The sequence below is a fragment of the Rhizobium sp. 42MFCr.1 genome (assembly GCF_000377185.1).
GTDB lineage: Bacteria > Pseudomonadota > Alphaproteobacteria > Rhizobiales > Rhizobiaceae > Rhizobium > Rhizobium altiplani.
The window spans coordinates 111,609-165,983 of the sequence record NZ_KB897827.1; the positions used below are offsets into that span (position 1 = coordinate 111,609).

The window sequence follows — 54,375 nt, forward strand, 5'->3', positions numbered from 1 at the left end:
CGCGAAAGCGTGTTCCTGATTCATCGGCGCGACGTAGTCGAGACGGTCGAAATAAGGGACGGCCTGCAGGTAGGTCTTCGTCTCGATCAGCTTCTCGGTGCCGCGGTGCAGCAGGCCGATGTGCGGATCGACGCGCTCGATGATTTCGCCATCGAGTTCGAGCACGAGACGCAGAACACCGTGCGCGGACGGGTGTTCCGGTCCGAAATTGATCGTAAAATTGCGAACGTTATGTTCAGTCATAGCGACGCGCTCCGCGCTGGCAATTGGCATGAGACGGCAAATAAAGAGGCTTCAAGAAATCCGAGCCTCATCTTTACTTCGCCGCCTTCTCGTCTCCCGGCAGCACATATTCGGTGCCTTCCCAAGGGGACATGAAGTCGAAATTGCGGAATTCCTGCTTCAGCTCGACGGGTTCGTAGACGACACGCTTGGCGGCATCGTCATAACGCACTTCGACGTAGCCAGTCGTCGGGAAGTCCTTGCGCAGCGGATGTCCTTCAAAGCCGTAATCGGTGAGAAGACGGCGCAGGTCGGCATGGCCGGAGAACGGAATGCCGTACATGTCCCAGGCTTCACGCTCGAACCACTCGGCACCCTTGTAAACCGCGGTTGCCGACGGCACGGACTCGCCGTCAGCCACAGCAACCTTGATGCGGATGCGCAGGTTCTGCTTCGGCGACAGTAGGTGATAAACGACATCGAAACGCTTTTCGCGCTGCGGCCAGTCGACACCGCAGATATCGATCATGCTAATAAAGCCGCAACGTGCGTCGTCGCGCAGGAACGTCAGCAGCGCCAGAATCGTTTCCGGCGTCGCAGTTACGTTCAGCTCGTCATAGCTGATGGATGCATCGAGAAAGAGATCACCACGCATCTCCCGGAGATACGAGGACAGTTCGCTCAAGGCTTCACTCATGACAGTCCTCCGCCCTTAGCGCTCAATCGTTCCGGTTCGACGGATCTTCTTCTGCAGAAGCAGCACCCCGTAGAGCAGCGCTTCCGCCGTGGGGGGACAGCCCGGCACGTAGATATCGACAGGAACGACACGGTCGCAGCCACGCACGACCGAATATGAATAATGATAGTAGCCGCCGCCGTTGGCGCAGGAGCCCATCGAAATGACGTAACGCGGCTCAGGCATCTGGTCGTACACCTTGCGGAGCGCAGGCGCCATCTTGTTGGTCAGCGTGCCGGCAACGATCATGACGTCGGACTGGCGCGGCGAGGCGCGCGGAGCAACGCCGAAGCGCTCCATGTCGTAACGCGGACCGGAGACCTGCATCAGGCCTTCAACGGCACAGCAGGCGAGACCGAACTGCATCCACATCAGCGAGCCGGTGCGGGCCCAGGTAATCAGATCGCGGGTCGACGTAACGAGGAAGCCCTTGTCTGCCAACTCATCGTTGATTTCGCCGAAGAAGGCGCTGTCGCTGCCGATCGGCTTGCCCGTTGCGGGATCAATGATGCCTTTCGGGTGCGGCGCGACGAGCGCCTTGTCGCTTGGGGCTACTCCCATTCCAGGGCTCCCTTTTTCCATTCATAGATAAAGCCGATGGTCAGCACGCCGAGGAAGACCATCATGGACCAGAAGCCGAACCAGCCGATCGCGCCGAACGAAACGGCCCACGGAAAGAGGAAGGCCACTTCGAGGTCGAAGATGATGAAGAGGATCGACACCAGATAGAAGCGGATATCGAACTTCATGCGAGCGTCATCGAATGCGTTGAAGCCGCACTCGAAGGCCGAAAGCTTTTCCGAATCAGGCGCCTTGAAGGCAACGGCAAACGGCGCAATCAGAAGCGCCAGGCCGATCACAAGGGCGATAGCAATGAAGATAGCGATCGGAATATAGGAACTGAGCAGTCCAGTCATCAGGTTCTTCCCTGCTTGCGGGCTGCGCCAGGCGGCGCACCTGGGCAATTGCCCGGCAAGCGAACGTGCGTTGCAACAGAGCCGTGGTTAGCGCAGCCGGGGCCACGGCGCAAGACTTTTAGAGCACCAATTCGACTGTCGAGGCGCGACATTATCAAGCAGATGCAATGATGTCGCGACAAATCCACACAAGTTGATTCAGACTGCATGCCAGCCCGTCGGATATTGCATGGCTAACGGCAAAAGACAAAGTCGCAGCAGAGCGATAACAGCGAAATCGGCGACCACCTAGACGTCAATATAGAGAAGGAGAATGGCGCGAGTGACGGGGCTCGAACCCGCGACCTCCGGCGTGACAGGCCGGCACTCTAACCGACTGAGCTACACCCGCGCATCATGGACAAAAAGACCGGATCAAGCACTATGCAGCGCCTTTCTTGAAATGGCGCGAGTGACGGGGCTCGAACCCGCGACCTCCGGCGTGACAGGCCGGCACTCTAACCGACTGAGCTACACCCGCATTCATTTCAAGCGATCCGGAAGCTTTCGCGTCCGTGTCAAAGCAGCTTCGCCGCTTCGATGAGCGGCTAACTAAGGGGTTCGCATTTGAGTGTCAAGCAGCTTTGGAGACAAAACGATGACAGTCCGCGAATTGTTTTTAGCGAGCCAAGTTCTCCGGGAAAATTCAGAGCATTATTAAAGACGTGCCTTTAGAGCCACGCGGAAATAACCACCTGTCCCTGACGCCCGCCCCGCCTGCCAGCGGTGTCCGGTTTACGCATTTGGCCGTGCCACCACGTTTCTCGCCCAAAGCTGGGGCCGCAAACACTAATTTACCTCGTTTTAATTGAGCTCGGTAGATAACATTCCTCTAAGTTGCTTTGCCGCTTACGCATGATGCGTCAGCGGCGCTTTATCACCCCTGCCTCATGCCCTCGGCAAACCCGATGAAGGCCGCCGAGATTCACAGCATATCTTGCCTACCTCGACGAAAGTGCATCGGGGTCACCGCCCCAGGTGCAATTCGTTGACGATAACGCAGCGTCACGTCGGAGAGCATCTGGTGCAGCCTAACACATCTACGAATCTCGCCTTTCGCGTTGCAACGATTCTGCAGCAACTAGGCATCGAGGGCCTGCCAAGGAATTATGAGCTTATATTCGAGGCGATGACCGGCAACGCGCCTGATCTCGCTCGCGAGATCAGGTCGCTCGGCGCGATAAAGACGCAGGAGGCCCTGGATCGACTTGGCCGCCGGTATCTGCCGCATCATTTCGAGGCCGGTCTGCTTGAAGCACGCTCGAGCCAAGTACAGCAAGAGCTGCAAAGCATCCTTTCCTTGCTCGACGAGGAGAAGTCGGCGCTCTCGCGCTACGGCAGTGTCATCAACCAGGCTGCGCGGATATTCGACAGTAACGATCTAAGCGACAAGGGTGCCCTCACCCATTCGCTCCAATCGGTGAGTTCTGCAACGCACGCACACGCGGCACACAGCGCCATGCTCGCCTCGAAGGTTGTCGAAAAATCGCAGAAGCTCGAAGAGGTGCAGCGGGAGGCGGCCGCCGCGAACGCCGCAAGATTCACCGATCCCGTGACCGGATTGGGCAATCGCCGGGTATTCAACAAGGAGCTCGCGAGAATCTATGAGAAGGCAGGCCTGCCGGACCTGTGTGGAATCGCGTTTGCGGACATCGACAACTACGAGACAATCGCGAGCATTCCGAATCTCATCGAGCCTGTTCTGAAGAAAACGGGTGAATTGATCCGCGCTGTGTTCGGCAAGGAGGATGTTGCCTGCCGATTCGACCGCGGCCGTTTCGGCTTCGTTTTCCGGACCGCCGACGAATCCGAGATCATGCGGCTTGTCGACCGGCTTCGCGATCGCTTGAAGGGAATTTCCGTTGCACACCCGGTAACTGGCAAACAGGCGGCGGTTCTGTCGCTGGCCGTGGGGATATGCATGTCCAAGCAGGCACGCACAGCCGATTCCCTGATGGCCTTTGCCGAACAGGCGCTTGGCATGGCGAAGGCATCGGGCGGAGACAGCGTTTCCGTGCACGGCGTGACCAATGTCGCGACTGTACCCAAGGATTGGCTGATCTATCGTTAGACTTTGCATCGCGGCCAACGGTGTCGCACGTTGTTCGTCCGATAAAGCCTAGCCAAGGTTGCTGAGGGATGGCTATAAGGTCGTTTCGCGGGCCTAAGCCCTAAGACACTGAAGCCATATCCGAGACATCATCATGAAGACACGCGAAGAACGGCAGGCGCAGCGGGCGGGGATGCCGCGCACGCAGTTGAGCGCGCACCATATGGAAAATGCACGGCTGCTGCCGGATCGCGGCGAGCTCTTGTACCGGATCCCGAATGGCGGCGTTGGCGTCGAGGTGGGAGCAGCGTTCGGAGAATACACGGCCGAGATTCTCGAGAAGAACCGGCCCGCGCAGCTTTACCTGATCGACCCCTGGAGCATGGACCGCTACAGTTCGGGGCTCGATCAAATCCACACCCAGTTCAAAGACCAGATCGAGAGCGGGCAACTGCACCTGATGCAGGGAACCTCGCTCGAAAAGCTTGCCGAATTCGAGGACGACTTCCTCGATTGGGCCTACATCGACACGGACCATTCCTTCGAGCTCACCTGGCAGGAACTTCTGCTCTGCGAGAAAAAGGTCAAGCGAACGGGAAGAATTGCCGGGCATGACTTCTGCACCGGCAACACTGTGAAGCCAATCGTCTATGGCGTCGTCGAAGCGGTCACCAAGTTCTGCAAGGACCACGGCTGGCAATTCGAATTCCTGACGGTCGAATCGCACGCGCACTTTTCTTACTGCCTGAAGCGGCTCTGACCGGCTTCAGGCCTTTCCGGCGTATTGCTCGTCGCTGACGTGCTCCATCCAGTCGGCGGCGCTGCCATCAAGTGCTTCCTGAATTGCAATGTGCGTCATCGCGGTATCGGGTGCGGCGCCATGCCAGTGTTTTTCGCCTGGCGCAAACCAGATCGTGTCGCCGGCGCGAATTTCACGAAGAGGGCCGCCTTCGCTCTGCGCGAGACCCTTTCCGGCCGTCACCACAAGGGTCTGCCCTAGAGGATGCGTGTGCCAGGCGGTTCGCGCGCCCGGTTCGAAAGTGACGCTGACCACCCTGACTCGCGCCGGGCTCGGCGCGTCCATCAACGGATCCTGGCGTACCGCTCCCGTGAAATATTCCGCCGGCGCCTTCATTGAGGGCCGCGATCCGCAGGGTTTGATCTCCATCAGATTTTCCTTTCGAAGATGATCTGGCCAATTGAGCCGACCGTAAGCCAAGCGTCCCCGGCATCCAAGCGATACCTGCTTGATCGCACGTGCTGTCATGTCAACTTCCTCCGCCGCATCACCAGTCGGAGACTTCGGCGCGTCCGACGATAGGCAACTCGCAAATCACTCGCTCAGCTACGCCATTGCGTCGCTTCTCGGAAGAAATGGCGACGACCGCAACACACCGCCCTATCTCCGCTGCAGGCGCTTGCTCCTTGCCTGGGCGACTGCTAGTGGCGAGGCATTTCATCACGCGGAGGATTTCCATGAAACAGCATTCTTTCGGCCACCTGCCCCATACCGTCACGAATATCGGCTTCGGCGCATGGCAGATCGGCGGCGCCTGGGGCGATGTGAGCGAAGCGGACGGTCGCGATGCGTTGAATGCGGCGCTCGATGCCGGTATGACCTTCATCGATACCGCCGACGTTTACGGCGACGGCCGGTCGGAAAAGATCATCGCCGACGTTCTTGCGACCCGTGGCGGAGAACGGCCGATGGTTGCGACAAAGGCAGGTCGCCGGCTCAACCCGCATGTCGCCGATGGCTACACCAAAGCCAACCTCGAAGGCTTCATCGATCGTAGCCTGAAGAACCTGAGGGTCGACAGCCTCGATCTCGTACAATTGCATTGCCCCCCGACCGAAGTGCTTTATCGCCAGGAGGTCTTCGAAGGCCTGAACGAATTGCAGAAAGCCGGCAAGATCATGGGCTACGGCGTCAGTGTCGAGAAGGTCGAGGAAGCGCTGAAGGCAATCGAATATCCTGGCGTCGTCAGCATCCAGATCATCTACAACATCTTCCGCCAGCGGCCCGATCACCTGTTCTTCCAGGAGGCTCGACGGAGGAACATCGCCGTCATCGCCCGCGTGCCGCTCGCAAGCGGGCTGCTGTCAGGGAAGATCACCCGCGAGACGAAATTTGCGAGCGACGACCACCGCAATTTCAACCGCCACGGCGAGGCTTTCGATGTCGGCGAGACCTTCGCTGGCGTTCCCTTCGAGGTCGGCCTGCAGGCCGTGGAGGAAGTGCGCAAGCTCGTGCCATCAGGCACGACCATGGCGGCCTTCGCGCTGCGCTGGATCCTGATGAGCGATGCGGTCACTGTCGTCATTCCGGGTGCACGCAACGCCGAACAGGCACGCGCCAACGCTGCTGCAGCAAGCCTCGCGCCGCTCTCACACGAAGTGATGGAGGCCACGCGCGAGATCTACGACCGACTGGTCGCCCCTTACGTCCACCAGCGCTGGTAAGGCAGGCATTGCAAGAAAAATGGCCGGGCATAGACCCGGCCATTCTGTTTCTGGCTCAATCAATCTCAGTTCGTACCGACGAGGTTGACCTCGAAGAACAGAGTTTCACCCGAGGAATCATCCACGCCATCATTGTCCGTGACAGCGTAAGCCTTGCCGGAGGCGTCGAAGGCGAAACCTTCCAGCTTGTCGAGGACGTAGCCGTTGGTGGCAGTCTTCAGCTCCGGAAGGAAGTCGTGGGCTTCCGTCTTCTTGACGAGCGGCAACTCGCCTCCAAGCTTGCCGGGCTTCAGATCCGATACCGCGACCTTGTAGAGCTTCTTCAGCTTGGCTGCGTCACCGACGAGGTTGTCGCGCTCGATGATATAGACGCCGTCGCCCTGAGCGGAAATCTCAGACAGACCAACCCAACCGGCTTCGGACTTGTCCAGCGGATAGCGGACGGCGCCCCACTCCGTGCTCTTCGGGTTGTACGAGACGAGCTTTACGAAACCCTTCTCGTCATCCTTCCATTCGCGCTGAACAGCCATCCACAGGGTGGCATCGTCGCCGGAACCGATGATCGTCACGCCTTCGAAGCCGTAGCGGATTTCGTTGGCGGTCAGTTCGCTCGGCAGAGCGATTTCTTCCTTGATCTCGCCCTTCGGGTTTACGTGGTACAGCGCGTGCGGCAAAAGCTTCTCGCTGTTGCCTTCCGAGGCCAGCCAGAACCAGCCCTTCTCGTCGACGGCGATACCCTCGATATCGAGCTTTTGGGCCGGCTGGCCATCGCGCTTGACGGTCAGCGATTCGGTGATGACGGCCGGTTTCTTGGTGGCGTCGATAGTGTAGATCGTCGGCTGCATGCCGAGAACGCTGTCGCTGACGGCAAACAGCTGGCCCGGCTTTTCCGGAACGGCGGCAAGACCCGAAAGTGCTGCAAAGCCGAGCGGATTGCCCTCCTTCTCCGCCGCAACGATCTGCGGATAGGCCATTTCGCCTTCCGCAAGTTGATAGATCATTACGTGGGATCGCGGTCCGCCATCCTTGCCGAGATCGACTTCGTTGGCGGTGGCAAACAGATTGCGCGACGGGACGGCCACGCCACCCTCGGGCGAGACGCCGGACGGAAGGATCTGGACGAGTTGCGGTTCCGCGCCGGTATCCTTGTAGACGCCGACGACCGAAGCTCGCTCCGAAAGCAGGAAGATGTATTTCTGGCCGCCGAAGGTCGCGACCTCCAAGCCTTCCGGCTCAACACCCTTGGCGGAAGAGCGCTTGTCCGGATAGTGGCCGATATTGGCGACAGCGCGTTCGAACGAGGCACCGGATTCGTAAAGTACCTTTCCGGTCTTGTCGAAAATCGTGAAGCCGCGCGAGCCGCCTTGATAGTCGCCTTCGTTCGCAACGACCAGACGGTCGTTGTCCAGCCACTTCACGGCGTCGGGCTCGCGCAACACGCCCTTGAGTTCGCCGGTGAACCTCAGCGCGCCGTCGCGCTTGGTATCGATACCCGCGAGATCGACGCTGCCCGCAGGGAAGTGCGCCTTTACCGTTGCGGTCGCCGCGTCGATAATGACGATCTCGTTGTTTTCCTGCAGGGTCAGGGCGATCTCGTTCTGGTCGTTGAAGGAGACGAATTCCGGCTCCGGATCTTCGGGTGCGATGCCCGCCAGTCCAGTCAGCATCACGTGCTTGATCGAACCGCAATCGACCGCGCCGTTCTTGACCTGGAACACGACAAGGTCGCCTGCCGGCATCTGCGGAATCTTGCCGTCGTTCACCTCTTCGTCACGCTCGTTTTCGATCGCGATCGCGCCGAGCGTCTTGTCCTTGTTGAGTGCGATCGAATCCGGCTGCCCCCCAAGGTCGCATGCGTTCTCGATCTTCTTGGTGGCAACGTCGACGATCGCGAGACGCCCAGAAGGCTTTGCCTTGCTCTTCGACGTATTGACGGCAACGAGCGCCTTTCCGGCGGTTGATGTCACGGATGTCGGCTCGCCGTCCATCATCAGCGCGCCCCCGGCCTTCGGAGCCTTGGCGTCTGAGATATCGACAAAACCAATCGCTCCGAGTGGGCTGTCGCTAAAGATCAGCGTCATGCCGTCGTCGGTAGCCGTGATGATTTCCGCCGAAGTGGCCGAGAGCTTGTCTTTCTCCTGTGGCAGGTTGGATGCCACCGGAAAGGTTGCGATACGATTGAAAACGGGCTCTGCGGCGGCCGGAAACGCGGCCGTCGCCAGGAGCGCCGCAACGAGCACTGTCTTGCGCGATACAGTTGTCATGAAATCCCCCATGAGTTCACACAAGGTTTTTCTGGGGGATGGGCATGACACCGGGATGACACCGATGTCATATTTTGAACGCGCTAGCGGGTCTCCCGCTCCTTCTTCATTTCGTTCCGCATGATGAAGAGCGATGCCCCAAGGATCAGCACCGCGCCCAACCACAGATAGCCGGTCGGCGCATAGCCGAAGACCAGCCAGCCGGCGAACACGTTGAGCGGCAGCTTGAGATCGTCGAATGGCTGAATGTAAGCGGCATCGGCTGCCGAATAGGCTAACGTCAGGAAAATACTGCGCCATCACGGTCAGGAGGCCCGCCGCAACGAAAAGCAGGAGCGTCAAGCCGGTCGGAATGTCGAAGCCAGCCGCTAGCGCCAATCCGCCGTTGATCGGCGTGAGGAGCGCGAGCAGCCAAACGGTGATGGTCTCCGGTCGCTCGACTCCGGTAAGGCTCTTGGTGATCAACGAAGAGGCGCCCCAGAGAAGGGCCGAGAGGATCGGCAGGAGCGCCGCCCAACTGAAGCTGTCCGACCAGGGCTGCAGGATGATCATCGCTCCCAGGAAACCGGTTGCGGTCGCGGCCCATCGCGCAGGGCCGATATACTCACCAAGGTAGATGCGTGCGCCCATGATGATGAAGAACGGAGACGTCATTACCAGCGCAATCGCCTGCCAGATGGGTACTTGCGCAAGCCCCGCGACCCAGGTCGTTACCCCCAAAGGCAGCCAAGGCGACTCGTACAACATGACGCCAGTGATAACGCGTTCTCATTGCCCCAAGACCGGCGCGCCAGAGAAAGGGCAGCGAGAACACCAGGGCAAAGGCATATTGCCAGAAGGCTGCCGAGGCCGAGAGGAAAGCGAGCTTCATCGTCAGCCATTGCGTGACGATATTGAGGATAGAGAAGGCGATGCCCGCGGCAATCATCCAGGCAGCACCGACCATTGCTCGCGAAGCGGAAAACGTAGGGGAAGTCTGATTCATGTCTTTCTTTCCGAAACCAACACAAATCAGGACGCATGAGCGCGATACCGCAGCGAGGGCAGAATCCACCCTCGCCCGCTCCGCTCATTCTCTTTCATCCGGACTGTAACCGTCGGCTCCGGAATTGCACCGGATCTGCCGACCCTCTCGGCACACGACCAAAAGGCGCTCGCGGGCGGGCCAAGGCCTTTACCGCCGGTAGGTACTTTCACCCCGCCCTGAGAACGGTCATTTCGTATGACATGCCGCGCGTGCCGACAAGGCCGCGAAAAGCAAAAAGGGTTCGGCCGTGGCCGAACCCTTCGAAACTTGTGCCGCCGGTCTCGTTGCCCGGCCGCCAAGTAAATTCATATCAGCCGTTGACGGCGTCCTTCAGGCCCTTGCCGGGCGTGAACTTCGGCACGTTGCGAGCCGGAATATCGACTTCTGCGCCGGTGGACGGGTTGCGGCCCTTCGTGGCTGCGCGATGGGAGACGGTGAAGCTACCAAAACCAGCGAGGCGAACGTCGCCCTTGCCCTTCAGTTCAGCCTGGACGACTTCGAAAACAGCATCAACCGCGGAAGCAGCGTCGGTCTTCGAGAGTCCTGCCTTTTCGGCAACTGCGGACACGAGTTCATTCTTGTTCATGTTTCCACCCCTTTCTAAATGGTTCGAAACGACTCAAATCTATAAGCCAGGCGCAGAATAGAGTTCATCAGGCCCGCCGCACCCCAAAGAGCCTGCAAATCAAGGAAATGCAAGCACCCGTGTGCCAATTTCACAAAAAAAGGCTGGCGAAAACGCCAGCCTTTTCAGGGTTTTTAAGCAATTGGGCACGAATGTGGCAAACAAAGCTCAGTGAGCTATGGTTGCACCCGTTTCGTCGAGCCCTTCGACCGTTGCGATGACGGGCGTTTCCACCGTGCCATCCCACTCGATTGCTTCCGGTCTGCGGACCAGCGCATGCTTGATCACCTCGCCCATGCGGGACACCGGGATGATCTCCATGTTGTTCTTCACGTTATCCGGAATCTCCGCCAGATCCTTGGCGTTTTCTTCCGGAATCAGCACCTTCTTGATGCCACCGCGAAGCGCTGCGAGCAGCTTTTCCTTGAGGCCGCCGATCGGCAGAACACGACCGCGAAGGGTGATTTCACCCGTCATCGCCACGTTCTTGTCGACCGGGATGCCGGTCATGATCGAGACGATCGCGGTTGCCATGGCAACACCGGCCGACGGACCATCCTTCGGCGTCGCACCTTCCGGTACGTGCACGTGGATGTCGCTCTTGTCGAAGCGCGGAGGCTCGATGCCGAAATCGACGGCGCGCGAGCGGACATAGGATGCCGCTGCGGAAATCGATTCCTTCATGACTTCCTTCAGGTTGCCGGTCACGGTCATGCGACCCTTGCCCGGCATCATGACGCCTTCGATCGTCAGCAGTTCGCCGCCGACTTCCGTCCAGGCCAGGCCCGTTACCACGCCGACCTGATCTTCGCGCTCTGCTTCGCCGTGGCGGAAGCGCGGAACGCCCAGGTAGTCGTCGATGTTTTCGGCCGTCACATGAACGGACTTCGTCTTGCCCTTGATGATCTCGGTGACCGCCTTGCGGGCGAGCTTCATCAATTCGCGTTCGAAGTTACGAACACCAGCTTCGCGGGTGTACTGCTGGCTGATCGCCATCAGGGCATCGTCGCTGACCGAGAATTCATTCGGCTGCAGCGCATGTTCCTTGATGGCCTTCGGCAGCAGGTGCCGCTTGGCGATTTCGCGCTTTTCGTCTTCGGTGTAACCGGCAATACGGATGACTTCCATGCGGTCCATCAAAGGTGCCGGAATGTTCAGCGTATTCGCCGTCGTGATGAACATCACGTCCGACAGGTCGTATTCGACTTCCAGGTAGTGATCCATGAAGGTCGAGTTCTGAGCCGGATCCAGCACCTCGAGCAGAGCCGACGACGGATCGCCACGGAAATCCTGGCCCATCTTGTCGATTTCATCGAGCAGGAAGAGCGGGTTGGACTTCTTCGCCTTCTTCATCGACTGGATGACCTTGCCGGGCATCGAACCGATGTAGGTGCGGCGGTGACCGCGAATTTCAGCTTCGTCACGAACGCCACCGAGAGCCATGCGGACATACTCACGGCCGGTCGCCTTGGCGATCGACTGGGCGAGCGAGGTCTTGCCCACGCCCGGAGGACCAACGAGGCACAGGATCGGACCCTTGATCTTGGTCGCGCGGGCCTGGACAGCCAGATACTCGACGATACGCTCCTTGACCTTATCGAGACCGAAGTGATCGGCTTCGAGGATCTTCTCGGCGTTGTTGAGATCCGACTTGATCTTCGACTTCTTGCCCCACGGAATTCCGAGCAGCCAGTCGAGATAGTTGCGGACAACAGTCGCCTCAGCCGACATCGGGCTCATCTGCCGCAGCTTCTTCAGCTCGGCGTCAGCCTTTTCCTTGGCTTCCTTCGAAAGCTTGGTCTTGGCGATGCGCTCTTCCAGTTCGGCCATCTCGTCGCGGCCTTCCTCGCCGTCGCCAAGCTCCTTCTGGATCGCCTTCATCTGTTCGTTCAGGTAGTACTCGCGCTGGGTCTTCTCCATCTGGCGCTTGACGCGCGAGCGGATGCGTTTTTCGACCTGAAGGACCGAGATCTCGCCTTCCATGAAGCCGAGCGCCTTTTCGAGGCGTGCCTTGACACTGGTGGTTTCCAGCATCTCCTGCTTCTCGGTGATCTTGATCGACAGGTGCGAGGCAACCGTATCGGCGAGCTTCGAATAGTCGTCGATCTGGCTGGCAGCGCCAACGACCTCGGGCGAGATCTTCTTGTTGAGCTTTACGTAGCTCTCGAACTCGGAAACGACCGAGCGGCTAAGCGCTTCAAGCTCGACCGGATCGTCATGCGGTTCTTCGAGAACGTGACCAAGGGCTTCGTAAAAGTCCTCACGATCCGTGTAAGCGTCGATCTCGGCGCGGGCGCGACCTTCGACCAGAACCTTGACGGTGCCATCAGGCAGCTTCAGCAGCTGCAATACGTTGGCGACAGTACCGACATTGTGAATGGCAGACGGTTCCGGATCGTCATCGCTCGCATTGATCTGCGTGACGAGCATGATCTGCTTGTCCGATCCCATGACCTCCTCAAGCGCACGGATCGATTTCTCTCGGCCGACAAACAAGGGCACGATCATATGCGGGAAGACGACGATGTCGCGCAGGGGCAAAACCGGATATGCTGTGCTCGCAACTGACGTTTTCTTCGTCATTTTATTTCCTTTCCATCGTCCCGTTTCCGGGCTCTTCTGGCGCGGCCACTAGAACCGGGCCGCACTCCACTTGAGACAACAAGTGGAGGTTCTGATTATGCTTTTCAAGCTGCGCCATGGCCGGTGTCCCCCTGGACATGACAGCTATGCTACAACGGAATACCTTCATTCTGGAGCGCCGTGCCAAGTCAGCGGCTACCACTTCCGAAGCGGCTAAAACACAAGACCGAAACACACCAACGGAATCATTCCATAATTGCCAAGGGCGGGGGAATCCGCAACGGCAACAGAAGTGGTTTCAGACCTCTTTAGCAAGATTTATCAGGGTCGTGCACTGATTTTGAAATAGAAAGGGGCCCGCCAACGGCAAGCCCCTCAAATTCACAGTTCGTATCGTAAAGATATCTCTAAGGTCACGCGGAAGCGTTGGCCTTCTCATCTTGACGATCGGCGTAGATGTAAAGCGGACGGGCGGAGCCGCGTGCCACTTCCTCGGAGATGACGACTTCGCGTACGCCTTCCAGCGCCGGCAGTTCGAACATCGTGTCGAGGAGGATCTTTTCCATAATCGAACGAAGGCCGCGGGCACCGGTCTTGCGAATGATCGCCTTGCGGGCGATCTCGCGGAGAGCGTCCTCGTGGAAGGTGAGTTCCACGTCTTCCATCTCGAACAGGCGCTGGTACTGCTTGATCAGTGCGTTCTTCGGCTCCGACAGGATCTGGATCAGTGCATCCTCATCGAGATCCTCGAGCGTCGCCAGGACAGGCAGACGGCCGATGAATTCCGGGATGAGGCCGAACTTGACCAGATCTTCCGGCTCCAGTTCGCGCAGGACTTCGCCGACACGACGGTCGTCCGGGGCCTTAACCGTTGCACCGAAGCCGATCGAGGTCTTCTCGCCGCGAGCCGAGATGATCTTGTCGAGACCGGCGAATGCGCCACCGCAGATGAACAGGATGTTCGTGGTGTCGACCTGCAGGAATTCCTGCTGCGGATGCTTGCGGCCGCCCTGCGGGGGCACCGAGGCAACCGTGCCTTCCATGATCTTCAGAAGCGCCTGCTGCACGCCCTCGCCCGATACGTCGCGGGTGATCGACGGGTTGTCGGACTTGCGGGAGATCTTGTCGACTTCGTCGATGTAGACGATGCCGCGCTGGGCGCGCTCGACATTGTAGTCGGCAGCCTGCAGCAGCTTCAGGATGATGTTTTCGACGTCTTCACCGACATAACCGGCTTCCGTCAGCGTCGTCGCATCGGCCATCGTGAACGGAACGTCGATGATGCGGGCGAGCGTCTGGGCAAGATAGGTCTTGCCGCAACCGGTCGGTCCGACCAGCATGATGTTCGACTTCGCCAACTCGACTTCGCCGTTCTTGGAGGCGTGTGCGAGGCGCTTGTAGTGGTTGTGAACGGCAACCGACAGGATCTTCTTCGCCTGGCGCTGGCCGATGACATATTCATCGAGGACCTTGATGATGTCCTGAGGCGTGGGAACGCCGTCACGGGACTTGACCATCGAGGATTTGTTTTCCTCGCGGATGATGTCCATGCACAATTCGACGCATTCATCGCAGATGAAAACGGTCGGTCCGGCGATAAGCTTCCGGACTTCGTGCTGGCTCTTTCCGCAGAACGAACAATAGAGGGTGTTTTTGGAGTCGCCGCCGTTGCTGCCGCTGACCTTGCTCATATCACTTTCCTTCCAGCACGCCGCATTTCAAGGTGAAATAACGGTCCACTCATTGGCCTGCTCCACGCTTGGAGCCCCAGCCGGCCAAGGCCGTTTAAGGGGTACGAACCGGTCCAAACTAAGCTGTCCTGGCGCCGGCGGCAACGAACTCCCCTTCGACTGCCGATGCTATGTCATAAAAATTCAACATAGCATTAATACTTGAGATTGCCGCACCCGCCACCGGGTTTCTTCCCTTGTTCGATCACAAATGAGATAGAACTGTGGCGGATACAACACCATTCCTACTTCTCACTAGGCGGCATCACCTTCCATCTCGACGCGAGATGTCAGGACCTTGTCGATGACACCCCAGGTCTGAGCCTCGTCCGCATCCATGAAGTGGTCGCGGTCAAGGGTCTTTTCAACTTCCTCGTAGGTGCGGCCTGTATGCTTGACGTAAACTTCGTTCAGGCGGCGCTTCATCTTGAGAATATCGCGGGCGTGACGCTCGATGTCAGATGCCTGACCCTGGAAGCCGCCTGATGGCTGATGCACCATGATGCGGGAATTCGGGGTGGCAAAGCGCATGTCCTTGTGGCCGGCAGCAAGCAGCAGCGAGCCCATGGACGCAGCCTGGCCGATGCAGAGCGTCGAGACGGCTGGCTTGATGAACTGCATCGTGTCGTAGATCGCCATGCCGGCAGTCACAACGCCGCCTGGAGAATTGATGTAGAGCGCAATTTCCTTCTTCGGGTTTTCGGCCTCGAGGAAGAGGAGCTGGGCGCAGACGAGCGTCGCCATGTGATCCTCGACAGGCCCGGTCAGGAAGATGATGCGTTCCTTGAGCAGGCGCGAATAGATGTCGTAGGAGCGTTCACCGCGATTGGTCTGTTCCACGACCATCGGCACGAGGGCCATAGCGGTATCGACTGGGTTTCTCATGTGCGTCCTTTGTCAACGTCTGCCGGCTATGGCCGGGAATCAAAGAAAATGCCTATCCCTACATAGAGCTTCCCTGCCCTCCTCTTCAAGACGCGCCGATGGATAACGTGAAGAGGGACCGGAGCAAGGCGAACAACTTTTCGCCCGATGTACGCTGATTCCGACGAAATAGATTCGAGGAACGGGCGACGATCGCGCTGTCGCACAGCTTTTGTCGGCATCAGGATAAACGAATTCTGAATCCGCCCGCAACTGCCCTTCATTCACAGAAAGGAAAGCCTAAAGACAACTCCGCACAAAAATGCAGTGGCGCGCAAGCACAATTAATGAAGTTGCCAGTTTTTTCCGAAAGGATACGCGCAATACAAGGGGTACTGCCGTGTTCAATGTTACGACTGGATTAGCCATTTGGTGCTCCGAAGCCATGACGCTCGCGCTGGTAGCGTTCATGGCCTGGCGCCACAATGTCCGAAACAAGGCCTATTTCTATTGGGGAACGGGCTTTCTCCTTAGCGGCGTGGGTTTCGCAATGGCGGCCCTGCGCGGGCAGATACCCGCCATCCTTTCCATCGAGATCGCCAACACGATCGCACTATCTGGGCAGAGCGCGTGGGTTGCCGGGTACCTCGCGCTTGATCGTCGCAAGCTCGAATGGTGGGCATTGCTGCCACCGCTCGTCTGGCTGGGCGGCGTCTTCCTGCCGTGGGTCAACGACGACTACACCAATCGCGTCATTCTCTACAATCTAGCCTCAGCCACCGGCGCGACGGCACTCGCGATGGCAGTCTGCATGGCAGGCAAGCGCAACGAGGGCTCGAGAGGCAAACTCGGCGCCATCTTCGTGGTCCAGGGCGTCCTGTGCTTCGGTACTGCGCTGGCAATGGCAATCCTCGGCCCCACTGATACGGAAGCTGTCAACTTCGCGGGCAGCGCCGCGATGGCAACGGGCTTCCTGCTCATCCTGGCGTGCGCTCTCACCTGCCTCGTCATCATGGAGCGCTCGGAGAAGCATCTTCGCATGCTCAGCCTCACCGATTCTCTGACTGGCGTCTTGAACCGACGCGGCCTCTTCGGACGCTTCGATGCCATCCGGGAACGTGCATTCAACAGTAACCGTCAGGTCGCCGTGTTGCTTTTCGACCTCGACCACTTCAAGCGCGTCAACGACCGGTTCGGCCATCAGGCCGGCGACGTCGTGCTGACAGTGTTTGCCCGATTGGCCAATCAATTCGTGCCGGATGGAGCTTTCGGCCGCATGGGGGGCGAGGAGTTTGCAGCCTTCACGACCGTCGCCGACCAGACAGAAGCTGAAGCGCTGGCAGAGACGATCCGGGCGGAGTTTTGCCGTGTGCCCGTGAGCACCGGCGACGCGATCGTCCCGGCAACATTCAGCACCGGCGTTGCCCTTGCCTCAGCCATCGAGGCAAACATGGACAAGCTCGTATCGGCAGCCGATCGGGCGCTCTATGCCGCAAAGGCAGCCGGCCGCAACTGCACCGTCATCTTCGGTGAAGCCGAAGCCGCGGCACCACTGCCTCCGCAGCCGGATCAAACAAGTGGCGAACTGGTTCCAACACTCGACGACCAAATCCACGCGCTCCGCCGCGTTGGATCGCTGTCGAGAGGCTGACCCTATCTTTTCGAGGCTTGGCAAATCCGCTAAGCCTCGAAGCATGATGATCCCACCATTTCTTTCCATCGATCCCGCCACACGCCACGTCTCGCTGGACGCAAGCAATCCTGCCTTTTACAGCGATCCGAACAGCGTCTACGCGGCTCTGCACGCGCATTGCCCCACATTCTATTGGGAGCAGCAGAAGCAGTGGTTCTTCACAGGCTATGACCATGTGAACGGCCTGCTGCGCGATCGCCGCTTCGGCCGCCAGATCCAGCACATCGCAAGCCGTGAAGAACTCGGCCTTCCCGAACCGGAACAGCACGTGGCGAATTTCGATCTCGCGGAACGATACTCGCTGCTTGAACTGGAGCCGCCTGAACACACGCGTCTGCGAACGCTCGTCAACCGCGCCTTCGTGTCTCGTCACGTTGAGAAGATGAAGTCGGAAATCGCCGAGCTTGCCAACAAGCTCATCGACGGCTTCGGGAAAAACAACGAAGTCGAGCTGCTTTCGGCGTTTGCCGACATCATTCCGGTGACGATGATTGCCCGCATGATCGGCATTCCGGAGGAAATGGGACCGCAACTCCTGGAGTGGTCGCATGCCTACATCCGCATGTATCTCTTCGGCCGAACCCGCGAGGACGAGGATGGCGCCGAACGGGCCGCGAAGGCGTTCTCGGACTATGTAAAGACGGTCATTGCCGAGCGTCGCGCCAACCCGCGGGACGACCTTCTGACGCACATGATCCACACCGAACACAAGGGCCAGTATCTCACAGAGGACGAGCTCGTTTCGACGACGATCGTATTGCTCAATGCCGGTCACGAGGCGACGGTGCACCAGATCGGCAACTCGGTGCGCATCATTCTGGACAGCGGACGCGATCCGGCCGACCTTTTTAAGGACGAAGCCACCACCGAGCGAACCGTCGAAGAGTCCCTGCGTATTTGCGCACCGGTCCACATCTTCCAGCGCTGGGCGCTGGAGCCCGTCGAGATCGACGGCATTTCGTTCAAGCGCGGCGACAAGGTGAGCCTCATTCTGGCGGCAGCCAATCTCGACCCGACAAGATTCAGTGATCCGCTGACGTTCAAGCCTGACCGCAATGAGGCCGCCAACGTGTCCTTTGGCGCGGGTATCCACTTCTGCATCGGGGCGCCGTTGGCTCGGCTCGAACTGAACGTCGTCCTGCCAATTCTCTTCGAGAGACTACCTGGGCTCAGGCTTGCCCGTACACCTGTTGTGAAGGACGTCTATCACTTCCACGGATTGGATCGGCTGGATCTCGCCTGGTAGGCACCAATGGAAAGGGTCCGCGTTCCGGAGAACGCGGACCTCTCTGTCATGCTTCCAACACCTTACGGTTTGGCGTTATTCCGCGGCCTGCAGAGCCGGCACACCGTCGACCGGTTCCGGAGGCAACCTGCCGGCCATGGCCGCAGCAAACCTCGTCTGATCAAGTTCATTTTCCCAGCGGGCGACGACGACCGTCGCGACCGCGTTGCCGACAAAGTTGGTCAGCGCGCGGCATTCCGACATGAAGCGGTCGATACCGAGGATTAGCGCCATACCTGCCACTGGAACCGAGGGCACTACCGAGAGCGTTGCGGCAAGCGTAATGAAGCCGGCACCGGTGATGCCGGCAGCGCCCTTGGAGCTCAGCATCGCGACCAGCAGAAGCAGGATCTGGTCTGCCAGCGTCAGCGGGGTATCCGTCGCCTGAGCGATGAAGAGGGCTGCGAGCGTCATATAGATGTTCGTGCCGTCGAGGTTGAAGGAATAGCCGGTCGGAATGACGAGACCGACGACAGAGCGCTTGCAGCCTGCCTGTTCCATCTTGGCCATGAGGCCCGGAAGCGCGGCTTCCGAAGAAGACGTACCGAGCACCAGCAGCAGCTCCTCCTTGATGTAACGGATCAGCGCAAGGATCGAAAACCCGTTGTAGCGGGCAACCGCACCGAGAACGACCAGAACGAAGAGCAGCGATGTCAGATAGAAGGTACCGATCAGCATTGCCAGGTTTGCAATGGAGCCGATGCCGTATTTGCCGATGGTGAACGCCATGGCGCCGAAAGCGCCGATCGGAGCTGCCTTCATCAGGACCGCCACCAGCTTGAAGACCGGCACCGTCAGTGACTGCAGGAAGTCAGCGACCGGCCGACCGCGATCGCCGACCATGGCAAGCGCGATACCGAACAGGACGGAGAAGAACAGCACCTGAAGAATGTCGCCGTCGGCAAAAGCACCAACGATCGTGTTCGGGATAATGTTCATCAGGAAGCCCGTGACGGTCGAGTCATGAGCCTTTTCCGCGTAGCTTGCGACGGCCTTGGTATCCAGCGTCGCCGGATCGATATGCATGCCGGCGCCCGGCTGTATCACGTTGGCCACCAGCAGGCCGACAGCCAATGCCAGCGTCGAAAAGACGAGGAAGTACAGCATCGCCTTGCCGGCAACGCGTCCAACCTTCTGCAGGTCCGACATGCCGGCGATGCCGGTTGCAACGGTCAAGAAGATGACGGGGGCGATGATCATTTTGACGAGCTTGATGAAAGCGTCGCCGAGCGGCTTCAGAGCCGTGCCGATATCGGGATAGAAATGACCGAGCAGGATGCCAGCACAGATGGCGGCAAGAACCTGCACGTAGAGAAGCCGATAGAAGGGAACCTTGCCGCGCGGCTGCGCGACTGGAAGTGCTGCACCCATGATGTCCTCCATGTGCCCCAAAACCAACGGTGGCCTCCCGGGGCGATTGCGTTACCAATTCAACAGCCACGCGGCTGTTTGCGGAGGTTTTGCAACATGCGTGCCAAGTTGCGACGCCGCTATTAAGATATTGATTTCGCAACAGTCTATTGTTCGTCCGCGCCGTAAAGCAAAAGAGATGAGCGCATTTTCGCACAAATTGATTTGACGTGAGTGCGGAATTACGCACAGAGTGAACAATGCTTCAATCCTCTTCGAGATCGGATTTCGGTTCCTTCCACCGTGCCAGCCGGCGGGTACGGCGAACGTGGATCCTCTTTGCTTCGGTTTCGGCAGCGCTGATCCTTGCCACGCTGTTCGGCGCGACCGTCTATGGGCGTCGCGCCGCCATCGATACGATTGTGAGCCAGAGCCGGACCGATGCGAGCCTGAAGGTGGCGCTGCTCAACGCCGTTCTGGAGAGGCCACGCGCCCTGCCCCTGCTTCTTGCCGAGGACCAGCAGGTTCTCGATGGCCTCTCGTCCAAAAGCAGCGATGCAATCGACATCTTGAACCGGAAGCTGGAGCGACTTGTCACGGGAACGCAGGCCGCGGTGCTCTACGTCATTGGTCCCAACGGTATCGCTGTCTCCTCGAGCAACTGGCGGGAGCCCATCAGCTTCGTCGGCAACGACTACGCCTTCCGCGATTACTTCCGAAAGGCGATGGATGAAGGAACCGCCGAGCATTTTGCCCTAGGCAGTGTCAGCAAGCGCCCTGGCCTCTACATTTCGCGCCGCGTCGGCAGTGCGGCGGCGCCCCTTGGCGTCGTGGTCGTCAAGCTCGAGTTCGACCAGCTTGAGAGCGATTGGCGCGATACGCATCGTCCTGTTTATGTCACCGACAATCGCGGCGTTGTTCTGATCACCAGTATCCCCTCCTGGCGTTTTATGATCAACGGTCCGGTGCCTGAGGCTGAGCTTGCCGCCATCCGCAACAGCCAACAGTTCGGCGATGCGCCGTTGGCGAAATTGCCTATCATGCGGCCCCGGCCAATCGATGCCGAGGCCTCGCTTGTTTCCGCCGTTCTTCCCGGCAGTGGCGAAGGCGAATATTTGCGCCTAGCAACGCCAGTTCCCACCACCCCATGGCATCTCGAGTATCTGGTACCGACCGATGCCCCGGTCGCCGCGTCCGTTCGAGAAATGCGCCTACTGTCGCTTGCCGTCCTTCTGCCCATTCTCGCCATCGCAGCGTTTCTCCTATGGAGGCGCCAGGCGGCCGCGACCAAGATCGCGGAAGAACAAGCCATGCGCGAGGAGCTGGAGCGAAGGGTCGTCGAGCGAACCGACGATCTCAGCAGGGCGCGCGACCGTCTGCAGGCCGAAATCTCCGATCACAGGGAAACCGAAGCAAGGCTGCAGGTCGTGCAGCAGGAACTGGTGCAGGCGAACCGGCTCGCGATCCTCGGCCAGGTGGCGGCGGGCGTGGCCCACGAGATCAACCAGCCGGTCGCGACCATACGCGCCTATGCAGACAACGCCCGCGTCTTTCTGGAACGCCGGCAGACGAATCAGGTGGACGAAAACCTGGAGGCGATTGCCGGCCTCACCGAACGGATCGGAGCGATTACCGACGAGTTGAAGGCATTTGCGCGCAAGGGCCGCGTGGCGCCGGAGCCCGTGGAATTGCTGAGTGTTATTGATGGAGCGGTTGTTCTGCTGAAAAGCCGCTTTGCCGGACAACTGGAAGCACTCGATATTCGGCCGCCTCCAGCGAGGCTATGCGTACTCGGCAACCGGATCCGGCTTGAACAGATCCTGATCAACCTGTTCCAGAATGCTTTGGAGGCCCTTGACGGGCGAGCCGACGCGAAGGTCGACGTCTCGGTGACAGAGACAGGCGACGAAGTTGCAATCAAGGTCGCCGACAACGGCCCGGGGATTTCGCCTGACATCCTGAAGTCGCTCTTCACGCCGTTCAATACGTCCAAGGAAAGAGGTTTGGGTCTCGGCCTCGTCATTTCCAAGGACATCGTGGCCGACTATGGCGGCCGCATCGACGTGACGAGCGATGCGAACGGAACCTGCTTTACGGTGCACCTGCGGAAGGCCATGGCATGACCGATGTAACGCCGATTTTTCTCATCGATGACGACAAGGACCTGCTGCGGGCAACGAAGCAGACGCTTGAGCTCGCCGGCTTTTCCGTTTCGGCTTTTTCCGACGCGGGGGAAGCACTGGCGGCATTGAGCCCGGAATTCGCAGGCGTCGTAGTTTCCGATATCCGGATGCCTGGGATCGATGGCCTGCAGCTCTTCGGTCGCGTGCGACAACGGGACGAGGATCTGCCGGTCATCCTGGTCACAGGACATGGCGATATTCCGATGGCGGTGAAAGCCATGCAGGACGGAGTCTATGATTTCGTCACCAAGCCGTTCGCGACAGACCGGCTCATCCAGAGCGTGCGGCGCGCCGCCGAAAAGCGTCGTCTCGTGATGGAAAACAGGTCTCTGCGCAAGGCGACCGAAGAGGCACGCGACGACCTTCCGCTGATCGGCCAGACGCCGGCGATGGAGCGGCTGCGCCACACCCTGCGACAGATTGCCGACACCGATGTCGACGTTCTCCTGATGGGAGAAACCGGCAGCGGTAAGGAGGTCGTGGCAAGCCTGCTCCACCGCTGGAGTCGACGCGCATCCGGCAATTTCGTCGCACTCAACTGCGGTGCGCTGCCGGAAAGCGTGGTCGAAAGCGAGCTGTTCGGTCATGAGCCCGGCGCCTTCACCGGCGCGCAGAAAAAGCGCATCGGTCGCATCGAGCATGCGAGCGGCGGAACGCTTTTTCTCGACGAGATCGAGAGCATGCCGCCGGCAACCCAGGTGCAGATGCTGCGTGTGCTCGAGATGCGCGAGGTTACGCCGCTTGGCACCAACGAGGTCCGACCGGTCGACCTGCGTGTTGTCGCCGCCTCCAAGATCGATCTCAGTGATCCCCGCCAGCGTGGCGACTTTCGTGAGGATCTTTATTATCGGCTCAATGTCGTGACGATCTCGATCCCGCCACTCAAGGAGCGAAGGGATGACGTTCCGCTGCTTTTCGGCTACTTCGCCGAGCGCGCCGCGAGCCGCTTCAAGCGAGACGTGCCCACGATCCCCTCGTCGATCCATCGCCACCTGCGGGAATACGACTGGCCGGGCAACGTGCGCGAACTGTCACATTTTGCCGAACGGTTCGTGCTCGGCGTCGGGCAGGTCTCGGATCGTGCTCCGGCAGCAGAACCGGAGACGGATGGAGCCTTGTCGCTTCCGGACCGGCTCGAACGCTACGAGGCCCACATCATTCGCGAAGCTCTGAACGCCAATGACGGCGACGTCCGCCGCACGATCGCGGACCTCGGCATTCCCAGGAAGACATTCTACGACAAGCTCCAGCGCCACGGCATCGTCCGCAGCGATTTCGCCTCTTCCGACAGAAGCTAGCGCCTGTGACCGCCGTGCCGATCGGTGACCAGACCTTCGCCTTCCGCCACGCAGTCAAAGGCGGACGACATAATCCTTGCGAGTCGTTTCAACCACTTCCCAGGTTCCCCTAAAGCCGGGCCTGAGGATCATCCGATCGCCTGCGCGAAGATGCACAGCGTCACCACCGTCCTCCGTGACAACAGAGTGGCCCGAAAGCACGTTGAAATATTCCCACTCGTCATAGGCGATCCGCCACTTGCCGGGCGTCGCCTCCCATATGCCGGAATAGAGGCCGCCATCGGCCTCCTCCAAGTTCCAGGTTTTGAACCGCGGGTCGCCGGCCAGTATGCGGTCGGCATCCGGGGCGCCGAACTCCGGTTCGACGCCGTTGATGTCAAAAGTCAGGTAGTTTGCCATTGCCTCAAATCTTCGCCAGCGATTGCTCGAGATCGGCGATGATATCCTTCACGTCCTCGATGCCAACCGAAAGGCGAACGACGTCGGGCCCGGCGCCGGCGGCGATCCTTTGCTCGTCCGTCAATTGCCGGTGCGTGGTCGATGCCGGATGGATCACGAGCGAGCGTGTGTCGCCAATGTTGGCGAGATGCGAGAACAGTTCCAACCCCTCGACCAGCGTCTTGCCGGCCTCGTAGCCGCCCTTGACACCAAAGGTGAAGACGGAGCCGGCGCCCTTCGGCGAATAGCGCTGCTGCAGCGTGTGGTTCGGGTCGTCCTCGAGGCCGGCATAATTCACCCAGGCGACCTTGCTGTGCGCCTTCAACCACCTTGCGACGGCAATCGCGTTATCGCTGTGGCGCTGCATGCGCAGCGGCAACGTCTCGATGCCGGTCAGGATCAGGAATGCATTGAAGGGAGAAATGGCCGGACCGAGATCGCGCAGGCCAAGCACGCGGCAGGCGATGGCAAATGCGAAATTGCCGAATGTCGAATGCAGGACCACGCCGTTATATTCCGGCCGCGGGCTAGACAGCATCGGATAGTTGCCGGACTTCGACCAATCGAAGGTCCCGCCATCGACGATCATGCCGCCCATGGAGTTGCCGTGACCGCCCAGGAACTTCGTCAGTGAATGCACGACGATATCGGCACCGTGTTCGATCGGCCGGATGAGATAGGGGCTCGCCATGGTGTTGTCGACAATCAGAGGCAGGCCATGCTTGTGCGCCACTGCCGCGATCGCAGCGATGTCGACGAAGGTACCGCCGGGGTTTGCGAGGCTCTCGATGAAGATTGCCCGCGTCTTGCCATCGATCTGGCTTTCGAAGCTCGCGGGATCCGCGGAATCTGCCCAGCGAACCTGCCAGCCGTAATTATCGAAGGCATGACCGAACTGGTTGATAGAGCCTCCGTACAGGCGCTTCGCGGCCACGAAATTCTCGCCGGGGCGCATCAGCGTGTGAAAGACAATCACTTGGGCCGCATGGCCGGACGCAACGGCAAGCGCCGCGGTGCCACCTTCGAGTGCCGCGACGCGCTCTTCGAGCACGGCCTGGGTCGGGTTCATGATCCGGGTGTAGATGTTGCCGAACTGCTGCAGACCGAAGAGGGCCGCCGCGTGATCCGAATCGTTAAAGACAAAAGCCGTCGTCTGGTAGATCGGTGTCGCGCGTGCGCCGGTCGTGGGGTCGGGCTGTGCCCCCGCATGAACTGCCAACGTATTGAAACCCGGACCGCTCTTGGCCATGAAATCCTCCCATTCAGCTTGATCGAATGGCGGCGAGCATAGCGAACAACCGCGAAAAGTTAATCGCGTTCTTTTTCAACCCAGGCACGTTACTTGGAAAATCCAACCACTCAGCCGATGAGGCGGGGATACTCAATTGCCGGGCAGCGATCCATGGCGACCTTGATGCCGGCAGCCTCGGCTCTTGCCGCTGCCGCATCGTCACGTACACCAAGCTGAGACCATATCACCTTCGGCCGCGGGCTCATTGCCAATGCCTCGTCGACAACACCCGACAGAAATTCCGAAGCCCGGAAGACCTCGACCATATCGACCAATACCGGGACATCGGCAAGCCGAGCGTAGACCGTCTGGCCATGGATCTGCTTACCTGCCTGACCGGGATTCACGGGGATAACGTTGTACCCCCGAGACAGCAGATAGCCCATCACGCAATTGCTCGGTCGCGCGGGGTTCGGTGACGCGCCCGTCAGGGCAATCGTCTTCACGGAACGCAGAATACCGAGGATGTAGTCATCCTCATACCTATCGTGATTCAAGGACTTCGCCTCCAATAACAATCGCGTTTACTTCGGGGTTGGTTGAAACCAGGCTGATCGTTTCAGCGTATATAGGAATTAGGACGCAGCAGGAGGATTTTCCCATGAAAAAATTGGTTGTCGCGATCGCCTTCGTCATGGCCGCCTCCCCGGCACTGGCCATTTCGAGATACAATGCGCTCAACATGAGCTGCCAGGCAGCGCGCGCGGCGATCCATAACGAGGGCGCCGTGATCCTTCGGTATCCGTCGAAACGAGTGAGCGGCATGACATTGTTCGACCGCTACATTCGCAACAGCAACTATTGCGACCCCAATCAATATGCTGAATGGACGACCATTCCTACGAAGGACAATCCGAGGTGTCGCGTGCTGAACTGCCAGAATATAGACAACTTAGACGGGATGTTTATCATTCCCAATTATTCGCTGTAAAAGCTTGTTTCTGCTGTCCCAAATCGCGACGCTTTAGCCTCGCGGGCTCAAGCGCGCGCGTCACAAAATTTCGGCTAAGCGATGGATTCCGTGATGGCTTTTGTCACAGTTTTGTGAGAATCTGCGGTGGCAAATCCGTAGCCTCCGTCACCGTTCTATGTATATCCTGTATATGTTCACATATGTTCTTGCATATGTTAGCAACGCCTCATGGTTGAACAGGCGACCATCGAGCAAATACCTCTGGTGTACGTTCCTCTTTTATCGATTTGAGGGCCAGCATCCTCAGGTTGCTTGACGGGCGACCGGGAGCCAGTGTGGTCCGTCCTGTCATCGAACGGGATTGATTTTTACCAAGAGCGGCGTAACAACAATTCCACAATCGCTGTTTTCACACCGCCCGGTGGTCTTTTTGCCAATCCACGTCATTTTGCTCGTTCTATTTGGTGCCCTGTTGCACGCGACATGGAACGCCATGATCAAGGCGGGCACGGACAAATCGCTCGATGCCAGCCTCATTTCGGCAGGCGGTGCCGTGTGCGCTCTTCCCTTCCTGATGTTCCTGCCATTGCCGAACTCGGCCGCATGGCCATTCATCGGCGCTTCCGCTGTTCTCCAGTTCGCGTATTTTCAGCTCGTCGCAGGCGCATATCGCGCAGGCGACATCGGCCTTGTCTATCCGCTGATGCGCGGGTGCGCTCCGCTGCTGATTGCAGCCACCAGCGGTTTCATCCTGAACGAGACACTGTCGACCGGCTCGCTCCTCGGCACGATGACGATCTGCGCCGGTATCCTGACGCTGGCCTTCGAGGCGCGAAAAGGCGGCGGCCACGCGATCAGGCTGGCCCTCGCCAATGCCTGCGTGATTGCGACCTACACCTATGTCGACGGTGTCGGCGCCCGCGTCTCGGGCAATGCCGTCTCCTATACGCTATGGATGTCGCTGCTGCCGCCGGTATTGCTATTCACCTGGGCGATCTCTAAGCGCGGCGCCGTCGCAGTCGCCATGCATGTCCGCTACAACTGGTGGCGCGGCCTGATCGGTGGCGGCGGATCGATCGCGTCCTACGGCCTCGCCCTTTGGGCGATGACCAAGGCCCCGGTGGCAACTGTTGCGGCGCTGCGCGAGACGTCGATCCTCTTCGCCCTGCTGATCTCAGTCATCGTTTTGAAGGAAAAGGCCAGTCCCTGGCGCTATCTCGCCGGCGCAATCATCGCCGCAGGCGGGCTGATCCTGAAACTCGGCTAGCTATTCGCCGGTCCACTGCGGCATGCGCTTGGACAGGAAGGCCCCAATCCCCTCCTCGGCATCGGCGGTCAGCATATTGTCGACCATGACCTGAGCAGCATAGCCGTAGGCTTCCTCGACGGGCATTTCGAGCTGGCGGTAGAATGCCTCCTTGCCGATCTTCAGCGTCAACGGCGATTTGCTTGCAATGACGGACGCGTATTTGGTGACGACCTGCGTCAGATATTGCTTCGGCACGATGCGGTTCACCAGGCCGAAATCCTTCGCGGTCGAGGCGTCGATCGTCTCACCGGTGAGCAACATCTCCATCGCCTGCTTGCGATGCGCCGCGCGGGACACGGCCACCATGGGGGTCGAGCAGAACAGGCCGATATTGACGCCGGGCGTACAGAAGGTTGCCGTATCGGTGCAGATCGCAAGATCGCAGGAGGCGACAAGCTGGCAACCGGCAGCCGTTGCGAGGCCGTCGATCTCGGCGATGACAGGCTTTGGCAAGCGGGTGATTTCGAGCATGAGATCAGCGGCCAGCGCAAAGGTTTCTTCGAAGAATGCCTCGCCGCCGTCCTCATCGGCCCGATGCGCGGTCAATTCCTTGAGGTCGTGGCCGGCAGAGAAGACATTGCCGGTCGATGCGATGATGACGACGCGAACGGCAGCGTCCTCGGCGGCGCTCTGGAGCTCACCGATCAGGGTCTCCATGACGGCGATCGAGAGCGCATTTGCAGGCGGATTGCTGAGCGTCAGCCGCAGGATGCCATCGCTCAATTGCGGGATGACGAGCGCGCCCTCGCCCGCTTTGCTCGGGTCCTTCCGAAAGGATACGACTTCGGCCATGGTCTAACTCCCTGCATTGCTATTTCGTGCTAATTGTTCTGCCACAGGCGACAAGCAATTTCGAGGCAAACTCATGCAGCCGGTCATGACGATCGACGAGCTCCACCGTTTTCTGGATACGGACTTTCCGCAGATCCACACGGGTGGGCGCGTATTTGCGATCACCGAGATCACACCCGGCAGCGTCTCGATGCGGCTGGACCCGAGCGAGAGGCACTTGCGCCCCGGCGGCACCGTCTCCGGACCAGCCCTTTTCACCTTGGCGGATGTGACGGCCTATGCAGCAGTATTGGCGCATATCGGGCCGGTGGCGCTGGCGGTTACCGCCAATCTCAACATCAATTTCCTGCGCCTGCCGAAGCCTAGACCGACGACTTGCACCTGTCGGATTCTCAAGCTTGGCAAGCGGCTCGCCGTCATCGAGGCCTCGATTTTCCAGGAAAGTGCGGACGAGTTGATCGCTCATGCGACGGCGACTTACTCCATTCCGCCGCGCGAAATATGAGGTAACACAATACCACATATATAACATATTGATTTTACTGATACATTTTTGCTGCACGCCAATTCGTAAATATTGACCCCAGGCTGCTTTGCCTCTATAAACACCACCAGAAATGCAGCCTTTCCGGGCTGCTTTCTTTTTGGTGCGTCTTCGGACAGCCAAACCAAGCAACAAGAAACGCCCTCTCGCCTTCGGGCCGAGGGATCCAAAAGAGAGTAACAACTATGGCAACCTTCTCCCAGAAGCCTGCAGAGGTGGAGAAGAAGTGGGTCATCATCGACGCCGAAGGGCTCGTCGTTGGTCGTCTCGCTTCCATCATCGCTATGCGTCTGCGCGGCAAGCACAAGGCAACTTTCACGCCTCACGTTGACGACGGCGACAACGTTATCGTCATCAACGCCGACAAGGTCGTTTTCACCGGCAAGAAGTACTCCGACAAGGTTTACTACTGGCACACCGGTTATGCCGGCGGCATCAAGGAGCGTACCGCTCGCCAGCTCATCGAAGGCCGCTTCCCGGAGCGCGTTCTCGAGAAGGCTGTTGAGCGCATGGTTCCGCGCGGCCCGCTCGGCCGTCGTCAGATGAAGAACCTCCGCGTTTACGCTGGTTCCAATCATCCTCATGAAGCACAGCAGCCTGTCGTTCTCGACGTCGCCAAGCTGAACAAGAAGAACGTAAGGAGCGCCTAAGAATGGCTGACCTCTCCTCCCTGAAGGATCTCGGCACGTCCGAAGCAGCTGCTGCTCCGGCTCACGTCCGTAAGGTCGACTCGCTTGGCCGTTCCTACGCGACCGGCAAGCGCAAGAACGCTGTTGCCCGCGTTTGGGTCAAGCCGGGTTCCGGCAAGATCATCGTCAACGGCAAGGAATTCGCGGAATACTTCGCACGCCCGGTTCTGCAGATGATTCTGCGTCAGCCGATCGTCGCTGCTGCCCGTGACGGCCAGTTCGACATCGTTGCAACGGTTGCAGGCGGCGGTCTTTCCGGCCAGGCCGGCGCCGTTCGTCACGGTCTTTCCAAGGCCCTCACCTACTTCGAGCCGGGCCTGCGCTCGGTCCTGAAGAAGGGCGGCTTCCTGACCCGCGACAGCCGCGTTGTTGAACGTAAGAAGTACGGTAAGGCCAAGGCCCGCCGTTCGTTCCAGTTCTCCAAGCGTTAATCGCTGCGGAATATCGACTACGAAAGGCCGGGCGCTTCGCCCGGCCTTTTTGTTTGGTGGCTGCTTGAAGCGGCCCGTTCCCTTGCCAGTTCTACTGCATTCCAGGCGCTTCACGCGCATGCCAAGGGAGGCAGGAATGACCAAGCAAGCAATCTATGTCGAACTGAAAGCAAAATCCGGCAAGGAAGAAGAAGTGGCGACGTTCTTGAAGAGCGCGCAGGCGCTTGTCGAACAGGAGCCCGGTACTGTGACGTGGTTTGCCATTCGCTACGACCAGAGCACATTCGCCATCTTCGATACCTTTGACGATGAGGCAGGCCGGCAGGCGCATTTGAACGGCAAGGTGGCCGCGACGCTGATGGCACGAGCAGCTGAACTGCTTGCCGAAGCGCCGCAACTGAAGACACCCGAGGTGTTGGCCGACAAGCTGCCGGGGTAAAACCAGTTTGGCCGAGCGACCAGAACCGTTTTGGCCTTTCGGTTTGAGATTCGTTTCTGGTAGGCATAGCGACCAACACCCTCGAGGAGCATCTCTTGGCCAACAAGTCGATCGACCACGCATTCACGGCAACGAGCCTCAAATCGGCCGCCAGCGACCCCACCTTCGCCGGGGCGCTGTCGTTCATGCGTCGCCGCTTCACCAAGGAACTGGCCGGCGCGGATGCGGTCGTCTGGGGCATCCCCTTCGATGCCGCGACATCCAATCGGCCGGGCACGCGGTTCGGACCGCAAGCGATACGGCGTGCGTCGGCGATCTTCGACAACGACCCGCAATATCCATTCAACCGCGATCTCTTTGCCGAGATGGCCGTGATCGACTATGGCGACTGCTTGCTCGACTACGGCAACCACCACGAGACGCCCGCAGCAATCGAACGGCAGTCGAAGGCGATTGTCGACAGCGGTGCATTCATGCTGACCCTTGGCGGCGATCATTTTGTCACCTGGCCGATCCTCAAGGCGCATGCCGCCAAGCACGGACCGCTAGCACTCGTCCAGTTCGATGCGCATCAGGACACCTGGTTCGACGACAACAGGCGGATCGATCATGGCTCGTTCGTGGCGCGGGCCGCGCGGGACGGCATCATCGATCCCGATCGGTCGATCCAGATCGGCATCCGCACCCACGCACCCGAGGATTTCGGCATTCATATTCTCTACGGCCATCAGCTTGAGGAGATGACTCCGAGCGATATCGCCTCGACGATCATCTCGCATACCCGCGGCGCGCCGGCCTACCTGACCTTCGATATCGATTGCCTCGATCCCGCCTATGCGCCCGGCACCGGTACGCCTGTGGCAGGTGGTCCCTCGAGCGCCAAGATTCTCTCGGTGCTGCAGCGTCTGCACCAGCTGGATATCCGCGGCGCCGACGTCGTCGAGGTCTCGCCGCCCTACGATCATGCGGACATCACCGCCATTGCGGGGGCGACGGTCGCGATGTATATGCTTGGCCTACATGCCGAGCGCCGCGCAAGCGCGTCACACGGCTGACTCATCCCTCTTACAAAATGATTCCGGACTTCTTTCTAACCTGTTGAAAGTGTGAGCGAGACAATGGCACCGAAGATCTTCATCGATGGCGAACATGGCACGACGGGCTTGCAGATCCGCACGCGCATGGCCGGCCGCCGCGATGTCGAGCTTCTGTCGATCCCGGAAGCGGAGCGTCGCAACGCCGCGATGCGCGAGGACATGCTGAACAGCGCCGATATCGCGATCCTCTGCCTGCCCGACGACGCTTCGAAGGAAGCGGTGCAGATGGTCTCGGGCAACAACAACGTGCGTGTCATCGACACCTCCACGGCGTTCCGTGTCAATCCTTCCTGGGCCTATGGCTTCGCGGAGATGGACAAGGAGCAGGCAGAGAAGATCAAGGCGGCGCGTTTCGTCGCCAATCCGGGCTGCTACCCCACCGGCGCGATCGGCCTCATCCGGCCGATGCGCGCTGCCGGCATTCTGCCCGACGGCTATCCGGTCACGGTCAATGCGGTCTCCGGCTACACCGGCGGCGGCAAGCAGATGATCGCGCAGATCGAGGATCAGAGCCGGGAGGATGCGATCACCGCGCCGCACTTCCTCTACGGGTTGACGCTGGCACACAAGCACGTGCCCGAGATGAAGATCCACGGCCTGCTGGATCGCGCACCGATCTTCTCGCCGTCTGTCGGCAAGTTCCCGCAGGGCATGATCGTTCAGGTACCGCTGCATCTCGACGATCTTGCCGAGGGCACGACGCTCGAAAGCATCCACGCTGCTCTTGTCGCTCACTATGCGGGCCAGGACATCGTGACGGTGGTGCCGCTGGACGAGAGCCGCAAGCTCCCCCGTATCGATGCCGTCGAGCTTGCCGGCAAGGACACGATGAAGCTCTTCGTGTTCGGCACGCCGGGTGCGTCTCAGGTCAACCTCGTTGCGCTGCTCGACAACCTTGGCAAGGGTGCCTCGGGCGCCGCGGTTCAGAACATGGACCTGATGCTCGCCTCCTAAACCCGGAACCGATCATGTCGCTTGAGACGCTGCTGGCGAACACGAGCGCGTGGTTTGTTGCCGCCCTACCAGACCGCGGCATTTCATCGCTCGTCGCCATAGCCTTGATTGCGGGACTGGCACGCGGCTTCTCCGGATTCGGCGCGGCGCTGATCTTCGTTCCGCTTGGCGGCGCAATCATAGGTCCGAAGCTGATATCGCCCGTCCTGCTCGTCATCGATGGCCTGGCGACGCTTGGTATGATTCCCCCGGCTTGGCGCAGCGCAAACCGGCGTGAAGTCTTCACCATGGCAGCGGGCGCGGTGCTTGGCGTGCCTGCCGGGACGGCAGCGCTGGCGCTGGTGGATCCGCTGACGTTGCGCTGGGCGATCACCGCGATCGCCATTTGCCTGCTTGCGTTGCTGGTTTCCGGGTGGCGATACCATGGCGAGCCACTGGTATCGCTGACCTCCACGACAGGTCTCGTTGCCGGCCTCTTCAGCGGCGCTGCCCAGCTCGGTGGACCGCCGGTCGTTGCCTATTGGCTCGGCGGCAAGACCGATTTTGCCCGGGTGCGGGCAAACTTCATTCTCTATTTCGCGATCTCCACCTGCTTCAGCGTCGTCAGCTACTATTTTGGCGGGCTGTTCGTTGAGGCCGTGTTTGCCCTGACGATCGTTATCCTGCCGAGTTACACCATCGGTCTCTATGCCGGCTCGAAACTGTTCGGGCTCGCCAAGGAGAGCACGTTCCGAATGATCTGTTATCTGCTGATCGCAGCCTCCGCCATCATGGGAATGCCGCTGCTCGATGGGGTCCTCCGGTAGGGTCCAACACACCGCCGAATGGCGGAGCGCGAAGCCGCGCAACCGTCGTTGATCAATGGTCCACTGCCGCATAAAGTCGTGCCCGACCTTGGGGGAGCGCGCATGAGTGCAGTCGTCCTGTTCGGTGTTGCCTTTATCGGCGGTACGGTTCTCGTAACGCTGGTCTTCTATTTTGTGATGCGTCTGATCATGGGCGGCGATCCGACTGGCAAGGACAGAGAGCTAGCCGGCGCCATCGTCATGCGAATATCGTCGCTGCATGCGCTGATCCTGGCGCTCGTCTTCGCCCAGGAGATGATCGAGTACCAGCAACTGAAGTTCGAAAGCGTCACGGAAGCGAACGCAATCGCAGACGTGTATTTCGACGCTGATCGCTACGGCGTCAACGAGAAGGCGCCCATCCAGCAAGCGCTCTTCGAGTATGTGCAGATCGTCGTCGACGAGGAGTGGCGCATGCTTGGAGACACTGGGCAGCTATCGCCCACGGCGTGGAACAAGTGGGACAGCGTCTATCAGCGGGTGCTCGACCTGACGCCGACCAATGTGCGCCAGCAAAGCATTCGCGAACATATGCTTGGTGATGTGCACCGTATCGCGGAGGCGCGGGACAAGCGTGAAAACAGCGGCACCGATTCCATCAGCATCATCTTCTGGTTCGCGGCGATTTCGGGGCTCGTGTTCATGGCGCTCGGCTACTATCCCTACCCGCCGGATGCGCGAAACCTGCTGCTGCTTTCGGTGCTCGGCGCGTTCACCGGCATCATTCTTTTCTTCATCTACGCGTTCTCAGACCCCTACAACCCGCCGGCTACGATGAAGCCGACGGCGTTCGAGCGCCTGCTCGATGAATTGGCAAACCCTCCGCCCTCCGGATAGCTGACCTATCGAGCCATCAGCGGCGAGCGCGTCTTCAGGACCAACGCGTCCCCCGGTCCATGCACCGCCGCGTAGAGCAGGCCTGCGAGGAAGGTGAAGTGATCCACGAAGAAACCGAACTCCGCCTGATTCGCGCTCCAATGGCTTGGGCCATGGAAGGCGAAGGCCAGGAATATCACGTAGATGCCGGCCAGAACCGAGGCTTCCGAGAAGAAGGCTCCCGTCAGGAATGCCAGCGTCAGGGCAAGTTCGAAGAACGCCGCTATCCACGCCAGGAAGAGCGGGAAAGGAAAGCCCGCCGCGGCGATATAGCTCGCGGTGGCTTGTATATCCATGAACTTGAAACTCATGGCCATCGCGAAAATGGCGCCGAAGATCAGTCGCGCCAGCAGAATTGCGAACGTTTTGCTCATGCTATCTCTCCCTCGGCCCGAAGCCGTTCGTTGTCCAAATTTCCGGCTTTCTGCGTCCCGCGATTGCGGTTCTACTAACCTTCCCCCATAGGACGCAGCGGGACCTTCTCTCCCGACATCCAGCCGCCATTATTTTCGACAGCGCAATTCCGAGAGCGTCATGCCCACGCCAGGTAATCGGCCAGCACGTCTTCGATGACCTGCCAAGATCTCCTGACGTCTACGGGATTTGCGCCGGCCATGCCGGCGGCGACGATCAGGGCCTTCCATAGCGTCCATCCGCGGCCGCGTGCCCACGTCCCCGCGTCGAGCGGACGTGCCTTTCGAAACACCTGGCGGCTCTGTCCCTCGAACATGTGCCAGGTGATTGCGAGATCACAGGCGGGGTCGCCGACGCCCGACGTCCCGAAATCGATCACGGCATCGAGGCGACCGTTCCTGACTAGAAGGTTGCCATAGGCGACGTCGCCATGAAACCACACAGGCGCGCCTTGCCACGAAGTCGAAAGCGCGGCTTCCCAGACGTCCGTCGCCAGTTGCGTGTCGATCCGACCATCCAAACGCACAAGCGCCTCGCGCGTTTGCGCGTCGTAGACATACAGCGATCCGCCGCGAAAAAAGTTGTGCGAGCCGGGCGGAGGTCCCCCTCTGGCGTCCACCGCCTGCAACGCATCGAGGAAACCGGCCAGGGTGGTGGCGAACTCACTGAGGTCGTCGATGCGTTCCGTCAGCGCCGTCTCACCGTCACGCCACTCATAAACCGACCACGGCCAGGGATAGCTCTCGTCCGCCCTCCCCATCGCCAGAGGCACGGGTATCGGCAGAGGCAGCTGCGGCGCAAGAACCGGCAGCCACTGCTGCTCCTTGGCGACCTGTTCGGCATAGTGAGCAGCGCTCGGCAACCGAACCGTCATCGCCGCGCCAAGGTGGAATGTCCTGTTGTCCCATCCGCCGAACTCGACGGGCCGGATCGCCAGATCAGCCCACTCCGGAAACTGCGTGGCAATCAGCCGACGCACGAGCGCGGTATCGATTGCTGGGCCATCCATTGTTCTGGCAGTCCTCCCTGAAGGTGCCGGCATAATGTCGGCCTTTCCCAGCAGAGATCAATCCTAAGGTTGTCTTCGACCTTTCGACTTTGAATCAAGACCCTGAGAAGATGAATCCAAGCTCGCCGCTAATCGCCTGAAATTCATGGTATTTCTCCGGCGCCGCCGCCTTCGTCGGATCCGCGTCTTTATGCGATTTCTATATCACGCTGCTTGTACTCGAATGGAATTGCTACCGTGAATGGCGTTAGCCTTCCCATGAAATGCGAAGGTTGAAAGCCATGCGAGATTTCATGCTACCCAATGCCCCGATCCCCCGCCCGCGCCGCCCAGCACCGAAACGGCAGATGCGCGAGCGACGCACGGCCCAGGCGCTCATCCTGTTCGGGGTCGTGCTTGCCGCTGTTGAACTCTACGTCATTCTGGGCGGCCTTTGAGCGCAGCATGCCAGCTGACAGACCGTTGCGCCTCGGCGCCACCACGACCGCGCTCATCACGCCGTTTCGCGACGGAGCACTCGACCTTCCCGCACTGGAACGACTGGCGGAGCGACAGATCCGCGGCGGTGTCGACGGGCTTGCCGTCTGTACACTGACCGGAGAAGGACCGACCCTCACCAGAAGCGAGCGCGCCGCAGTCATCCGGACCTGTGTCCGCGTTGCCGGCGATCTTGTTCCCGTCATTGCCGCAACCGACACGAACGCTACGGCAACGACGATCGCCTTTACGCTAGACGCCGAGGAGCTTGGCGCCAGTGCTGCCCTAGTGACGCTTCCGTACTATTCCAAGCCTGGACAGAAGGGCATTGTCGGTCACTTCGCTCAGCTCGCGACCGCAACGAGCCTTCCCTTGATCGTCGAAAATAACCCGATGCGCACGGCAATCGATATGACCTTGCCGACACTCGCCGCGCTCGCCGATATCCCGTCAATCGTCGGCTTGGCCCTTGCGGAGGGCAACGCCGGCGCTAGGTGCCCGGTGCCCTTCTGGCGTCAACGCTTCCTGCTTCTTTCCGATCGCGACGCAACGGCCCTCTCCTTCCTCGGCAGCGGCGGCAACAGCATCATCTCGGCTGGCGCGAACGTGTACCCGCGTCTGTATGCCTCGCTGCAGCAGGCGGCGCTCGGCGGCAATCTCCCAGCTGCGCGCTTGCTCGATGACAGGCTGGCCCCACTGACAGGAGCGCTAGGCCCCGAGGCCGACCCCGCTGCAATCAAGAACGCGTTGCGGACATTGTTGCCGATCGATCCGGAAGTCCGAATGCCGCTTCTGGCCCTGGATGCCGATGGAGAACAGCTTATTTCGCAGGCGCTCTCGCGCGTTTCCGAGATTCAAGATGCCGCTTTATATATATGATATTTTTATATTTTCCTGATCACCGGCCAATGGAAGGCGAATGCGAGTACCACTACCTTCCTGAGCGTGGCACAGCGCTGCAATCCAGCGCAGAAGACAATTCGAAAGGAAATTCGATGCCCTCTCTTCAATCTGCGTCCGCAATCGAACCCCTCCAACGCCAGGGTTCTGCACGCTTCACCATCGGCCAAGACCGAAATGGCCGCTGGGTCGTGCAGGACCGCAAAGGGCTCGTTGGAGGCGTCTTCATCAGCGAACACGCAGCACGCCATTTCGCAGCCGATGAATGCGATCACAAGCCCGAGCAGATTTGCCGCGCCGCGGATGGCATCGTCCTGCAGTTCGGCGCGCTAGAGCGCGGCGAAAAGGAAATCCACTGATACATCGTGATTGGTGGCGGGCCAGCTGGGCCGTCGCCAATGGCAAACGCTTCCTTAACTGGAAGGGCCTATGGTGCTGGCGTAGAGAAGATGCCACGAGACCATGCCGAAACCAAACTTTCGCTTTACCCACTACGATCTGAAGGAACAGCGCGCCGGGACGATTATCGAGGTGACGTTGAACGCGGTGGCGAATGTGCGCCTGATGACTGCGCCGAACTATCAGCGCTTCACCGAAGTCCTCGACTTCAAATATGTCGGCGGCGTCGCGCGGAAGTCTCCCATCCGTCTGTCCATTCCCGACAGCGGACATTGGCATCTGGTCGTGGACATGGAAGGCCATCATGGCCTTGCGGAATCAGCGGTGAAGCTCGTCGCTCCCGCAGGGCAGATGCGAGCCTCCTGATCAGCGCTGATTGCGCTCCTTCCTGAGCTTTGCCCACCATTCAAGGCGTTTGCGGATATCCCGCTCGAAGCCGCGTTCTGGTGGATCATAAAAGGTCTGTCGGCCCATTTTCTCCGGGAAGTAATCCTGGCCCGAAAAGGCGTCCGGCTCGTCGTGATCGTAACGATAGCCCTCGCCGTAACCCTCGCCCTTCATCAGCTTCGTCGGCGCATTCAGGATGTGCTTCGGCGGCAGAAGCGAACCATTCTGCTTGGCGGCCATGGTCGCGGCCTTGAAAGCCGTATAGACGGCGTTCGACTTCGGTGCGGTCGCGAGATAGACGCAGGCCTGCGCCAATGCCAGTTCGCCTTCGGGTGAGCCCAGGTAGTCGTAGGCGTCCTTCGCCGCGTTGCAGATCACCAGCGCCTGCGGGTCGGCAAGGCCGATGTCCTCGACAGCCATGCGAACGAGGCGCCTGCCTAGATAAAGGGGATCTTCGCCGGCGTCGAACATGCGCGCGAGATAGTAGAGCGCTGCATCGGGGTCGGAGCCACGGACGGACTTGTGAAGCGCGGAGATGAGGTTGTAGTGCCCATCCTGGGCCTTGTCGTAGACCGGGGCGCGGCGCTGCACGATGCGCGTGAGGCCCTCCGTATCAAAAGTCTCCTTCTCGCGCGCGGCACGCCATACTTCCTCGGCAAGCGTCAGAACGGCGCGTCCGTCACCGTCCGCCATTCTAAGCAGACTGACACGGGCGTCTTCCGTCAGCGGCAGCGCCTTGCCTTCGGCAGCCTCGGCACGCTTCATCAATTCTTCGAGGCTTTCATCGTCATGCGACTTGAAGGTCAGCACCCGTGCGCGGGACAGCAAAGCCGCATTGAGCTCGAATGAGGGATTCTCGGTGGTGGCGCCCACGAGGATGACGGTGCCGTCCTCCATCACCGGAAGGAAACTATCCTGCTGCGCCCTGTTGAAACGATGAATCTCATCGACGAAGAGCAGCGTCTGCCGGCCATCCATTCGACGCAGCCGTGCCGCCTCGAATGCCTTCTTGAGATCGGCCACGCCTGAAAAGATCGCGGAGATCTGTTCGAAGGCGAGACCCGCCTCGCCCGACAACAATCGGGCGACAGTCGTCTTGCCGGTGCCGGGCGGCCCCCAGAAAATCATCGAGCCGAGCGAACCGCTCTCGATCATGCGCCGCAACACGCCGTCTTCGCCGGTCAGATGCTCCTGGCCAGTGACTTCCGAAAGCGTGCGGGGCCGCAGGCGATCGGCAAGAGGCCGCCGGTTGGCGACCTCCTCGGGAATGCGCGGTGCAAAGAGATCGTCACTCATCGGAAAAACTGTCGGATTCGCTGGCCATCGCGCTCGATCTCGACGCGCCAGAAGCTGGGATCCTCGTCGGCGATCGCTGCGAGTTCCTTGGTATTCTTCACTTCCGTGCCATTGATCGAGATTATGATGTCTTTTGGCTCAAAGCCGAGGCGAGCGGCAAGGGAGTCTTCCTTCACCTCGGAAACAACGACGCCGGTCGATTCCGAAGGCATGCGCAGCTCGTCGGCAACACGCGGTGAGAGATTTTCGACAACAGCGCCCGTGAAGGGCGTGCGGCCACCGATCGTACGCTGGTCGCGTGGCGCCGTCTCGGGCGCTCTGTCGAGCGCTAGTGCGATCTGCTGCTCGCGGCCGTTCTCGACCACGGTCAATTTAACCGACTTGCCAAGCCCTACCGTGGTCAGGCGATAGAGCAGCGCATCCGGATGCTCGACCGGAATGCCATCGACGGCGGAGACGATCTGCCCGGCTTTCAATCCGGCCTTGGCCGCCGGGCCACCCTCGGTAACCTTGACGACAAGCGCACCGCGCGCCTTGTTGAGGCCGAGCGCTTCGGCAACCTCGGACGTCACCGCATCGAACGTGGCGCCAACATAGGGCCGCTCGAAGGACTTCACGCCGGCATCCGCAGACGCAAGGAACACCTTCACGAGATTGGCCGGGATCGCAAAGCCGATGCCGTTCGAACCGCCGCCGCGCGAGAAGATCGCCGTGTTGATCCCGATCAGCTCGCCATTCATGTTCATCAGCGCGCCGCCGGAGTTGCCGGGGTTGATCGACGCATCCGTCTGAATGAAGAAGCCAAACTCGTTCTTGACCACCTGATTACGTGCCAGCGCCGAAACGATACCGCTGGTGACTGTCTGGCCGACACCGAAGGGATTGCCGATCGCCAGGACGAGATCACCGACCTCGACGGCATCGGAATTGCCTAGCGCGAGGGTCGGGAAGGTCTCTTTGGTGTCGACCTTGAGGACGGCAAGGTCGACACGGTCATCTCGCAGGACAACCTTGCACGGAAACTCCCGCCCGTCCGAAAGCGCGACCTTGATGTCATCCGCGCCTTCCACGACGTGGTTGTTCGTTACGATCGTTCCGTTCGCCTCGACGATGACGCCCGATCCCAGCGACGACTGCTTCTCGCTTCGGTTCGGCATCTGCTGACCGAAGAACTCTTCAAAGAAGGGGTCGCCCCCGAAAGGAGACTGCCTGCGGACGGTCTTTTCGGCATAGACGTTCACAACGGCGCCTGCCGTCTGCTTGACGAGCGGCGCGAAGGAGAGCTGCATCTCCAACTGGCTCTGCGGTACGGTCTTGGCGGTTTGAGCATTGGCGGAAACCGGCAGCGCAAGCACCAGAGCCACGAGAGGCAGGGCCGTGCGCTTCAACAGGTCATGCATGGGGATTCCTTCTGAAATTCGCTCTTGAACACGTTGTAGCGCCGGACGCTAGAAAGGAAAGAGGGCGGAAGCATGGAAGAACAAGGCAGCTCACGGACTACTGATCAAGCTTCGCAAACTGATTCAAAAACGAACTCTATGCGACTGATATCTAATGCCAAAGGCAAGCCGAAGTCACCCGAAGGAGACATCGCGCTCGAAGCATGTTGCACCTCTGCCCCATTCCTGGTGCCCAAGCTGTTGAAGCGCCGTTCGCCCACCGATTCCTTTAAGCCAAAGCAGGACCCGTCCTTGCCGCGTCGGCCAACTGCATCATGTTTGTCGCTGGACCCAATGAAACAGGAACTGATGCATGAGAGCTTTTCACCCCACGCTTTTCCCCGTCGCAGCATTCACCCTTTCAGCGCTCATGGCAGGCGCTTCCCATGCCGCGAGCTTTGATTGCGACGCAAAGGAACTGAAGCCGGATGAAACAGTGATCTGCGAAAACCGCGCGCTGAACGATGCCGATGTGAAGATGGTAACGACGTTCAACCTGCTGTCTGGGCTTATGGCGATGGGCTCGCGCGGCACCTTGCAGGACGAGCAAACGGCCTGGCTCAAGAAACGCCAGGAATGCGCCGCAGACGCGGCATGCATCAAGGCTGCCTATGACGAGCGCCTGAAACAGCTCGATGAAACCTACAAAAAAATAAACCGGCCGCTTTAGCGACCGGTCCATTTCACATTCTCTTGACAAGAAGCTCAGCGGCTGCCGAGATCGCGAACGGCTCCCCGATCGGCGCTGGTTGCGAAGGCGGCATAAGCCTTCAGCGCCGTCGTGACGTTGCGCTTGCGCTGCTCGGCCGGATGCCAGCCCCTCTCCTCCTGCTCGGCACGACGGTTCGCCAGCTCCTTGTCGTCGACGCGCAGGCTGATGATGCGGTTCGGGATGTCGATGTCGATCATGTCACCTTCGCGAACCAGACCGATCGTACCGCCGTTTGCCGCTTCCGGCGAGACGTGGCCGATGGAAAGCCCGGAGGTGCCGCCGGAGAAGCGGCCGTCGGTGATCAGCGCACAAGCCTTCCCGAGGCCCTTCGATTTCAGGTAGCTCGTCGGATAGAGCATTTCCTGCATGCCGGGGCCACCCTTCGGGCCCTCGTAGCGGATGACGACGACATCGCCGGCAACGACCTGGTTCGACAGGATGGCCTTCACGGCCGCGTCCTGGCTTTCGTAGACCTTGGCCGGGCCGGAGAACTTCAGGATGGATTCGTCAACGCCTGCCGTCTTCACAATGCAGCCGTCAAGCGCCAGGTTGCCCTTCAGAACAGCAAGACCGCCGTCCTTCGAGAACGGATGCTCCACGGAGCGGATAACGCCCTTTTCGCGGTCCGTGTCGAGATCGTCCCAACGGGCTTCCTGACTAAAGGCGACTTGGGTGGGGATGCCGCCGGGCGCGGCGCGGTAGAAGTTACGGACCGTCTCGCTGTTGGTGCGGGTAATGTCCCAGCGGTCGATCGCGTCGCCGAGCGTTTCGGCATGGACCGTCGGGCATTCGCGGTTCAGCAGGCCGCCCTTGTCCAGCTCGCCGAGGATCGACATGATGCCGCCGGCGCGGTGAACATCTTCCATATGGACATCACTCTTTGCCGGTGCGACCTTGGAGAGGCAGGGAACGCGGCGCGACAAGGCGTCGATGTCGGCCATCGTGAAATCGATCTCGCCTTCGTGAGCAGCCGCGAGGATGTGCAGGACGGTATTCGTCGAACCACCCATGGCGATATCGAGGGCCATCGCGTTCTCGAACGCCTTCTTGGACGCGATCGTGCGCGGCAGAGCCTTGACGTCGTCCTGCTCGTAGTAACGGCGCGCGAGATCGACGATCAGGTGACCAGCTTCGACGAACAGGCGCTTGCGATCGGCATGCGTTGCGAGCGTCGAGCCGTTGCCGGGCAGCGACAGGCCGAGCGCTTCGGTCAGGCAGTTCATGGAGTTGGCGGTAAACATGCCCGAGCACGAGCCGCAGGTCGGACAGGCAGACCGTTCGATGACCTTGACGTCCTCATCACTGATCTTGTCGTCGGCGGCGGCAACCATGGCGTCGACGAGGTCGAGCGCGTGGGTCTTACCATGCAGGACGACCTTGCCGGCTTCCATTGGGCCACCGGAGACGAAGACGGTCGGGATGTTGAGGCGGAGTGAGGCCATCAGCATGCCGGGCGTGATCTTGTCACAGTTGGAGATGCAGACCATCGCGTCGGCGCAGTGGGCGTTGACCATGTATTCGACGCTGTCGGCAATCAGTTCGCGCGACGGCAGCGAATAGAGCATGCCGTCATGGCCCATCGCGATGCCGTCGTCGACGGCGATCGTGTTGAATTCCTTGGCGACGCCACCAGCAGCTTCGATTTCGCGGGCCACGAGTTGACCAAGGTCCTTGAGATGGACGTGGCCAGGCACGAACTGGGTGAAGGAGTTCACCACCGCAATAATCGGCTTGCCGAAATCCGAATCCTTCATGCCCGTGGCGCGCCAAAGGCCGCGCGCACCCGCCATGTTGCGGCCGTGGGTCGTGGTTCTGGAACGGTAGGCTGGCATTGGCGTATTCCTTACGTGTCGGAAATCGTCGGCGATTGCGCGTCGCAGGCTTCAAGCGGCCGGGTTGTCGCCGTTTTTTGGAATTGTCCTAATCCAAACGGTGTGGGCTGTCACTACCGGGAAGGCCGAAACCGGTACGCTTCGGCTCCTGGGCACATCGAGCTTATACGGTCACGGCAGTCGTTTCGTTACAGACTATTGCATCAAGCAGCGAACACAAAAAGTTGGCTTTTCGCAGCCGTGCCTGTGGGCATAAACAATGATCTAAAGATGTGTTTAATGCGTTGAAGGTTTATACCGAGCTTACTTGCTCAGGAGGTTTCCGATGCCAGCCTATCGCCCCCCCAAGATCGCATCCTCGGAGATTACGCCGCAACAACTCTATCTGCGCCGCCGCGAATTCCTCGGCGCTGCGACGCTGGGCGCCATGGCGCTGTACGGAGCCGGCAAGGCCAGTGCAGCGGCACTGTCGGTCGTCGAAAGCAAATATACGGTCGATGAGAAGACGACACCCCTGAAGGACGTCACGACCTACAACAATTTCTACGAATTCGGCCTGGATAAGGGCGATCCCGCTGCGCTCTCCGGCGACTTTAAACCGCTGCCTTGGACGATTAAGGTTGACGGCATGGTCAACAAGCCCGGCACGTTCGATGTCGAAGCGCTGATCAAGGAATTCCCGATCGAGAGCCGCACCTACCGCATGCGTTGTGTCGAGGCGTGGTCGATGGTCATTCCGTGGGATGGCTTTCCGCTTGCTTCCCTGCTCAACAAAGTCGAGCCGCTCGGAAGCGCAAAGTACGTCGCCTTCGAAACGGTCGTGCGGCCAGAAGAGATGCCGGGACAGAAAGGCATCTTCCAATCGCTCGACTGGCCCTATGTCGAAGGCCTGCGGCTCGACGAAGCGCGTCACCCACTCGCCCTGCTCGCCGTCGGTCTTTATGGTCAGACCTTGCCGAACCAGAACGGCGCGCCGATCCGGCTGGTCGTGCCATGGAAGTATGGCTTCAAGGGCATCAAGTCGATCGTCCGGATCACCCTGACGGATAAGGAGCCGAAGAACACCTGGCAGGTGACCAATCCCCAGGAGTATGGCTTCTTTGCCAACGTCAATCCGGAGGTCGATCACCCACGCTGGAGCCAGGCGACGGAACGGCGCATCGGCGAAAGCGGCTTTTTTGGCGCCAGCCGCCACCCCACCCTGCCGTTCAACGGCTATGCCGACGAGGTCGCCAGCCTCTATAGCGGCATGGATCTTCGGAAGAACTTCTGATGCCGGGATTTTCGCTCAGCCTTGCGAAGCGGTGGCAATCGGCCTCTGTCTGGGCGCTCTATGCCATCGGCCTGTTGCCCGCCGCATGGACCTTCTATCTCGGCGCGACCGATCAGCTCGGCGCCGATCCGGTAAAGACCTTCGAACTGTTCCTCGGCCTTTGGGCGATCCGCTTCCTTATCCTGACGCTCGCCGTCAGCCCTGCCCGCGATCTGTTCGGCTGGAACTATCTGCGCTATCGCCGCGCGCTTGGGCTCCTCTGTTTCTATTACGTGGCGATGCATTTGACTGTTTACATGGTGCTGGACCAGGCACTTGATCTCTCAGCTGTGCTCAACGACGTGCTGAAGCGGCCCTTCATCATGTTCGGCATGGCCGGGTTCGTCATGCTCGTTCCGCTTGCCGTGACGTCGAACAATCTTTCGATCCGCCGCCTCGGACCGAACTGGGTCCGGCTGCATCGCCTCGTCTACATCATCGCCGCTGCCGGCGCCGTACACTTTGCGCTATCGACGAAGGTCATCGACCTCGAGCAATACGTCTATGTCACGGTGATCATCCTGCTGATCCTCTACCGCTCATGGCGGCCGATCGCGCGGAGCAGGAAACGCGGCCAGGGCCGCCAGCGCACACGGGCTGCAGCGACCGCCTCATGATTTGCGCACGCTCCTTCGACTATCGGCTAGCGACCAATCACGATTCTGTCGCTGGCTGATTGATCATGGCTTCGATGTTGTAGCCATCGGGATCGAGAACGAAGGAGGCGTAATAGCCTGATGCATATTGTGGGCGTGGGCCGGGGGCGCCATTGTCCTTTGCGCCAGCATCAAGCGCGGCGTGATAAAACGCATCAACTTCGGCCTTGCCTCGAGTGCGAAAGGCGACGTGCACACTCGTCAAAGGCGGCTGGCTGTCGACCTGCTGGATCTCGAAAAGGCACCCATTGCCGATATCGAAGGCCCAGAACACGCTCTCCTTTCCGAAGGAAAGTTTGTATCCTAGCGGTGCAAGCGCCTTCTCATAGAAGAGCTTGCTCTTTGCCAAGTCACTCACAGCAACGGTTATATGGTCTATCAAGCGCCCACTCTTTGAGACGTTGGCGGGAACACCAAGCTAGCTCCGATCTCAAGACTGCTCAACATGCCAAGCGGCAGCACGATACAGCATTGGCCTGCGGCTGCATCCAAGGGCAGCGATCCGCTCCTGAATACGCCTTGTCTTGGTGGAAACACGACGACCCCGTCCACCACCGCCGTCTCCCGTGCCCAGCAAGGGCTACAAACGAAAACAGCCGGGCTTTGCAGCCCGGCTGTTTTGCTTCCGGCAAACCGGAAAGGATTAAGCGGCTTCAGCTGCAGCAGCTTCGGCTTCAACGCGAGCCTTGTCGGCTGCGCCCTTGGCGTAGGTGTCGCGGTCAACGAACTCGATGACGGCGAGAGCGGCGTTGTCGCCCTGGCGGAAGCCAGCCTTCATGATACGCAGGTAACCGCCGTTGCGGGTTGCGTAGCGCGAAGCGATCGTGTCGAAGAGCTTCGAAACAACAGCGGCGTCGCGGATCTGCGAGATCGCCTGACGACGAGCATGCAGGTCGCCCCGCTTGCCGAGGGTGACGAGCTTTTCAACGATCGGACGGATTTCCTTTGCCTTCGGCAGGGTCGTCACGATCTGCTCATGGGTGATGAGCGAAGCCGCCATGTTGGCAAACATTGCCTTGCGGTGGCTAGCGGTTCTGTTCAGCTTGCGGCCGGATTTACCGTGGCGCATTGCTATTCTCCTTCACATGCAGGCATCTCGCCCGCCGTTTGATGGTTAGTATTGGTCTTCGTAGCGCTTGGCGAGATCTTCGATGTTCTCAGGCGGCCATGCCGGCACTTCCATGCCGAGGTGCAGGCCCATGGAAGCGAGAACTTCCTTGATTTCGTTCAGCGACTTGCGACCAAAATTCGGCGTGCGGAGCATTTCTGCTTCGGTCTTCTGAATGAGGTCGCCGATGTAGACGATGTTGTCGTTCTTCAGGCAGTTTGCCGAGCGAACGGACAGTTCGAGTTCGTCCACCTTCTTGAGGAGCGCCGGGTTGAAAGCGAGTTCGGTGACGGCTTCTTCTTCGGCTTCCTTCTGCGGCTCGTCGAAGTTGACGAACACGCCAAGCTGATCCTGGAGGATGCGAGCCGCGAAAGCGACGGCATCTTCGCCGGAGATCGAACCATCGGTTTCGATCGTCATGTTCAGCTTGTCGTAGTCGAGAACCTGTCCTTCGCGGGTGTTTTCAACCTTGTAGGACACCTTCTTGACCGGCGAATAAAGGCTGTCGACCGGGATGAGACCGATCGGAGCATCTTCCGCACGATTGCGGTCGGCCGGAACGTAGCCCTTGCCGTTGTTGACGGTGAATTCCATGCGGATTTCGGCGCCCTCGTCGAGCGTGCAGATGACATGCTCGGGGTTGAGGATTTCGATATCGCCGACCGTCTGGATGTCGCCAGCCGTTACAACGCCCGGGCCCTGCTTACGCACGACCATGCGCTTTGCGTCATCGCCATCCATCTTGATGGCGATTTCCTTGATGTTGAGGACGATGTCCGTGACGTCTTCGCGGACGCCCGGGATCGACGAGAACTCATGCAGCACGCCATCGATCTGCACAGCCGTCACTGCGGCACCGCGCAGCGAGGACAGCAGAACGCGGCGAAGCGCGTTGCCGAGGGTGAGGCCGAAACCGCGCTCCAGCGGCTCTGCTACGAGCGTCGCCTTGGTGCGCGAGCTCGAAGAGAACTCGACCTTGTTCGGCTTGATCAATTCCTGCCAGTTTTTCTGAATCATATTTTTGCCTTCCGTTCGTTACCACCATCCAATCGTGGCAACCGAGCTTGAGAAGCACCGGGAGCGAAAACCCGCTCACCGGTGTTGTGAATGGCGATGATCAGACGCGGCGCTTCTTGCGCGGGCGGCAACCATTGTGCGGGATCGGCGTCACATCACGGATGGACGTGATCATGAAACCAGCAGCCTGGAGCGCGCGCAGAGCGGATTCACGACCCGAACCCGGGCCGCAAACTTCGACTTCCAGCGACTTCATGCCATGTTCCTGAGCCTTCTTGGCGCAGTCTTCAGCAGCGATCTGAGCAGCGAACGGGGTCGACTTGCGCGAGCCCTTGAAGCCCTTGGCGCCAGCAGACGACCAGGCAATGGCGTTGCCCTGAGCGTCGGTGATGGTGATCATCGTGTTGTTGAAGGTCGAGTTGACGTGGGCAACACCCGACGAAATGTTTTTACGTTCGCGACGACGAACGCGTACGGCTTCCTTGGCCATTTAAATCCCTTTCTTGGATCTCTGCACCGCCGTAATACCAGCGGCTACACCGGAACGAGACCTTACGGCCCTGCCCCAAACTCAAAAGAGGCCGGCGCAGACCGCCAGCCCCCTCACCTCCGGTTTCCCGGAAATTACTTCTTCTTACCAGCGATGGCCTTTGCCGGACCCTTGCGGGTGCGGGCATTGGTGTGCGTGCGCTGGCCGCGGACCGGAAGGCCACGACGATGACGCAGGCCACGGTAGCAGCCGAGGTCCATCAGACGCTTGATGTTCATCGAGGTTTCGCGACGCAGATCGCCTTCGACCTGATAGTCACGGTCGATGGTTTCACGGATCTGCAGAACCTCGGAGTCCGTCAGCTGATGGACGCGCTTGTCAGCCGACAGGCCAACCTTCTCCATGATTTCCTGCGCGAATTTTGGACCGATCCCGTGAATGTAGGTCAGCGCGATAACGACGCGCTTCGCAGTCGGGATGTTGACGCCAGCGATACGTGCCACGCCTATTCTCCTTGCGTTCCCGTTGCCATCCGGCAAGAGGCTTTTCGTTATGCAGCCGAACCGGCCGCTCGTTCAGATTTGGGTTCGTACATGTCAAAACGACCGAACCCGGACTTCTCTGGAAATCCGCGCCGATCGCATAAATGTCGCGAGTTGGCGCGGTGTTTAGCGGAATCAGTGCTGAAAAGCAACCGCTTCCGCCAAGTTTATTTTCAAAGACTACAGCTTCGAAAGTATCTTATCGATCTCGCTGGTGACGTGATCGATATCCGCCATGCCATCAACCGACTTCAGCTTGCCCTTGGCATAGAAGTAGCCGATCAATGGAGATGTTTCCTTGTAGTAAGCCTGCAGGCGCGTGACGACCGTTTCGCGGTTGTCATCCGGGCGCCGCTTGAAGTGAGTCGAACCGCAGCGGTCGCAAACGCCTTCAATCTTCGGCTTGACGTTGGTGTCGTGATAGCCTGCACCGCAGTTGGCGCAGGTATAGCGTCCCGAGACACGGTCAGCGAGGACGTTGTCGTCAACCTGGATCTCGATCACGGTCGAGAGCTCAAGACCCTTGCTTTTCAGAATGGCTTCCGTTGCGTCGGCCTGAACCAGCGTGCGCGGGTAACCGTCGAGAATGAAACCCTTGGTGCAGTCCGGTGCATCCAGACGCTCGGAGACGATGGCATTGACAATCTCATCGGAAACAAGCTTGCCAGCATCCATGACGGCCTTTGCACGCTTGCCCACCTCCGTGCCAGCCGCAACGGCAGCACGCAGCATGTCACCCGTGGAAAGTTGCGGAATTCCGTACTTCTCCACGATCCGCTGAGCCTGGGTCCCCTTACCCGCGCCCGGCGGCCCTAACAGTATGAGTCTCATCGCCCCCTCTTTCCTCCGCGCAACTTCGATTTCTTGATCAGGCCTTCATACTGCTGTGCGATCAGATGACCCTGAATCTGCGCCACCGTATCGAGAGTTACGCTAACCACGATCAAGAGCGAAGTGCCACCCAAGGACAAAGGAATGCCCGTCTGAGACACAAGAATTTCAGGCAGAATGCACACGAAGACGAGGTAGATCGCGCCAATCACCGTAATGCGGGTCAGCACGTAGTCGATATACTCAGCAGTCCGCTCGCCCGGGCGAATACCCGGGATGAAGCCGCCATGCTTCTTCAGATTGTCGGCGGTATCCTTCGGATTGAAGACGATAGCGGTATAGAAGAAGGCGAAGAAAGCGATCAGCAGGCCGTAGAGCAGCATATAGAGCGGCTGGCCGTGGCCGAGCGCGGCGACGATCGAGGTCGCCCAGGCCGGCAGTGCGGTCGTGTTGGCAAAGCCTGCAACGGTCGCCGGCAGCAGCAGCAGCGAAGACGCGAAGATCGCCGGGATAACGCCCGAGGTGTTGAGCTTCAGCGGCAGGTGCGACGTGTCGCCCTGGAACATGCGGTTGCCGACCTGGCGCTTCGGATACTGGATCAGCAGGCGGCGCTGCGCACGCTCGACGAAAACGATGATCGCGATAACGGCGATCGCAATGACGATGACGGCGAGAATCAGCGTCGTCGACAGGGCGCCGGTGCGGCCAAGTTCGAGGGTGCCGGCAAGAGCCTGCGGAAGGCCTGCGGCGATACCGGCGAAGATGATCAGCGAGATGCCGTTGCCGATGCCGCGCGAGGTGATCTGCTCGCCGAGCCACATCAGGAACATCGTGCCGCCGAGCAGGGTCACGACCGTCGAAATGCGGAAGAAGATGCCAGGATCGACAACAAGGCCGTTGCCGCTCTCAAGACCGACGGAAATGCCGTAAGCCTGAAGCGCACCGAGGAGTACCGTGCCGTAGCGCGTATACTGGTTGATGATCTTGCGGCCCTGTTCGCCTTCCTTCTTCAGGTTTTCGAGCGCCGGAACGACCGAAGTCATCAGCTGCACGATGATCGAAGCGGAAATGTAAGGCATGATGCCGAGCGCAAAGATTGCCATGCGCTGCACGGCGCCGCCCGAGAACATGTTGAAGAGGCCGAGAATGCCGCCTGCCTGGCCACGGAAGGCCTGGGCATAAGCTTCTGGATTGAGGCCGGGGAGCGGAATGTGGGTACCGAGCCGGTACACGAGGAGAGCTGCCAGTGTGAACCACAGGCGCTTCTTGAGATCCTCGGCTTTGGCGAAGGTCGAGAAATTGAGGTTAGAAGCCAACTGTTCCGCTGCAGACGCCATGCGATTCTCCGCGCTACCAATTCCGGGCTCTAGCCAAGCGAGGTGCAGGACCCGGTATCAGCATTCTGAATTATTCAAAAGCGGGTTTCGGACGGATTGCGAACGCAACCTATGCCTCACCCTTGTGTTCGTTCCTACCGTCCATGACGCACGTGCGTCCAGCCGGTTTTTGTGAGGCTCACATATGGGAGCAAAATCGCCCGGTGTGAAGCACCCCGGGCGACTTATCATAAGATTAATTATTCTGCAGCTGCGGCAGAAAGAAGCGTGACGGAACCGCCAGCTTTTTCGATCTTTTCGACAGCCGGCTTGGAAGCGCCAGCAACTTCGAACTTGACCTTTGCCTTCAGCTCGCCGTCGGCGAGAACGCGAACGCCGTCCTTGACGCGACGGATAACGCCGGCAGCCTTGAGAGCTGCTGCATCAACCGTGGACTTGGCGTCGAGCTTGCCAGCGTCGATCGCAGCCTGAACACGCTCAAGCGACACGACGACGAAGTCGGCCTTGAAAATGTTGTTGAAGCCGCGCTTCGGCAGGCGACGGTAGATTGGCATCTGACCGCCTTCGAAACCGTTGATAGCGACGCCGGAACGGGACTTCTGACCCTTCACACCGCGACCACCGGTCTTGCCCGAGCCCGAACCAATACCGCGGCCGAGGCGCTTGCGGCTGTGGGTCGAACCTTCGTTGTCTTTAATTTCATTGAGTTTCATAGCGAATCTCCCGGCTTACTTCTCGTCGACGACGCGAACGAGATGCTGGACAGCACGGATCATGCCACGAACGGAAGGAGTATCTTCCAGCGTGCGGCGACGGTGCATCTTGTTGAGTCCGAGGCCGATCAGCGTGCGCTGCTGGACGTCCGGACGACGAATCGGGCTGCCGATCTGTTCGACAATAACCGTCTTCGCTTCAGTCTTCTTGGTAGCCTTAGCCATCTGTCAGACTCCTCTTATTCTTCAGAGGCATTGCCAGAAGCGGCACGGCGAGCCTGGAGCGTTGCATACTTGATGCCGCGCTGAGCTGCGATGTCCTTCGGGTGAACCTGGTGCTTCAGAGCGTCGAAGGTAGCGCGAACCATGTTGTATGGGTTCGAGGAACCGGTCGACTTGGCGACAACGTCGTGAACGCCGAGCGTTTCGAAAACAGCGCGCATCGGACCACCGGCGATGATACCGGTACCGACCTTGGCCGAACGAAGCAGAACCTTGCCGGCGCCATGGCGGCCATGAACGTCGTGATGCAGCGTACGGCCGTCACGCAGCGGTACGAAGATCAGTTCGCGCTTGGCAGCTTCAGTCGCCTTGCGGATTGCTTCCGGCACTTCGCGTGCCTTGCCGTGACCGAAGCCAACGCGGCCCTTCTGGTCACCAACGACGACGAGAGCGGCGAAACCGAAACGGCGGCCACCCTTAACAACCTTGGCAACGCGGTTAATCGCGACCAGCTTGTCGACGAATTCGCTATCGCGCTCTTCACGGGCCTGGCGGTCTTCCCGCTGCGGCCTTCTTTCCTGTGCCATTGTCCTCTTCCTTTTTCTTTTCCGGGTGCAATCGGCAAACAAAACGAGGACCGCATCGGCCTCCCCTTTTCGGGACGCCTGCGGTCCGGTGATATCCGGCCGGTACCCTAAGGCTGCCGGCCGGAAACTTTATTAGAAGGACAGACCGCCTTCGCGGGCTGCTTCTGCCAGGGCCTTGATGCGGCCGTGGTAGATGAAGGCGCCACGGTCGAATACGACGTCCTTGACGCCTGCCTTCGAGGCGCGCTCAGCAACGAGCTTGCCTACGAGGGCAGCTGCTGCCGTGTCAGCACCGGTCTTCAGAGAACCGCGCAGGTCCTTGTCGAGGGTCGAGGCAGACGCAAGCGTCTTACCAGCGACATCGTCAATGACTTGAGCATAGATGTTCTTCGACGAGCGATGAACCGACAGGCGCGGACGGCCGTTGGCCACCGACTTGAGGTGACGACGCACGCGGTTGGCACGACGTGCAAGTGCTTCTTTCCTGCTAGCCATTTCGCGTGATCCTTACTTCTTCTTGCCTTCTTTGCGGACGATCCGCTCTTCGGCATACTTGACGCCCTTGCCCTTGTAAGGCTCAGGACCGCGGTATTCGCGGATTTCAGCGGCAACCTGGCCGACCTGCTGCTTGTTGATGCCGGTGACGACGATTTCCGTCGGCTTCGGCACAGTGATCGTGATGCCCTGCGGCGGCTCATACACAACGTCATGGCTGAAGCCGAGTGCCAGCTGCAGGTTCTTGCCCTGAAGCGACGCGCGGTAACCGACGCCGTTGATTTCGAGCTTGCGCTCAAAGCCGTCCTTAACGCCCTTGAAGATGTTCTCGATCATCGTGCGGGACATGCCCCACTTTGCACGAGCATTCTTCGTCTGGCTGAGCGGCGTCACGACGACCGCATTATTTTCGAGCTTCACGCCGACTTCGTCGTTTGCGACGAAGAACAGCTCGCCCTTCGGGCCCTTAGCGGTAACCTTCTGGCCATCGACCGTAGCCGTGATCCCAGCAGGCACCTGAACGGGCTTTTTACCGATACGAGACATTTTTATATCCTGTCTGTCCGCTATGGAGATCCCTGCTCAGCCTTAGAAGACCGAGCAAAGAACCTCGCCACCAACGTTCTGTTCGCGAGCCTGGTGATCGGCCATCACGCCCTTCGGGGTCGAAAGGATAGTGATGCCGAGGCCGTTCGCGACCTGCGGAATGGACTTGACCGAGACATAAACCCGGCGGCCCGGCTTGGACACACGGCCGATCTCACGGATCACCGATGCGCCTTCATAGTACTTGAGTTCGATGTTGAGCTCAGACTTGCCATTGCCGAAATCGACAACGGAGTAGCCACGGATGTAGCCTTCAGACTGCAGAACATCGAGAACACGTGCACGGAGCTTCGAAGCAGGCGTCGAGACCGACGACTTGCGGCGAGAAGCGCCGTTACGGATGCGAGTGAGCATATCGCCCAACGGATCAGTCATTGTCATCTAACCTGCTCCTTACCAGCTCGACTTGACGATGCCCGGCACCTTGCCGAGATTGCCGAGTTCACGCAGCGCAATACGCGACATGCGCAGTTTGCGGTAGTATGCGCGCGGACGGCCCGATACTTCGCAACGGTTGCGAATGCGGGTCTTGGATCCATCGCGCGGCAGGGATGCCAGCTTGATCGAGGCCTTGAACCGCTCTTCGATCGGAAGAGCCTGGTTCATGATGATCGCCTTCAGAGCTGCGCGCTTGGCAGCCTGGTTAGCGACCGTAGTACGGCGGCGCTTGTTCTTTTCAACTGCGCTTGTCTTCGCCATGTGCGGTTCCTTTTCTACGCTCGTCGTTACGGTTACTGACGGAACGGGAAGTTGAACTCTGTCAGGAGAGCCCGCGCTTCGTCGTCCTTCGTTGCCGTCGTGCAAACGATGATGTCCATGCCCCACATCTGATCAACCTTGTCGTAGTTGATCTCAGGGAACACAATGTGCTCCTTGATGCCCATGGCGAAGTTGCCACGGCCGTCAAAGCTTTTCGGGTTCAGGCCGCGGAAGTCGCGAACGCGCGGAAGCGCGATGTTCACGAGACGGTCCAGGAACTCGTACATGCGAGCGCCGCGCAGGGTGACCTTTGCGCCGATCGGCATCTGCTCGCGGACCTTGAAGCCAGCGATGGAGTTGCGTGCACGGGTGATGACCGGCTTCTGGCCGGCAATAGCGGCCAGGTCGGCTGCAGCAACAGTCGGCTTCTTCGAATCAGCCGTTGCTTCACCAACACCCATGTTGATTACGATCTTGTCGAGCTTCGGAATCATCATCTCGTTGGCGTAGGAGAACTTCTCCTGCATCGCCGCACGAATGCGCTCGACATATTCCTTCTTGAGCCGTGGCTCGTACTTTGCGTCAGCCATCAGATCACCTCACCGGAACGCTTGGCCACACGGACCTTCTTGCCGTCAACAACCTTGAAGCCAACGCGGGTCGGCTTGCCATCCTTGTCGACGATTGCGACGTTGGACAGGTGAACCGAAGCTTCCTTGCTGATGATGCCGGCTTCCTGGCTCTGCGTCTGGCGCTGGTGGCGCTTTACGACGTTGACGCCACGAACAACGGCGCGATCTTCCTTGGGCAGAACCTGAAGGACTTCGCCGGTACGGCCCTTGTCCTTGCCTGCGAGCATGACGACCTTGTCGCCCTTACGAATCTTTTGCATCCTTCGCGCTCCTTACAGTACTTCGGGAGCCAGCGAGATGATCTTCATGTGGTTCT

General features: G+C 59.7%; 61 protein-coding genes, 2 tRNA genes, 1 pseudogene and 1 riboswitch (2 of these 65 running past the window's edge). Of the genes and pseudogenes, 24 read left to right on the plus strand and 40 right to left on the minus strand.

Going from position 1 to position 54,375, the window contains the following annotated elements:
* From C934_RS0112510 to C934_RS0112535, 6 genes are all read right to left on the minus strand, one after another.
* A protein-coding gene (locus C934_RS0112510; protein WP_025659947.1) for an NADH-quinone oxidoreductase subunit D crosses the window boundary here: on the minus strand, positions 1 to 243 show its 5' end (the start). 948 nt of this gene lie to the left of the window's left edge; 243 of the gene's 1,191 nt are visible here — the first part of the coding sequence; its start codon is at positions 241 to 243; its stop codon lies beyond the left edge, outside the window.
* 73 nt (positions 244 to 316) lie between these two features.
* Positions 317 to 919, minus strand: coding sequence for an NADH-quinone oxidoreductase subunit C (locus tag C934_RS0112515; protein WP_018857057.1), 603 nt, complete (start codon positions 917 to 919; stop codon positions 317 to 319).
* Between the two features lie 15 nt (positions 920 to 934).
* A complete protein-coding gene (locus C934_RS0112520; protein ID WP_018857058.1) occupies positions 935 to 1,519 on the minus strand; it encodes a NuoB/complex I 20 kDa subunit family protein in 585 nt (194 codons plus the stop codon).
* A complete protein-coding gene (locus tag C934_RS0112525) occupies positions 1,510 to 1,875 on the minus strand; it encodes an NADH-quinone oxidoreductase subunit A (RefSeq protein WP_018857059.1) in 366 nt (121 codons plus the stop codon). The genes C934_RS0112520 and C934_RS0112525 overlap by 10 nt, the downstream gene beginning before the upstream one ends.
* Positions 1,876 to 2,189: 314 nt before the next feature.
* Positions 2,190 to 2,266, minus strand: a tRNA-Asp gene (locus C934_RS0112530).
* A 52-nt stretch (positions 2,267 to 2,318) separates the two neighbouring features.
* Positions 2,319 to 2,395 (minus strand) — tRNA-Asp (locus C934_RS0112535).
* 543 nt (positions 2,396 to 2,938) lie between these two features.
* On the opposite strand from C934_RS0112535, the gene C934_RS0112540 reads away from it, so the two are divergent.
* Positions 2,939 to 3,985: a GGDEF domain-containing protein gene (locus C934_RS0112540; protein ID WP_018857060.1), complete on the plus strand. Its 1,047-nt coding sequence runs from the start codon at positions 2,939 to 2,941 to the stop codon at positions 3,983 to 3,985.
* A 133-nt stretch (positions 3,986 to 4,118) separates the two neighbouring features.
* Positions 4,119 to 4,724: a class I SAM-dependent methyltransferase gene (locus C934_RS0112545; RefSeq protein ID WP_018857061.1), complete on the plus strand. Its 606-nt coding sequence runs from the start codon at positions 4,119 to 4,121 to the stop codon at positions 4,722 to 4,724.
* A 6-nt stretch (positions 4,725 to 4,730) separates the two neighbouring features.
* On the opposite strand, the gene C934_RS0112550 is transcribed toward C934_RS0112545, so the two are convergent.
* Positions 4,731 to 5,132 (minus strand): (R)-mandelonitrile lyase, encoded by a 402-nt coding sequence (locus C934_RS0112550; RefSeq protein WP_026371768.1) that lies wholly within the window; start codon positions 5,130 to 5,132, stop codon positions 4,731 to 4,733.
* A 308-nt stretch (positions 5,133 to 5,440) separates the two neighbouring features.
* Between C934_RS0112550 and C934_RS0112560 the strand changes: the two genes are divergently transcribed.
* Positions 5,441 to 6,427 (plus strand): aldo/keto reductase, encoded by a 987-nt coding sequence (locus tag C934_RS0112560; protein ID WP_018857063.1) that lies wholly within the window; start codon positions 5,441 to 5,443, stop codon positions 6,425 to 6,427.
* A gap of 65 nt (positions 6,428 to 6,492) precedes the next feature.
* Here the strand turns inward: C934_RS0112560 and C934_RS0112565 are convergent, their stop codons facing one another.
* The 6 genes and pseudogenes from C934_RS0112565 to clpP all read right to left on the minus strand — a co-directional run bounded on the left by C934_RS0112565 (position 6,493) and on the right by clpP (position 15,541).
* Positions 6,493 to 8,703 carry an esterase-like activity of phytase family protein gene (locus C934_RS0112565; protein WP_018857064.1) on the minus strand — a complete coding sequence of 737 codons (2,211 nt, stop codon included), beginning with the start codon at positions 8,701 to 8,703 and terminating at the stop codon, positions 6,493 to 6,495.
* A 71-nt stretch (positions 8,704 to 8,774) separates the two neighbouring features.
* A pseudogene (locus C934_RS31925) lies at positions 8,775 to 9,676 on the minus strand (DMT family transporter).
* Between the two features lie 82 nt (positions 9,677 to 9,758).
* Positions 9,759 to 9,906: riboswitch (FMN riboswitch) on the minus strand.
* Between the two features lie 122 nt (positions 9,907 to 10,028).
* Positions 10,029 to 10,304 carry a DNA-binding protein HupB gene (gene hupB, locus C934_RS0112585; protein ID WP_007531759.1) on the minus strand — a complete coding sequence of 92 codons (276 nt, stop codon included), beginning with the start codon at positions 10,302 to 10,304 and terminating at the stop codon, positions 10,029 to 10,031.
* 207 nt (positions 10,305 to 10,511) lie between these two features.
* Complete coding sequence (gene lon, locus C934_RS0112590; protein WP_018857066.1) at positions 10,512 to 12,926, minus strand: endopeptidase La; 2,415 nt, start codon at positions 12,924 to 12,926, stop codon at positions 10,512 to 10,514.
* Between the two features lie 413 nt (positions 12,927 to 13,339).
* Positions 13,340 to 14,617, minus strand: coding sequence for an ATP-dependent Clp protease ATP-binding subunit ClpX (gene clpX, locus C934_RS0112600; protein WP_018857068.1), 1,278 nt, complete (start codon positions 14,615 to 14,617; stop codon positions 13,340 to 13,342).
* A gap of 294 nt (positions 14,618 to 14,911) precedes the next feature.
* The gene (gene clpP, locus C934_RS0112605; protein ID WP_007792131.1) at positions 14,912 to 15,541 is read right to left on the minus strand and encodes an ATP-dependent Clp endopeptidase proteolytic subunit ClpP; all 630 of its coding nucleotides are present in this window, start codon (positions 15,539 to 15,541) and stop codon (positions 14,912 to 14,914) included.
* A gap of 424 nt (positions 15,542 to 15,965) precedes the next feature.
* Here clpP and C934_RS0112610 point away from each other — a divergent pair, with 424 nt between their 5' ends.
* Together C934_RS0112610 and C934_RS0112615 are read left to right on the plus strand one after the other, a co-directional pair.
* Entirely contained in the window at positions 15,966 to 17,171 is a 1,206-nt protein-coding gene (locus tag C934_RS0112610) for a GGDEF domain-containing protein (protein ID WP_018857070.1), read from the plus strand.
* A gap of 43 nt (positions 17,172 to 17,214) precedes the next feature.
* Complete coding sequence (locus tag C934_RS0112615) at positions 17,215 to 18,459, plus strand: cytochrome P450 (protein WP_018857071.1); 1,245 nt, start codon at positions 17,215 to 17,217, stop codon at positions 18,457 to 18,459.
* Between the two features lie 75 nt (positions 18,460 to 18,534).
* On the opposite strand, the gene C934_RS0112620 is transcribed toward C934_RS0112615, so the two are convergent.
* Positions 18,535 to 19,869, minus strand: a complete 1,335-nt coding sequence (locus tag C934_RS0112620) for a dicarboxylate/amino acid:cation symporter (protein ID WP_026371773.1) — start codon at positions 19,867 to 19,869, stop codon at positions 18,535 to 18,537.
* Between the two features lie 239 nt (positions 19,870 to 20,108).
* Here C934_RS0112620 and C934_RS0112625 point away from each other — a divergent pair, with 239 nt between their 5' ends.
* Together C934_RS0112625 and C934_RS0112630 are read left to right on the plus strand one after the other, a co-directional pair.
* A complete protein-coding gene (locus tag C934_RS0112625; RefSeq protein WP_018857073.1) occupies positions 20,109 to 21,971 on the plus strand; it encodes a sensor histidine kinase in 1,863 nt (620 codons plus the stop codon).
* Positions 21,968 to 23,329, plus strand: coding sequence for a sigma-54-dependent transcriptional regulator (locus C934_RS0112630; protein WP_018857074.1), 1,362 nt, complete (start codon positions 21,968 to 21,970; stop codon positions 23,327 to 23,329). The genes C934_RS0112625 and C934_RS0112630 overlap by 4 nt, the downstream gene beginning before the upstream one ends.
* Before the next feature lie 54 nt (positions 23,330 to 23,383).
* Here C934_RS0112630 and C934_RS0112635 read toward each other — a convergent pair whose 3' ends face one another.
* The 3 genes from C934_RS0112635 to C934_RS0112645 form a co-directional block, all read right to left on the minus strand.
* On the minus strand, positions 23,384 to 23,728 hold the full coding sequence (locus C934_RS0112635) for a cupin domain-containing protein (protein ID WP_018857075.1): 345 nt from the start codon (positions 23,726 to 23,728) through the stop codon (positions 23,384 to 23,386).
* A gap of 4 nt (positions 23,729 to 23,732) precedes the next feature.
* Entirely contained in the window at positions 23,733 to 25,016 is a 1,284-nt protein-coding gene (locus C934_RS0112640; RefSeq protein WP_018857076.1) for an O-acetylhomoserine aminocarboxypropyltransferase, read from the minus strand.
* A gap of 110 nt (positions 25,017 to 25,126) precedes the next feature.
* Positions 25,127 to 25,555, minus strand: a complete 429-nt coding sequence (locus tag C934_RS0112645) for a CoA-binding protein (protein ID WP_018857077.1) — start codon at positions 25,553 to 25,555, stop codon at positions 25,127 to 25,129.
* Positions 25,556 to 25,659: 104 nt separating this feature from the next.
* On the opposite strand from C934_RS0112645, the gene C934_RS0112650 reads away from it, so the two are divergent.
* Positions 25,660 to 25,989 (plus strand): hypothetical protein, encoded by a 330-nt coding sequence (locus C934_RS0112650; RefSeq protein WP_018857078.1) that lies wholly within the window; start codon positions 25,660 to 25,662, stop codon positions 25,987 to 25,989.
* A 412-nt stretch (positions 25,990 to 26,401) separates the two neighbouring features.
* Positions 26,402 to 27,238: an EamA family transporter gene (locus C934_RS0112655; protein WP_026371774.1), complete on the plus strand. Its 837-nt coding sequence runs from the start codon at positions 26,402 to 26,404 to the stop codon at positions 27,236 to 27,238.
* Here C934_RS0112655 and C934_RS0112660 read toward each other — a convergent pair whose 3' ends face one another.
* Entirely contained in the window at positions 27,239 to 28,072 is an 834-nt protein-coding gene (locus tag C934_RS0112660) for an enoyl-CoA hydratase (protein WP_018857080.1), read from the minus strand.
* 73 nt (positions 28,073 to 28,145) lie between these two features.
* Here C934_RS0112660 and C934_RS0112665 point away from each other — a divergent pair, with 73 nt between their 5' ends.
* The 8 genes from C934_RS0112665 (at position 28,146) to C934_RS0112700 (ending at position 33,908) form a co-directional block, all read left to right on the plus strand.
* Positions 28,146 to 28,577, plus strand: coding sequence for a PaaI family thioesterase (locus C934_RS0112665; RefSeq protein WP_018857081.1), 432 nt, complete (start codon positions 28,146 to 28,148; stop codon positions 28,575 to 28,577).
* 224 nt (positions 28,578 to 28,801) lie between these two features.
* The gene (gene rplM / locus C934_RS0112670) at positions 28,802 to 29,266 is read left to right on the plus strand and encodes a 50S ribosomal protein L13 (protein ID WP_018857082.1); all 465 of its coding nucleotides are present in this window, start codon (positions 28,802 to 28,804) and stop codon (positions 29,264 to 29,266) included.
* 2 nt (positions 29,267 to 29,268) lie between these two features.
* The gene (gene rpsI, locus C934_RS0112675) at positions 29,269 to 29,736 is read left to right on the plus strand and encodes a 30S ribosomal protein S9 (protein ID WP_018857083.1); all 468 of its coding nucleotides are present in this window, start codon (positions 29,269 to 29,271) and stop codon (positions 29,734 to 29,736) included.
* A 136-nt stretch (positions 29,737 to 29,872) separates the two neighbouring features.
* The gene (locus C934_RS0112680) at positions 29,873 to 30,175 is read left to right on the plus strand and encodes a putative quinol monooxygenase (protein ID WP_018857084.1); all 303 of its coding nucleotides are present in this window, start codon (positions 29,873 to 29,875) and stop codon (positions 30,173 to 30,175) included.
* 95 nt (positions 30,176 to 30,270) lie between these two features.
* Positions 30,271 to 31,230, plus strand: coding sequence for an agmatinase (gene speB / locus C934_RS0112685; RefSeq protein ID WP_018857085.1), 960 nt, complete (start codon positions 30,271 to 30,273; stop codon positions 31,228 to 31,230).
* Between the two features lie 63 nt (positions 31,231 to 31,293).
* Complete coding sequence (argC, locus tag C934_RS0112690; RefSeq protein WP_018857086.1) at positions 31,294 to 32,226, plus strand: N-acetyl-gamma-glutamyl-phosphate reductase; 933 nt, start codon at positions 31,294 to 31,296, stop codon at positions 32,224 to 32,226.
* 14 nt (positions 32,227 to 32,240) lie between these two features.
* Positions 32,241 to 33,032 (plus strand): sulfite exporter TauE/SafE family protein, encoded by a 792-nt coding sequence (locus C934_RS0112695; protein ID WP_018857087.1) that lies wholly within the window; start codon positions 32,241 to 32,243, stop codon positions 33,030 to 33,032.
* Positions 33,033 to 33,134: 102 nt separating this feature from the next.
* The gene (locus tag C934_RS0112700) at positions 33,135 to 33,908 is read left to right on the plus strand and encodes a bestrophin-like domain (RefSeq protein WP_018857088.1); all 774 of its coding nucleotides are present in this window, start codon (positions 33,135 to 33,137) and stop codon (positions 33,906 to 33,908) included.
* Between the two features lie 5 nt (positions 33,909 to 33,913).
* Here the strand turns inward: C934_RS0112700 and C934_RS0112705 are convergent, their stop codons facing one another.
* Positions 33,914 to 34,321, minus strand: a complete 408-nt coding sequence (locus tag C934_RS0112705) for a DoxX family protein (RefSeq protein WP_018857089.1) — start codon at positions 34,319 to 34,321, stop codon at positions 33,914 to 33,916.
* A 158-nt stretch (positions 34,322 to 34,479) separates the two neighbouring features.
* Complete coding sequence (locus tag C934_RS0112710) at positions 34,480 to 35,370, minus strand: aminoglycoside phosphotransferase family protein (RefSeq protein WP_018857090.1); 891 nt, start codon at positions 35,368 to 35,370, stop codon at positions 34,480 to 34,482.
* 293 nt (positions 35,371 to 35,663) lie between these two features.
* Here C934_RS0112710 and C934_RS34665 point away from each other — a divergent pair, with 293 nt between their 5' ends.
* The 4 genes from C934_RS34665 (at position 35,664) to C934_RS0112730 (ending at position 37,512) form a co-directional block, all read left to right on the plus strand.
* Positions 35,664 to 35,807 (plus strand): hypothetical protein, encoded by a 144-nt coding sequence (locus C934_RS34665; protein WP_156828753.1) that lies wholly within the window; start codon positions 35,664 to 35,666, stop codon positions 35,805 to 35,807.
* A gap of 7 nt (positions 35,808 to 35,814) precedes the next feature.
* A complete protein-coding gene (locus C934_RS0112720) occupies positions 35,815 to 36,726 on the plus strand; it encodes a dihydrodipicolinate synthase family protein (protein ID WP_018857092.1) in 912 nt (303 codons plus the stop codon).
* 116 nt (positions 36,727 to 36,842) lie between these two features.
* Entirely contained in the window at positions 36,843 to 37,106 is a 264-nt protein-coding gene (locus C934_RS0112725) for a hypothetical protein (RefSeq protein WP_051085589.1), read from the plus strand.
* A gap of 103 nt (positions 37,107 to 37,209) precedes the next feature.
* Entirely contained in the window at positions 37,210 to 37,512 is a 303-nt protein-coding gene (locus C934_RS0112730) for a DUF1883 domain-containing protein (RefSeq protein ID WP_018857094.1), read from the plus strand.
* Here C934_RS0112730 and C934_RS0112735 read toward each other — a convergent pair whose 3' ends face one another.
* Both C934_RS0112735 and C934_RS0112740 read right to left on the minus strand, forming a co-directional pair.
* A complete protein-coding gene (locus tag C934_RS0112735; protein WP_018857095.1) occupies positions 37,513 to 38,829 on the minus strand; it encodes a replication-associated recombination protein A in 1,317 nt (438 codons plus the stop codon).
* Positions 38,826 to 40,229 carry a DegQ family serine endoprotease gene (locus C934_RS0112740; RefSeq protein WP_018857096.1) on the minus strand — a complete coding sequence of 468 codons (1,404 nt, stop codon included), beginning with the start codon at positions 40,227 to 40,229 and terminating at the stop codon, positions 38,826 to 38,828. Before C934_RS0112740 ends, C934_RS0112735 begins: the two co-directional genes overlap by 4 nt.
* A gap of 409 nt (positions 40,230 to 40,638) precedes the next feature.
* Here C934_RS0112740 and C934_RS0112745 point away from each other — a divergent pair, with 409 nt between their 5' ends.
* Positions 40,639 to 40,938, plus strand: a complete 300-nt coding sequence (locus C934_RS0112745) for a lysozyme inhibitor LprI family protein (RefSeq protein WP_245267949.1) — start codon at positions 40,639 to 40,641, stop codon at positions 40,936 to 40,938.
* 35 nt (positions 40,939 to 40,973) lie between these two features.
* Here the strand turns inward: C934_RS0112745 and ilvD are convergent, their stop codons facing one another.
* The gene (ilvD, locus tag C934_RS0112750; RefSeq protein ID WP_018857098.1) at positions 40,974 to 42,812 is read right to left on the minus strand and encodes a dihydroxy-acid dehydratase; all 1,839 of its coding nucleotides are present in this window, start codon (positions 42,810 to 42,812) and stop codon (positions 40,974 to 40,976) included.
* Positions 42,813 to 43,137: 325 nt separating this feature from the next.
* On the opposite strand from ilvD, the gene msrP reads away from it, so the two are divergent.
* Together msrP and msrQ are read left to right on the plus strand one after the other, a co-directional pair.
* Positions 43,138 to 44,085, plus strand: a complete 948-nt coding sequence (msrP, locus tag C934_RS0112755; protein ID WP_018857099.1) for a protein-methionine-sulfoxide reductase catalytic subunit MsrP — start codon at positions 43,138 to 43,140, stop codon at positions 44,083 to 44,085.
* Positions 44,085 to 44,741, plus strand: a complete 657-nt coding sequence (gene msrQ, locus C934_RS0112760; protein ID WP_018857100.1) for a protein-methionine-sulfoxide reductase heme-binding subunit MsrQ — start codon at positions 44,085 to 44,087, stop codon at positions 44,739 to 44,741. Before msrP ends, msrQ begins: the two co-directional genes overlap by 1 nt.
* A gap of 37 nt (positions 44,742 to 44,778) precedes the next feature.
* Here the strand turns inward: msrQ and C934_RS0112765 are convergent, their stop codons facing one another.
* The 17 genes from C934_RS0112765 to rplN form a co-directional block, all read right to left on the minus strand.
* Complete coding sequence (locus C934_RS0112765; RefSeq protein WP_026371776.1) at positions 44,779 to 45,162, minus strand: VOC family protein; 384 nt, start codon at positions 45,160 to 45,162, stop codon at positions 44,779 to 44,781.
* Positions 45,163 to 45,423: 261 nt separating this feature from the next.
* Positions 45,424 to 45,849: a 50S ribosomal protein L17 gene (rplQ, locus tag C934_RS0112770; protein ID WP_018857102.1), complete on the minus strand. Its 426-nt coding sequence runs from the start codon at positions 45,847 to 45,849 to the stop codon at positions 45,424 to 45,426.
* A 45-nt stretch (positions 45,850 to 45,894) separates the two neighbouring features.
* Positions 45,895 to 46,905 (minus strand): DNA-directed RNA polymerase subunit alpha, encoded by a 1,011-nt coding sequence (locus C934_RS0112775; protein WP_007531694.1) that lies wholly within the window; start codon positions 46,903 to 46,905, stop codon positions 45,895 to 45,897.
* Positions 46,906 to 47,005: 100 nt separating this feature from the next.
* Positions 47,006 to 47,395 carry a 30S ribosomal protein S11 gene (gene rpsK / locus C934_RS0112780; protein WP_003547577.1) on the minus strand — a complete coding sequence of 130 codons (390 nt, stop codon included), beginning with the start codon at positions 47,393 to 47,395 and terminating at the stop codon, positions 47,006 to 47,008.
* 134 nt (positions 47,396 to 47,529) lie between these two features.
* Positions 47,530 to 47,898 carry a 30S ribosomal protein S13 gene (rpsM, locus tag C934_RS0112785; protein WP_016553566.1) on the minus strand — a complete coding sequence of 123 codons (369 nt, stop codon included), beginning with the start codon at positions 47,896 to 47,898 and terminating at the stop codon, positions 47,530 to 47,532.
* Between the two features lie 219 nt (positions 47,899 to 48,117).
* Positions 48,118 to 48,768: an adenylate kinase gene (locus C934_RS0112790; RefSeq protein ID WP_026371777.1), complete on the minus strand. Its 651-nt coding sequence runs from the start codon at positions 48,766 to 48,768 to the stop codon at positions 48,118 to 48,120.
* Entirely contained in the window at positions 48,765 to 50,105 is a 1,341-nt protein-coding gene (gene secY / locus C934_RS0112795; protein WP_018857104.1) for a preprotein translocase subunit SecY, read from the minus strand. The genes C934_RS0112790 and secY overlap by 4 nt, the downstream gene beginning before the upstream one ends.
* Positions 50,106 to 50,344: 239 nt before the next feature.
* Positions 50,345 to 50,818, minus strand: coding sequence for a 50S ribosomal protein L15 (gene rplO, locus C934_RS0112800; protein ID WP_016553563.1), 474 nt, complete (start codon positions 50,816 to 50,818; stop codon positions 50,345 to 50,347).
* A gap of 15 nt (positions 50,819 to 50,833) precedes the next feature.
* Positions 50,834 to 51,043 carry a 50S ribosomal protein L30 gene (gene rpmD / locus C934_RS0112805; protein ID WP_018857105.1) on the minus strand — a complete coding sequence of 70 codons (210 nt, stop codon included), beginning with the start codon at positions 51,041 to 51,043 and terminating at the stop codon, positions 50,834 to 50,836.
* A gap of 14 nt (positions 51,044 to 51,057) precedes the next feature.
* Positions 51,058 to 51,627, minus strand: a complete 570-nt coding sequence (rpsE, locus tag C934_RS0112810) for a 30S ribosomal protein S5 (RefSeq protein ID WP_007531680.1) — start codon at positions 51,625 to 51,627, stop codon at positions 51,058 to 51,060.
* Between the two features lie 132 nt (positions 51,628 to 51,759).
* Positions 51,760 to 52,122, minus strand: a complete 363-nt coding sequence (rplR, locus tag C934_RS0112815) for a 50S ribosomal protein L18 (protein ID WP_018857106.1) — start codon at positions 52,120 to 52,122, stop codon at positions 51,760 to 51,762.
* Positions 52,123 to 52,134: 12 nt separating this feature from the next.
* Positions 52,135 to 52,668: a 50S ribosomal protein L6 gene (rplF, locus tag C934_RS0112820; RefSeq protein ID WP_018857107.1), complete on the minus strand. Its 534-nt coding sequence runs from the start codon at positions 52,666 to 52,668 to the stop codon at positions 52,135 to 52,137.
* Between the two features lie 42 nt (positions 52,669 to 52,710).
* Entirely contained in the window at positions 52,711 to 53,109 is a 399-nt protein-coding gene (gene rpsH / locus C934_RS0112825; RefSeq protein WP_004674934.1) for a 30S ribosomal protein S8, read from the minus strand.
* Positions 53,110 to 53,121: 12 nt separating this feature from the next.
* Complete coding sequence (rpsN, locus tag C934_RS0112830) at positions 53,122 to 53,427, minus strand: 30S ribosomal protein S14 (RefSeq protein WP_003573787.1); 306 nt, start codon at positions 53,425 to 53,427, stop codon at positions 53,122 to 53,124.
* A 32-nt stretch (positions 53,428 to 53,459) separates the two neighbouring features.
* Entirely contained in the window at positions 53,460 to 54,017 is a 558-nt protein-coding gene (rplE, locus tag C934_RS0112835; RefSeq protein WP_016553557.1) for a 50S ribosomal protein L5, read from the minus strand.
* The gene (gene rplX / locus C934_RS0112840; RefSeq protein ID WP_007531676.1) at positions 54,017 to 54,319 is read right to left on the minus strand and encodes a 50S ribosomal protein L24; all 303 of its coding nucleotides are present in this window, start codon (positions 54,317 to 54,319) and stop codon (positions 54,017 to 54,019) included. Before rplX ends, rplE begins: the two co-directional genes overlap by 1 nt.
* A gap of 12 nt (positions 54,320 to 54,331) precedes the next feature.
* Positions 54,332 to 54,375, minus strand: partial view of a 50S ribosomal protein L14 gene (gene rplN / locus C934_RS0112845; protein ID WP_018857108.1) — the end only. The gene runs 325 nt beyond the window's last position; only the last 44 of its 369 coding nucleotides appear in the window; its start codon lies beyond the right edge, outside the window; its stop codon occupies positions 54,332 to 54,334.

Excerpts from the sequence above, each read along its gene's own strand:
- C934_RS0112515 (WP_018857057.1), bottom strand. The coding sequence starts at position 919 with ATGAGTGAAGCCTTGAGCGAACTGTCCTCGTATCTCCGGGAGATGCGT.
- C934_RS0112520 (WP_018857058.1), bottom strand. The coding sequence starts at position 1,519 with ATGGGAGTAGCCCCAAGCGACAAGGCGCTCGTCGCGCCGCACCCGAAA.
- C934_RS0112525 (WP_018857059.1), bottom strand. The coding sequence starts at position 1,875 with ATGACTGGACTGCTCAGTTCCTATATTCCGATCGCTATCTTCATTGCT.
- C934_RS0112545 (WP_018857061.1), top strand. The coding sequence starts at position 4,119 with ATGAAGACACGCGAAGAACGGCAGGCGCAGCGGGCGGGGATGCCGCGC.
- C934_RS0112550 (WP_026371768.1), bottom strand. The coding sequence starts at position 5,132 with ATGGAGATCAAACCCTGCGGATCGCGGCCCTCAATGAAGGCGCCGGCG.
- C934_RS0112560 (WP_018857063.1), top strand. The coding sequence starts at position 5,441 with ATGAAACAGCATTCTTTCGGCCACCTGCCCCATACCGTCACGAATATC.
- C934_RS0112565 (WP_018857064.1), bottom strand. The coding sequence starts at position 8,703 with ATGGGGGATTTCATGACAACTGTATCGCGCAAGACAGTGCTCGTTGCG.
- hupB (WP_007531759.1), bottom strand. The coding sequence starts at position 10,304 with ATGAACAAGAATGAACTCGTGTCCGCAGTTGCCGAAAAGGCAGGACTC.
- lon (WP_018857066.1), bottom strand. The coding sequence starts at position 12,926 with ATGACGAAGAAAACGTCAGTTGCGAGCACAGCATATCCGGTTTTGCCC.
- clpX (WP_018857068.1), bottom strand. The coding sequence starts at position 14,617 with ATGAGCAAGGTCAGCGGCAGCAACGGCGGCGACTCCAAAAACACCCTC.
- clpP (WP_007792131.1), bottom strand. The coding sequence starts at position 15,541 with ATGAGAAACCCAGTCGATACCGCTATGGCCCTCGTGCCGATGGTCGTG.
- C934_RS0112610 (WP_018857070.1), top strand. The coding sequence starts at position 15,966 with ATGACGCTCGCGCTGGTAGCGTTCATGGCCTGGCGCCACAATGTCCGA.
- C934_RS0112615 (WP_018857071.1), top strand. The coding sequence starts at position 17,215 with ATGATGATCCCACCATTTCTTTCCATCGATCCCGCCACACGCCACGTC.
- C934_RS0112620 (WP_026371773.1), bottom strand. The coding sequence starts at position 19,869 with ATGGGTGCAGCACTTCCAGTCGCGCAGCCGCGCGGCAAGGTTCCCTTC.
- C934_RS0112625 (WP_018857073.1), top strand. The coding sequence starts at position 20,109 with ATGCTTCAATCCTCTTCGAGATCGGATTTCGGTTCCTTCCACCGTGCC.
- C934_RS0112630 (WP_018857074.1), top strand. The coding sequence starts at position 21,968 with ATGACCGATGTAACGCCGATTTTTCTCATCGATGACGACAAGGACCTG.
- C934_RS0112635 (WP_018857075.1), bottom strand. The coding sequence starts at position 23,728 with ATGGCAAACTACCTGACTTTTGACATCAACGGCGTCGAACCGGAGTTC.
- C934_RS0112640 (WP_018857076.1), bottom strand. The coding sequence starts at position 25,016 with ATGGCCAAGAGCGGTCCGGGTTTCAATACGTTGGCAGTTCATGCGGGG.
- C934_RS0112650 (WP_018857078.1), top strand. The coding sequence starts at position 25,660 with ATGAAAAAATTGGTTGTCGCGATCGCCTTCGTCATGGCCGCCTCCCCG.
- C934_RS0112660 (WP_018857080.1), bottom strand. The coding sequence starts at position 28,072 with ATGGCCGAAGTCGTATCCTTTCGGAAGGACCCGAGCAAAGCGGGCGAG.
- C934_RS0112665 (WP_018857081.1), top strand. The coding sequence starts at position 28,146 with ATGCAGCCGGTCATGACGATCGACGAGCTCCACCGTTTTCTGGATACG.
- rplM (WP_018857082.1), top strand. The coding sequence starts at position 28,802 with ATGGCAACCTTCTCCCAGAAGCCTGCAGAGGTGGAGAAGAAGTGGGTC.
- rpsI (WP_018857083.1), top strand. The coding sequence starts at position 29,269 with ATGGCTGACCTCTCCTCCCTGAAGGATCTCGGCACGTCCGAAGCAGCT.
- C934_RS0112680 (WP_018857084.1), top strand. The coding sequence starts at position 29,873 with ATGACCAAGCAAGCAATCTATGTCGAACTGAAAGCAAAATCCGGCAAG.
- argC (WP_018857086.1), top strand. The coding sequence starts at position 31,294 with ATGGCACCGAAGATCTTCATCGATGGCGAACATGGCACGACGGGCTTG.
- C934_RS0112695 (WP_018857087.1), top strand. The coding sequence starts at position 32,241 with ATGTCGCTTGAGACGCTGCTGGCGAACACGAGCGCGTGGTTTGTTGCC.
- C934_RS0112700 (WP_018857088.1), top strand. The coding sequence starts at position 33,135 with ATGAGTGCAGTCGTCCTGTTCGGTGTTGCCTTTATCGGCGGTACGGTT.
- C934_RS0112705 (WP_018857089.1), bottom strand. The coding sequence starts at position 34,321 with ATGAGCAAAACGTTCGCAATTCTGCTGGCGCGACTGATCTTCGGCGCC.
- C934_RS0112710 (WP_018857090.1), bottom strand. The coding sequence starts at position 35,370 with ATGGATGGCCCAGCAATCGATACCGCGCTCGTGCGTCGGCTGATTGCC.
- C934_RS34665 (WP_156828753.1), top strand. The coding sequence starts at position 35,664 with ATGCTACCCAATGCCCCGATCCCCCGCCCGCGCCGCCCAGCACCGAAA.
- C934_RS0112720 (WP_018857092.1), top strand. The coding sequence starts at position 35,815 with ATGCCAGCTGACAGACCGTTGCGCCTCGGCGCCACCACGACCGCGCTC.
- C934_RS0112725 (WP_051085589.1), top strand. The coding sequence starts at position 36,843 with ATGCCCTCTCTTCAATCTGCGTCCGCAATCGAACCCCTCCAACGCCAG.
- C934_RS0112730 (WP_018857094.1), top strand. The coding sequence starts at position 37,210 with ATGCCGAAACCAAACTTTCGCTTTACCCACTACGATCTGAAGGAACAG.
- C934_RS0112735 (WP_018857095.1), bottom strand. The coding sequence starts at position 38,829 with ATGAGTGACGATCTCTTTGCACCGCGCATTCCCGAGGAGGTCGCCAAC.
- C934_RS0112740 (WP_018857096.1), bottom strand. The coding sequence starts at position 40,229 with ATGCATGACCTGTTGAAGCGCACGGCCCTGCCTCTCGTGGCTCTGGTG.
- C934_RS0112745 (WP_245267949.1), top strand. The coding sequence starts at position 40,639 with ATGGCAGGCGCTTCCCATGCCGCGAGCTTTGATTGCGACGCAAAGGAA.
- ilvD (WP_018857098.1), bottom strand. The coding sequence starts at position 42,812 with ATGCCAGCCTACCGTTCCAGAACCACGACCCACGGCCGCAACATGGCG.
- msrP (WP_018857099.1), top strand. The coding sequence starts at position 43,138 with ATGCCAGCCTATCGCCCCCCCAAGATCGCATCCTCGGAGATTACGCCG.
- msrQ (WP_018857100.1), top strand. The coding sequence starts at position 44,085 with ATGCCGGGATTTTCGCTCAGCCTTGCGAAGCGGTGGCAATCGGCCTCT.
- rplQ (WP_018857102.1), bottom strand. The coding sequence starts at position 45,849 with ATGCGCCACGGTAAATCCGGCCGCAAGCTGAACAGAACCGCTAGCCAC.
- C934_RS0112775 (WP_007531694.1), bottom strand. The coding sequence starts at position 46,905 with ATGATTCAGAAAAACTGGCAGGAATTGATCAAGCCGAACAAGGTCGAG.
- rpsK (WP_003547577.1), bottom strand. The coding sequence starts at position 47,395 with ATGGCCAAGGAAGCCGTACGCGTTCGTCGTCGCGAACGTAAAAACATT.
- C934_RS0112790 (WP_026371777.1), bottom strand. The coding sequence starts at position 48,768 with ATGAGACTCATACTGTTAGGGCCGCCGGGCGCGGGTAAGGGGACCCAG.
- secY (WP_018857104.1), bottom strand. The coding sequence starts at position 50,105 with ATGGCGTCTGCAGCGGAACAGTTGGCTTCTAACCTCAATTTCTCGACC.
- rplO (WP_016553563.1), bottom strand. The coding sequence starts at position 50,818 with ATGAAACTCAATGAAATTAAAGACAACGAAGGTTCGACCCACAGCCGC.
- rpmD (WP_018857105.1), bottom strand. The coding sequence starts at position 51,043 with ATGGCTAAGGCTACCAAGAAGACTGAAGCGAAGACGGTTATTGTCGAA.
- rpsE (WP_007531680.1), bottom strand. The coding sequence starts at position 51,627 with ATGGCACAGGAAAGAAGGCCGCAGCGGGAAGACCGCCAGGCCCGTGAA.
- rplR (WP_018857106.1), bottom strand. The coding sequence starts at position 52,122 with ATGGCTAGCAGGAAAGAAGCACTTGCACGTCGTGCCAACCGCGTGCGT.
- rplF (WP_018857107.1), bottom strand. The coding sequence starts at position 52,668 with ATGTCTCGTATCGGTAAAAAGCCCGTTCAGGTGCCTGCTGGGATCACG.
- rpsH (WP_004674934.1), bottom strand. The coding sequence starts at position 53,109 with ATGACAATGACTGATCCGTTGGGCGATATGCTCACTCGCATCCGTAAC.
- rpsN (WP_003573787.1), bottom strand. The coding sequence starts at position 53,427 with ATGGCGAAGACAAGCGCAGTTGAAAAGAACAAGCGCCGCCGTACTACG.
- rplE (WP_016553557.1), bottom strand. The coding sequence starts at position 54,017 with ATGGCTGACGCAAAGTACGAGCCACGGCTCAAGAAGGAATATGTCGAG.
- rplX (WP_007531676.1), bottom strand. The coding sequence starts at position 54,319 with ATGCAAAAGATTCGTAAGGGCGACAAGGTCGTCATGCTCGCAGGCAAG.